This is a genomic window from Polaribacter sp. Q13, from assembly GCF_016858305.2.
Taxonomy (GTDB): domain Bacteria; phylum Bacteroidota; class Bacteroidia; order Flavobacteriales; family Flavobacteriaceae; genus Polaribacter.
Genome location: NZ_CP074436.1, coordinates 4,287,693 through 4,345,363, shown reverse-complemented (window position 1 = coordinate 4,345,363; position 57,671 = coordinate 4,287,693). Strand labels below are relative to the sequence as shown.

Annotated in this window: 36 protein-coding genes (2 of these 36 cut by a window edge); 5 read left to right on the top strand and 31 right to left on the bottom strand. The window is 31.4% G+C overall.

The window, feature by feature from the left end:
* Nucleotides 1-1,326: the 5' portion of an FAD-dependent oxidoreductase gene (locus JOP69_RS18240; protein ID WP_368378391.1), read on the bottom strand. 702 nt of this gene lie to the left of the window's left edge; the window shows 1,326 of its 2,028 coding nt (coding positions 1-1,326); its start codon is at nt 1,324-1,326; its stop codon lies beyond the left edge, outside the window.
* A 748-nt stretch (nt 1,327-2,074) separates the two neighbouring features.
* On the opposite strand from JOP69_RS18240, the gene JOP69_RS18235 reads away from it, so the two are divergent.
* Nucleotides 2,075-3,469: a T9SS type A sorting domain-containing protein gene (locus JOP69_RS18235; RefSeq protein WP_203394730.1), complete on the top strand. Its 1,395-nt coding sequence runs from the start codon at nt 2,075-2,077 to the stop codon at nt 3,467-3,469.
* A gap of 87 nt (nt 3,470-3,556) precedes the next feature.
* Here the strand turns inward: JOP69_RS18235 and JOP69_RS18230 are convergent, their stop codons facing one another.
* Together JOP69_RS18230 and JOP69_RS18225 are read right to left on the bottom strand one after the other, a co-directional pair.
* The gene (locus JOP69_RS18230) at nt 3,557-4,375 is read right to left on the bottom strand and encodes an SMP-30/gluconolactonase/LRE family protein (RefSeq protein WP_203394731.1); all 819 of its coding nucleotides are present in this window, start codon (nt 4,373-4,375) and stop codon (nt 3,557-3,559) included.
* Nucleotides 4,376-4,398: 23 nt separating this feature from the next.
* Nucleotides 4,399-5,148: an SDR family NAD(P)-dependent oxidoreductase gene (locus JOP69_RS18225; RefSeq protein ID WP_203394732.1), complete on the bottom strand. Its 750-nt coding sequence runs from the start codon at nt 5,146-5,148 to the stop codon at nt 4,399-4,401.
* Between the two features lie 368 nt (nt 5,149-5,516).
* Here JOP69_RS18225 and dgoD point away from each other — a divergent pair, with 368 nt between their 5' ends.
* Nucleotides 5,517-6,674 (top strand): galactonate dehydratase, encoded by a 1,158-nt coding sequence (gene dgoD, locus JOP69_RS18220; protein ID WP_203394733.1) that lies wholly within the window; start codon nt 5,517-5,519, stop codon nt 6,672-6,674.
* A 492-nt stretch (nt 6,675-7,166) separates the two neighbouring features.
* Nucleotides 7,167-8,363, top strand: a complete 1,197-nt coding sequence (locus JOP69_RS18215; RefSeq protein WP_215602623.1) for an IS256 family transposase — start codon at nt 7,167-7,169, stop codon at nt 8,361-8,363.
* A gap of 112 nt (nt 8,364-8,475) precedes the next feature.
* Here JOP69_RS18215 and JOP69_RS18210 read toward each other — a convergent pair whose 3' ends face one another.
* The 12 genes from JOP69_RS18210 to JOP69_RS18155 all read right to left on the bottom strand — a co-directional run bounded on the left by JOP69_RS18210 (nt 8,476) and on the right by JOP69_RS18155 (nt 28,550).
* The gene (locus JOP69_RS18210) at nt 8,476-9,240 is read right to left on the bottom strand and encodes an HpcH/HpaI aldolase/citrate lyase family protein (RefSeq protein ID WP_203393455.1); all 765 of its coding nucleotides are present in this window, start codon (nt 9,238-9,240) and stop codon (nt 8,476-8,478) included.
* A 3-nt stretch (nt 9,241-9,243) separates the two neighbouring features.
* Entirely contained in the window at nt 9,244-10,698 is a 1,455-nt protein-coding gene (locus JOP69_RS18205; protein WP_203393456.1) for an NAD-dependent succinate-semialdehyde dehydrogenase, read from the bottom strand.
* 26 nt (nt 10,699-10,724) lie between these two features.
* On the bottom strand, nt 10,725-11,879 hold the full coding sequence (locus JOP69_RS18200) for a mandelate racemase/muconate lactonizing enzyme family protein (protein ID WP_203393457.1): 1,155 nt from the start codon (nt 11,877-11,879) through the stop codon (nt 10,725-10,727).
* A gap of 223 nt (nt 11,880-12,102) precedes the next feature.
* On the bottom strand, nt 12,103-12,504 hold the full coding sequence (locus JOP69_RS18195) for a hypothetical protein (RefSeq protein ID WP_203393458.1): 402 nt from the start codon (nt 12,502-12,504) through the stop codon (nt 12,103-12,105).
* 18 nt (nt 12,505-12,522) lie between these two features.
* Nucleotides 12,523-14,304: a SwmB domain-containing protein gene (locus JOP69_RS18190; protein ID WP_203393459.1), complete on the bottom strand. Its 1,782-nt coding sequence runs from the start codon at nt 14,302-14,304 to the stop codon at nt 12,523-12,525.
* Between the two features lie 10 nt (nt 14,305-14,314).
* The gene (locus JOP69_RS18185; RefSeq protein WP_203393460.1) at nt 14,315-16,099 is read right to left on the bottom strand and encodes a RagB/SusD family nutrient uptake outer membrane protein; all 1,785 of its coding nucleotides are present in this window, start codon (nt 16,097-16,099) and stop codon (nt 14,315-14,317) included.
* A 21-nt stretch (nt 16,100-16,120) separates the two neighbouring features.
* Nucleotides 16,121-19,207 (bottom strand): TonB-dependent receptor, encoded by a 3,087-nt coding sequence (locus JOP69_RS18180; protein WP_203393461.1) that lies wholly within the window; start codon nt 19,205-19,207, stop codon nt 16,121-16,123.
* 237 nt (nt 19,208-19,444) lie between these two features.
* Complete coding sequence (locus JOP69_RS18175; RefSeq protein WP_203393462.1) at nt 19,445-20,884, bottom strand: hypothetical protein; 1,440 nt, start codon at nt 20,882-20,884, stop codon at nt 19,445-19,447.
* 36 nt (nt 20,885-20,920) lie between these two features.
* Nucleotides 20,921-23,200: an alpha-amylase family protein gene (locus JOP69_RS18170; RefSeq protein ID WP_203393463.1), complete on the bottom strand. Its 2,280-nt coding sequence runs from the start codon at nt 23,198-23,200 to the stop codon at nt 20,921-20,923.
* 392 nt (nt 23,201-23,592) lie between these two features.
* Nucleotides 23,593-24,720 carry a hypothetical protein gene (locus JOP69_RS18165; protein WP_203393464.1) on the bottom strand — a complete coding sequence of 376 codons (1,128 nt, stop codon included), beginning with the start codon at nt 24,718-24,720 and terminating at the stop codon, nt 23,593-23,595.
* A gap of 92 nt (nt 24,721-24,812) precedes the next feature.
* Nucleotides 24,813-26,735: an FAD-dependent oxidoreductase gene (locus JOP69_RS18160; protein WP_203393465.1), complete on the bottom strand. Its 1,923-nt coding sequence runs from the start codon at nt 26,733-26,735 to the stop codon at nt 24,813-24,815.
* Nucleotides 26,736-26,903: 168 nt separating this feature from the next.
* Nucleotides 26,904-28,550: a sulfatase gene (locus tag JOP69_RS18155; protein WP_203393466.1), complete on the bottom strand. Its 1,647-nt coding sequence runs from the start codon at nt 28,548-28,550 to the stop codon at nt 26,904-26,906.
* Nucleotides 28,551-29,989: 1,439 nt separating this feature from the next.
* Between JOP69_RS18155 and rfbD the strand changes: the two genes are divergently transcribed.
* Nucleotides 29,990-32,047: a dTDP-4-dehydrorhamnose reductase gene (gene rfbD, locus JOP69_RS18150; protein ID WP_203393467.1), complete on the top strand. Its 2,058-nt coding sequence runs from the start codon at nt 29,990-29,992 to the stop codon at nt 32,045-32,047.
* A 451-nt stretch (nt 32,048-32,498) separates the two neighbouring features.
* Here the strand turns inward: rfbD and JOP69_RS18145 are convergent, their stop codons facing one another.
* The 7 genes from JOP69_RS18145 to JOP69_RS18115 form a co-directional block, all read right to left on the bottom strand.
* Complete coding sequence (locus tag JOP69_RS18145; RefSeq protein ID WP_203393468.1) at nt 32,499-32,744, bottom strand: hypothetical protein; 246 nt, start codon at nt 32,742-32,744, stop codon at nt 32,499-32,501.
* Nucleotides 32,711-34,165, bottom strand: a complete 1,455-nt coding sequence (locus JOP69_RS18140) for a family 43 glycosylhydrolase (protein ID WP_203393469.1) — start codon at nt 34,163-34,165, stop codon at nt 32,711-32,713. Before JOP69_RS18140 ends, JOP69_RS18145 begins: the two co-directional genes overlap by 34 nt.
* Nucleotides 34,166-34,194: 29 nt before the next feature.
* Nucleotides 34,195-34,989, bottom strand: coding sequence for a GDSL-type esterase/lipase family protein (locus JOP69_RS18135; RefSeq protein ID WP_203393470.1), 795 nt, complete (start codon nt 34,987-34,989; stop codon nt 34,195-34,197).
* Between the two features lie 115 nt (nt 34,990-35,104).
* Nucleotides 35,105-36,112, bottom strand: coding sequence for an L-rhamnose/proton symporter RhaT (locus JOP69_RS18130; RefSeq protein ID WP_203393471.1), 1,008 nt, complete (start codon nt 36,110-36,112; stop codon nt 35,105-35,107).
* Nucleotides 36,113-36,317: 205 nt separating this feature from the next.
* Nucleotides 36,318-36,638 (bottom strand): hypothetical protein, encoded by a 321-nt coding sequence (locus JOP69_RS18125; protein ID WP_203393472.1) that lies wholly within the window; start codon nt 36,636-36,638, stop codon nt 36,318-36,320.
* Nucleotides 36,639-36,771: 133 nt separating this feature from the next.
* Nucleotides 36,772-38,853, bottom strand: a complete 2,082-nt coding sequence (locus tag JOP69_RS18120) for a glycoside hydrolase family 127 protein (protein WP_203393473.1) — start codon at nt 38,851-38,853, stop codon at nt 36,772-36,774.
* A gap of 20 nt (nt 38,854-38,873) precedes the next feature.
* Nucleotides 38,874-40,406, bottom strand: coding sequence for a sulfatase (locus JOP69_RS18115; RefSeq protein WP_215602619.1), 1,533 nt, complete (start codon nt 40,404-40,406; stop codon nt 38,874-38,876).
* 193 nt (nt 40,407-40,599) lie between these two features.
* Between JOP69_RS18115 and JOP69_RS18110 the strand changes: the two genes are divergently transcribed.
* Nucleotides 40,600-42,207, top strand: a complete 1,608-nt coding sequence (locus JOP69_RS18110; RefSeq protein ID WP_203393475.1) for a hypothetical protein — start codon at nt 40,600-40,602, stop codon at nt 42,205-42,207.
* 13 nt (nt 42,208-42,220) lie between these two features.
* On the opposite strand, the gene JOP69_RS18105 is transcribed toward JOP69_RS18110, so the two are convergent.
* The 9 genes from JOP69_RS18105 to JOP69_RS18065 all read right to left on the bottom strand — a co-directional run.
* A complete protein-coding gene (locus JOP69_RS18105) occupies nt 42,221-43,699 on the bottom strand; it encodes a sulfatase-like hydrolase/transferase (protein ID WP_203393476.1) in 1,479 nt (492 codons plus the stop codon).
* 71 nt (nt 43,700-43,770) lie between these two features.
* Nucleotides 43,771-45,657, bottom strand: a complete 1,887-nt coding sequence (locus tag JOP69_RS18100; RefSeq protein ID WP_215602617.1) for a CRTAC1 family protein — start codon at nt 45,655-45,657, stop codon at nt 43,771-43,773.
* A gap of 189 nt (nt 45,658-45,846) precedes the next feature.
* Nucleotides 45,847-47,832, bottom strand: a complete 1,986-nt coding sequence (locus JOP69_RS18095; RefSeq protein WP_203393478.1) for a glycoside hydrolase family 127 protein — start codon at nt 47,830-47,832, stop codon at nt 45,847-45,849.
* A gap of 43 nt (nt 47,833-47,875) precedes the next feature.
* Nucleotides 47,876-49,357, bottom strand: a complete 1,482-nt coding sequence (locus JOP69_RS18090; RefSeq protein ID WP_203393479.1) for a family 16 glycosylhydrolase — start codon at nt 49,355-49,357, stop codon at nt 47,876-47,878.
* Nucleotides 49,358-49,417: 60 nt separating this feature from the next.
* The gene (locus JOP69_RS18085) at nt 49,418-50,833 is read right to left on the bottom strand and encodes a sulfatase (RefSeq protein WP_203393480.1); all 1,416 of its coding nucleotides are present in this window, start codon (nt 50,831-50,833) and stop codon (nt 49,418-49,420) included.
* Nucleotides 50,834-50,868: 35 nt separating this feature from the next.
* Complete coding sequence (locus JOP69_RS18080; protein WP_203393481.1) at nt 50,869-52,353, bottom strand: family 16 glycosylhydrolase; 1,485 nt, start codon at nt 52,351-52,353, stop codon at nt 50,869-50,871.
* Between the two features lie 34 nt (nt 52,354-52,387).
* Nucleotides 52,388-53,953 carry an MFS transporter gene (locus JOP69_RS18075; RefSeq protein ID WP_203393482.1) on the bottom strand — a complete coding sequence of 522 codons (1,566 nt, stop codon included), beginning with the start codon at nt 53,951-53,953 and terminating at the stop codon, nt 52,388-52,390.
* Between the two features lie 249 nt (nt 53,954-54,202).
* Nucleotides 54,203-55,933: a RagB/SusD family nutrient uptake outer membrane protein gene (locus JOP69_RS18070; RefSeq protein ID WP_203393483.1), complete on the bottom strand. Its 1,731-nt coding sequence runs from the start codon at nt 55,931-55,933 to the stop codon at nt 54,203-54,205.
* A gap of 17 nt (nt 55,934-55,950) precedes the next feature.
* Nucleotides 55,951-57,671, bottom strand: partial view of a TonB-dependent receptor gene (locus JOP69_RS18065; RefSeq protein ID WP_203393484.1) — the 3' portion only. The gene runs 1,477 nt beyond the window's last position; the window shows 1,721 of its 3,198 coding nt (coding positions 1,478-3,198); the start codon falls outside the window, past its right edge; the stop codon is at nt 55,951-55,953.

Here is a 57,671-nt window from a genome sequence, read left to right as displayed (position 1 = left end):
TACATTATGGAGTTCTATTTGTTTGTTAAAATAACGCAACGTTTCATAAAACTCCTCTTTTCCCGGAATTTGTTTTGCTATATTAAACTGCCCACCAATTTCTTTGTCTGCATCAAATAAAGTAACGACATGCCCTCTTTGTGCCGCAATTGTAGCCGCTGCTAATCCTGCAGGACCTGCACCTACAACAGCAATTTTCTTTTTGAATACAGTTTCATAATAATTCAATTTTGTTTCATGACAGGCTCTAGGATTTACCAAACAACTTGCTACTTTCTGTTGAAATACATGATCTAAACAAGCCTGATTACAACCAATACACGTATTTATTTCATCACTTTTATCTACTTCTGCCTTATTTACCCATTCTGGATCAGCTAAAAAAGGACGTGCCATAGAAATCATATCTGCATCTCCTTCTGCCAATATTTTTTCTGCCGTTTCTGGCATATTTATTCGGTTAGAAGTGATTAAAGGAATCGTTAATTCTTCTTTCATTTTTTTAGTAACCCACGTAAATGCGGCTCTAGGCACTGAGGTTGCAATGGTTGGTATTCTAGCTTCATGCCAACCAATACCTGTATTAATAATGGTTGCTCCTGATTTTTCTATCTCTTTTCCTAATAGTACCACTTCTTCCCAAGAACTTCCGTTTTCTACCAAATCTAACATTGATAATCTGTAGATAATAATAAACTCTTTACCAACAGCTTCTCTTGTTTGTTTTACCAATTCAATTGGCAAACGCATTCTATTTTCATAATCTCCTCCATAATTATCAGTTCTTTTATTAGTTTTTTTTACAATAAATTGATTAATTAAATACCCTTCCGACCCCATAATTTCAACACCATCATAACCTGCAACTTTTGCTAGTTTTGCTGAGTTTACAAAATCTCTAATGGTTCTATTAATTCCCGATTGTGTTAATTTAAAAGGTTTAAATGGTGTTATTGGTGATTTTATTTTTGATGGAGCAACACTAAAAGGATGATAACCATAACGGCCTGCATGTAATATTTGCATACAAATCTTTCCTCCTTCTTTATGAACAGCTGCTGTTATTTTCTGATGTTCTTTCGCATGCTTTTTAGTTGACATTCTTGCAGAAAAAGGCGCTGTCCAACCTTGTATGTTGGGTGCTATTCCTCCTGTAACAATTAATCCAACTCCGCCTTTTGCTCTTTCTGCATAATACGCCGCAATTCTTTCTACACCATTTTTTTCTTCTTCTAAACCGGTATGCATAGAACCCATTAGAATTCTATTTTTTAAAGTTGTGAATCCTAAATCTAATGGTTCAAAAATGTGCTTATATTTCATAATCTTGGAATTAAATTTACTATGCATGCATAATACTTTGCAAGATATGTTTATTTTTTGAAAAGAAAAAGCCAAAGAATTTGATTCTTATTGCATACATCCTTCTAACTTTCCTTTATCCTGTTAATTTAAAAAAAGTTATAGCCTTATTTATCTTTATATCCACCTCCCAATACAAATTTATCCACGGATCTAATACAGGTTATGCAAATATTCCAACTACTTTTCATCGCTTCTCTAATTTTTAGAAATAAACAAACGGGCTGTTTTTTATGGTGAAACTAAAACGAACTGCATCATAACTAGCGTAATGACTTTTAGTACTTGTACTCATTTAAAAAATGATAAAAAGACATTCTCTAACACCTAGCTTTACCTTATAAAAAAGTGTCTTTGAGATTTAAAATTTCTAGTGAGAACAAATATTACAAGTACGTGAAAAATAATTTCTTATTCGAGATTTATTTATGACCTCTTTTCACACATTTAAAACCATCTTTATATTTTAAATCTGTCAAAGATTTCTTGCAACCTTCCTCTGTTTTAAATCCATCAGTAAACTCTAGAAGCTTTTTACCTTTAAATATATTAGATAAAAAAAGATAATTAAAAGAAAATAAACATTTTACGCTCTATTTTAGGTAAACTAGTGTAGTTAAAAGGTAATATTGAGTAAGAACTAACCTAGCATATAATTTAATTTTATAATCATAATTAACAAATATTATAATATATATATAAATCTTTTATTATGAAAAAAAATTACTTTAAAATTTTATTGATGTTTGTTGTGCTTTTTACATCAATCAAAATAACTGCACAGCAAGGACCTACACTTTACCAATTTACAGCCGATGCTCAATCTTGGGTTAAAGGTTATGGTCCAGGAATCGTAGGTTGGGATAATGGTACCTCTACACCTGCTTCTGACGGAGCATTAACTCTAGACAGAACAGAAGCTGGTGTAACGAATAACAATGCTAATATTAGAAGAGGACAAGGTGGAGATGATACTTTTATTGTTTTAGATGCAGATGTTTACAACTACATTAAAGTAAGGGTATTTAACCAAACAGAGGCGATAAATATTCAAGTTCAAGGTGAGTCTAGAGCTGCAGGAACTACAGATACTCCTGCTAAATTTGATGCTCAAAATAATAATGGTGTCTTAATAGCAAAAGAAGCGGGTGGTTTTCAAACAGCTTACTTAGATATATCTGCACTAACAGGTGAAATTACCACGTTAGATTTATTATTTAGAGCTGGTAGTGCTTTAACAGATCCAACAGGAGCTAAATTATATATTGATGAAATCGAGTTTTTAACTGATGTACCTGTATCTACCTATTCAGAATTTATTAAAAACCCTAGTTTCGATGATGCTGTAGGTGGTTATACCTTTAAAGGTAATACAGGTCAATTAGGTAGAGAATTATCATATGATTACGCAAAAGATGGAGATAGAAGTTTTAAAAGTACTTTTGCTAAAAATCAAGATGCTCAATTTTGGTATTTTAATAATTTTTCTCAGCCTTATGCTGCAGGCGTTATAACCGATGGAAAACAAGCCAAAGTAAAAATGTGGGTAAGATCTACTAGAACAACACCTATAAGTATTTCAGTAAGATTAAAAACTACCAATGCTGCTGGAGGAAATTCTCAGTTATCTGGTGGTGGTTGGCCAACTGCATCTGCAAGTACTAGTGGAACAGCAGATACTTGGGAAGAATTAACTTTTACAATTCCTCTTCCTCAAGACCATACAGATCCAGCTTCAGAAATACGTAATATAGAAATGTGGCTAGGTTATATAAATAACGAAGAAAATGTAGCTTTAAACGGTGTAGCTGGAGACGTTGTTTACTTTGACCAAATGACTGCTGTTATAGAAGATGCTGCAACAGCAGGTGTGAGTTCTCAACAATTAGAAAATGTAAACATGTATCCAAACCCTGTAGAAAATAAATTATTTATTAATTCTAAAGAAACGCTTAATAAAGTTGAAATATTTAACTTATTAGGTAAAAAAGTACTTTCTACAACAAATACAAAATCTATTGATGTTTCTTCTTTAAGCAAGTCTGTTTATTTAGTTAAAATATCTTCAGACAAAGGAATTTCTACAAAGAAATTAGTTAAAAACTAAATATCCCCCCAATTACATACTTTAAAAAGGCTAACAATTTAAAATTGTTAGCCTTTTTTTTTATATTTATTCTCTACTTAACTTTATTTAAAAAGAATTTAATTTAACAAAATACAATCCACCTCCCAAAACATCTTCTTTTTCTTCTTCTTTGGCAGTAGATATATACAAGTTATTATCATTATCAAAACAACACGATGTAACGTTTGTACAAGGTAATTTTACTTCTTCTAATCTTTCTCCGTTTAAAGGATTCCATTTAGAGATACATGCTCCTCCCCATTCGGCAATCCATAACATTCCGTTTTTATCAATACACATTCCGTCAGGAAAACTATCCTCTTTTAATTCTATTACAAAAGACATAAAATCTACTTCTCCAGTTTCTATATCATAAGAGTATTTTGCAACCTTCTTTGTTGGTGTATCAATAAAGTACAAAAACTTATTATCTGTAGAAAAAGCTAAACCATTAGAAATAGTAGTGTTTTTTATAATGGTTTTAGATTCTCCTTTATAATAAGAATAAACATTTCCTACACCTTCTTTTACTTCTGGATATCCCATTGTACCAATGATAATTCTACCAATTGGATCAGAAATTCCATCGTTATATCTAACAAGTTTGTCAATATCAATTTGAAAAGCAAATTCCTTTTCTATTGTATTAAAGTCTACTTTAAAAAATCCGTCTTTAGACGAAACTAAAATTACTTTTTTTTCTATAAAATAAATACAACTTACAGGTGAATCTAGTTTCATGCTCAGAATCTCTTTAGTTGCCGGGTTATAGCAATAAACCAAACAATCTAAAATGGAAACAAAGTATAATAAATTATTTCCTTTATCAAAAACAGGACCTTCTAAAAGTTCTGAATTAGAGTGAAAAATTAAAGATGAAATCATAAAATATTTTTTTGTTTTATTTGTTATATATATTCTCCTGCTGTTATTCTTATCTTAGATCCGGTTGTCATCGCAGAATCATCAGAAATAAGATACATTACTGCAGGTACAGGATCCTTAGGAGTTAACATACGCCCCATAGGAAGTATAGCTGCTGCTTTATTTTTTAATTCTTCAGCACTTATTCCTTCTTCTTTTCTTAACTCTAACTCTCCTTCTGTATGTGTCCAACCCATTACTACATAATTAGATCGAATTCCAAATCCTGCATAATGACGTGCAATATGTCTAGAAAGAGTATAAAGCGTCCCTTTAGTAAGAGCATAAGCTGTTCTATCAATTTGACCATAATCCATATGAGCAGAACCAAAAAAGACAATAGAACCACCAGTACCTTGTTCTTTCATTACTTTTATAACATGTTTTATTAAAAAATAAGGAGCTTTAAGATTCACATTAAAAACGCTATCATAAACATCCTCTTCTGTATCGGTTAATGAAGCCACAGGTGTAATTCCAGAATATATAACCAAAGCATCAATACTACCAAATTTCTTTTTTGTTTGAATAACAAAGTTCTCAAGTTCATCTATAGAATTTAAATCAATTCTATGAAAATAGAGTTTATCTTCAGCCTTTAAAGATTTGATAATTTCTTTAGCTTCTTCTTCTTTGCGGCTACAAAAGGCAACATTATAACCTTTATCTAAAGATGCTTTTAGAATCTCTTTACCAACTCCTCTATTCCCACCAACAATCATTACTGTTTTCATAAATAAATATAATTTTATATTTGTTGCGTAAAACTCTAAATATTCTATTTAGAAAAAGTCTTTAAGAGTCATTTATATGTTATTCTCAGTAAAACTATTTTTAACAACCACATCAAATCACATCATAAAACATTGATTTTTAATGTTTAAAAAAACAGAAATTAATAAATACAGTAAACATTTAGATTAAAGCAATAAAAGTTTTCATTTACTTACAGATACAAAAATAGAACCCTTAAGAACTTCTTTTTACCTTTGATATATGACCTTTGTTGTCTTGGATTATTTTAGAAAAAAAAATATTAGCCTAATGTAAACACTAACAAAATTTGAAAGTGTTACATCTTAATAACTTAAAAATAGAATTTATGAACGATTTAAAAATTGTTAAAATAGAATTATTTAAAGTGCCACCACGTTGGTTATTTCTTAAAATAACTACCCAATCTGGTATTATTGGTTGGGGAGAACCTGTTATAGAAGGTAAGGCCGATTCTGTTGCTGCATGCGTAAAAGAATTAGAAAAATTTTTAATTGGTAAAGACGCAAGTAAAATAGAGGATATATGGCAAATTCTATATAGAGGTGGATTCTATAGAGGAGGTGCAATCTTAATGAGTGCTATTTCTGGTATAGACCAAGCTTTATGGGATATAAAAGGAAAACACTTAGGTGTACCAGTGCACGAACTTTTAGGAGGTGCTGTTCGTGATAAAATGAAAATGTATTGTTGGATCGGTGGAGACAATCCGGATGTTGTATTAGAACAAGCACATCAAAAAGTAAAAGATGGCTTTAAAGCCGTAAAAATGAATGCTACTGGGGCAATGGAATGGGTATCTTCTATGAAGGATGTTAAAAAAGTAGCTCATAACATTAAACTTTTAAGAGAAGAATTCGGATATGATTTAGATATCGGTTTAGATTTTCATGGTAGAGTTCACAAACCAATGGTAAAACGATTGATAGACGAATTGGCTCCTTATGAACCATTGTTTATTGAAGAACCTGTATTAACAGAAAACAATGATGCCTTAAAGCATATATACGGATATACAAGTATTCCTATTGCTACTGGAGAACGTATGTTTTCTAGATGGGATTTTAAAGAAATATTACACCAAGGTGTTGTAGATATTATTCAACCAGATTTAAGTCATGCAGGTGGTATTTCTGAAGTAAGACGAATTGCTACTATGGCAGAAGCTTATGATATTACTTTAGCCCCTCACTGTCCGCTTGGACCTGTAGCCTTAGCATCTTGTTTACATGTAGATTTTGTGTCTTCTAACGCAATTATTCAAGAAAGCAGTATTGGTATACATTATAATAAAGGATATGACATCTTAGATTATATGTCTAATCCAGAAGTATTTGATGTAAAAGATGGTTATATCGATTTACTTAAAAAACCAGGTTTAGGAGTAGATATTGATGAAGATAAATTACGTGAAGCTCAAAAAATAGGACATGATTGGTCTAACCCTATTTGGAGACATGAAGACGGAAGTTTTGCTGAATGGTAAACCGTTAATGATTTAACTTTCTTTTTTAAGAAAGAATTTTATAAAATGAGTAAAATGCATTGCTAAGAATAATCTTAGTGTTGTGTTTTACTCATTTTTTTTTTGAGAAACGTTCTATTGACTTTTACATTTATCCAAATGAATTTTATGATGTCGCTAAAACAATTAAAAACCCAAATGTTTTCCTGAGCTTGTCGAAGGAGAAATAAAGTCTTCGACAAGCACGGAAAGACATGTCTTTTTTAAAATTAGAAAAGTCAAAAACTAAAAAAGTATTTTAAAGCAACTTAAAATAGTTAGATGAATATAAAAAAATAATTATGTAAAATATTCAATTCTATCAGTGAGATAAAAAAAAATTAAACAAAAAAAAACCTTTTAGATAACTCTAAAAGGTTTTTTTGGCACTGTCTCATAAAGTGTGTAAGTTTTAAAATCTCAGGTTAATTAATTAACTGAGATTTTTTTATTAATTTTAAATTTTACATACTTATGAAACCAGAAGACATTTTAAACGAAGATTTTTTAAAGCAATTTAAAAGCGGATCAGAACTTACTAATTTTTTAGAACAGCTTCATAAACGAGGCATAGAAAAGATCCTTGAGGGAGAATTAGATGCTCACCTAGATTATGATCGACATCAAAAAAGTAAATCAACTAATCTTCGAAATGGGTATACCAAAAAGAAACTAAAAACAACTTTAGGGGAGACAGAAATAAACGTTCCAAGAGACCGTGAAAGTTCTTTTAACCCAATGATTGTTAAAAAAAGAGAAAGTACTACAGAAGGTATAGAAAACATTATAATTTCCCTTTATGCAAAAGGGATGAGCAATAGTGATATAGAAGAACAAATACGAGAACTTTACGATTTTAACATCTCCACAAGTACTATATCAAGAATTACCGATAGTATCACCAATGATATTATAGCTTGGAAGAATAGACCTTTAGAAGCAACATATCTTATCGTTTGGATGGATGGAATCGTTTTTAAAGTTAGAGAAAACTCTAAAGTCATCAACAAAACCATTTACATTGCTGTAGGTTTGAGAACCGATGGTAAAAAAGAAGTACTTGGTTTATGGTTAGGGAAGAATGAATCTTCTGCTTTTTGGATGAGTGTTTTAACAGATATTAGAGCTAGAGGAACACAAGATATCTTAATCACAGCAACCGACAATTTAAACGGATTTACAGATACAATTAAAACTGTTTTCCCTAATTCTGTTACTCAAATATGTGTAGTGCATCAGATTAGAAACTCTTGTCGTTACGTTGTTTGGAAAGACAAAAAAGAGTTTACCAGAGACATGAAACAAATCTATACTGCACCTACAAAAGAAGCTGCAAAGGCATCCTTAAAAGATTTTAAAGATAAATGGGATTCTAAATATTCTTATGCGATTAAAAGTTGGGAAAATAACTGGGATGAACTTACCGTTTTCTTTGATTTCCCTATAGAAATAAGAACTATAATTTATACCACAAATCTTATAGAAAATCTCAACGGGAAAATTAGAAAATATACTAAAAACAAACTCTCGTTCCCAACCGATGAAGCTGTCATGAAATCTGTTTTTTTAGCACTGAGAGAAAGTACTAAAAAGTGGACAATGCCAATTAGAAATTGGGGAATTATACTTAATCAATTTTTAGCTATATTTGAAAACAGGATTAAACTATAAATAATTTAACCCTGAGTTTTTCAACTTACACAGATTTTAGGATAGTGTCGTTTTTTTACTAAATATTATTTTTAACAATAACTATCGTTTCATAAAAAGATACGTTTTACTGTTATCCTTTTAATTGTTTTGTAATATCTTTAAAAGTATTCATTACTAAACCAACATCTACAGCATAAGAAATATATTGTACACCTATTTCTTTCCACATTTTTGCTTTTTCTGGAGTCTCTGTAAAAGTACCTACAAACTTACCGTACTTTTTAGCAGTTTCTACAGCACCTTTCATAGCATCTACTACTTTAGGGTTATTAACATCACCAGGAACTCCACAAGATTGAGATAAATCATAAGGACCTAAAAAGATCACATCAATACCATCTACTTGTACAATTTCTTCTAGGTTATTAATACCTTCCATTCCTTCGATATGGATAATTGTTGTAATGTTATCATTTGCTTTTCCAAAATGATCTGCACCGCTAATATTTGTATATTCTGCAGCTCTTACATAACGACACATCCCTCTTTCTCCTTTCGGATAAAACTTAGTAGATTTCACTAATCTATCAGCGTCTGCTTTTGTGCATATTTGAGGTACTTGAATACATTTTGCGCCAATATCTAAAGTTCTTAAAATTAAAGTTTCAGAATTTTCCGTAACTCTAACCACAGGTGTAATTCCTCTAGCTTCGGCTGCTCTAATCATATTCTGAGCAGATTCTATACTATAAGGACCATGTTCCATATCTATGATCACAAAATCGAAACCACTTAAAGCCGCAATTTCTACAATTGCTGGATCTTGTATTTTACAGAAGGGACCATATAAAGTTTCTCCTTCTTTTAAACTGTTTTGTAATAAATTTTTCGCCATAATTTATAATGCTGATGTAATACGTTTTTTAACTAAATAATCATCTAATGCAAGGTGAGAACAATCGTGACCTATTCCACTATTCTTAAATCCTCCGTGTGGCAAATATATGGCATATTTTACACCATTTATATGAATTTCTCCAAATTCTAAGTCTTCTGTAAATCTTTCTATTCTTTTGTTATTATTTGTAAAAATATAAGACGCTAAACCAAATTCTGTATCGTTTGCTAATTCTAAAACTTCATCGTCAGTATCAAAAGACATAATACCTGCAACAGGCCCAAAAGTCTCTTCTCTAAACAATTTCATCTCAGTTGTAATACCAGAAACTACGGTTGGTTGCATCCAATATCCACCTTTAGGTAAATCTTCAGGAATTTTACCTCCATATTCTAAAGTTGCTCCTTTACTAACAGCATCTTCAACTAATTCAAACATTCTATCTCTAGCATCACTAGAAGCCAATGGCCCCATAAAAACACCTTCGTTTTCTTTAACTCCAAAACCAATTTTTAATTCTGATGCTCTTTTTACGTATTCTTTTAAGAATTTATCATAAATATTTTTATGAACAAATATTCTGTTGGCAGCTACACAAATTTGACCTGTATTATGGAACCTTAAGATAATTGCTAAGTTTAAAGCTGTTTCTATATCTGCATCTTCAAAAACAATGAAAGGAGCATTTCCTCCTAATTCCATTCCTAATTTTTTGATAGATGTTGTACTATCTGCAATAATTCTTTGACCCGTTTGTGTAGAACCAATCATGGTAATTACAGCTGGTATTGTACTTGTAGTCATTGGTGTTGCCACCTCTCTACTAGAACCTGCTAAAATTGTAACCACTCCTGCAGGGAAATTAATGCTTTCTAAAATTTCACCAACCATATATGCAGATAAAGGCGATAATGTTGATGGTTTAATGATTAAGGAGCATCCAGAAGCTAATGCTGGCCCAATTTTATACCCAACATTTAATAATGGAAAATTCCATGCTAAGTATGCTAAAGCAACACCTGCTGGTTTAGAAATCATTTTATGAGTGTGCGTTCCTTCATAATCTGGAATTTGCTCTTCTCTTAAATTTTTCATTGCATTAGGATACCATTCTAATGCTTCTGTAAGTCTATCAATATCTTCTTCAGAACCTGCATAGGTTTTCCCCATTTCATGCACCATGGCATCTCTAAGTTCATCCGATTTTTCTAAAATTGCATCACGCAATTTTAGCATCCAAACTGTTCTTTCTGATAAAGATAATTTAGACCAATATTTAAATCCTTTTTGTGAAGATATCAATGCTTTTTCTGCATCTGCTTTACCCGCTTTTGCAACTTGAGCAATTACCTCTCCTGTTGCAGGACAAATAACATCTTCTCTTTCTCCACTTTCTGCATCAACTAATTTACCGTCGATGTATAACTTTTTATATCCGAAGTTTCTAGTCTTCATATGCTTGTTTATTTATTTTATATTTTTTAAACTTCTATTTCATTGGTCGTAGAACTGATACAATACTTACGTAACATATCTTCATCTACGTCAATACCTAAGCCTGGTCTATTTGGTACTTCTAACATACCATCTTTCATTTCTAATTTTGGAAATGTTAAGTTATCTCTAAGTCCGTTTTCTGTTTGATCAAACTCCATTAGGTAATTTGCTTGATACATTCTACCAGGAATCGCCTCTAAGTTCGCTATAAAATGCAAACCAACATGTAAACCAATAGAAGTTCCCCAAGTATGAGGTATTAAATCGATACCATTTGTACTTGCTAAGGCAGCAATTCTTTTTGCTTCTGTTAAACCTCCACTTGCACAAATATCTGGTTGTAGAATATCTACAGATTTATTTTTGATCAATTCATTAAATCCAAACCGTAAATACTCACATTCTCCACCAGAAATAGGAATCGTAGTTTTTTCTCTTAACTCGCTATATTGTTCATAAAACTCAGGTGAGATAGGTTCTTCAAACCATTTGATATCGTATTTCTCTATTTTTTTTGATAACTCTACAGCTTCTCTAAAAGTATACGCATGATTAGAATCTACCATTAAATCTATATCCGGTCCAATAGTTTCTCTAATAAGTTTTACGTTAGCAACATCTTCTTTAATACCTAAACCTACTTTCATTTTCATGGCTTTAAAACCTTGAGAAACGTATAATTTAGCTTCTTCTACAAAACCATCAGAAAAATTATTGTGATTTGTAAAGTATAAACCTGTTGCATAGGGTTGAATTTTTTTTCTATGAGCACCACCTAATAAAGTTGAAACTGGTAATCCTAAAATTTTTCCTTTTAAATCCCAAATAGCAATATCTATAGCACTAACTGAAGCCATATAGACACCTCTTCTAGAGAAATCTAAAGTCTTTCGGTACATTTTGTTCCAAATTACTTCATTTTCTAAAGGATTTTCTCCAAGAACAGTTGGTTCTAATAATTTTATACCTGCTTCTACCATTGTAGCAGGACCATAAGCTTCTCCCCAACCGTGTTGACCGTTAGATGCTGTTACTTTAACAATACAGATACAACGCTCTGCATATTCCCATTGTGAAAAGAAAAAACTTTTAGATAAAGTATCTTTAAGAACGAACGCTTCTATTTTTTCTATTGTCATTGTTTAGTTATTTAGTTGACTATTTAGCAATTGTAAATTACAAGACTGTAACCATGCTAAAGTATAAAAGTAATTCTTAAGTTGTTTTTTACCGTCTCCATTTTTATCTAAAACAAATCATATATTACCTTTTTAATTATGAAGTAAAAATTAATTAAACTCCTTAAAACAAAAAAGAGGCTACACCTAGATGCAACCTCTTTTTTAGTATTGAATTAGAGTGTTAATTATAAACTTCTTCTTCAGAAACTTTTACATTAAAAATGGTAGTTCCATCTACAGTTAAGGTTCCATCTCCTGTTGTTTTATCAGCAGATAAAACATAATTTATAGTTGTTTCATCATCTAACTTATTTACAGTTACTTCATAATTTGTATCTGTTGAAGCATCTGTAAAACCAGTTGATGCATAACTTTCTAGATTTACACTTGAAGAATATTCTACTATTACACTTTTCTCTTTATAAATATTAATTTTAAAAGCTGCATTGGTTCCAGTAATATCTGAAATAGTATATACAGGTGTCAAAGCAATAGTAGATTCTTCAAAATTACTTTCTTCATCACATGAAACAAATGCAATAACAATTGCAAATACCGCTATATATTTTATTATATTTTTCATTATTTTTTCTAATTTAAATTATGGTCTATCTTCTAACTTAATAAGCGTTAACTCATCTAAATACATTAGCTGTTCTGCTGTAGTAATTCCAACATTATCTTCTGCTAAAACTCTTAGTGTAGTTCTTCTTTCTTTATCGCTACTTGTTAAATCTACTGGAATAACAGCTGGCGCATCTGCAAAAACACGCACCCATTTACCTTTTGCGATACTTGATATATCAAAATGTAAATAATCTAAAACAGGATTACCAAATTCCATTCTAAAAGTAGTTAAAGTTGTACCTGGCTCTACATAAACCCAATAAGATACTTGATAAGATCCTGCTGGCATTCCATCTGGGCCATCTGCTAAACCAAAACCAAATAGGTTTACCAATGGTATTGCAACATTAGGTAGCTTATATCTCATACTAGCGCCACCTGCATAAGACTTATCTGTGCTACGTGCCCAAATTTCTTCTCCAGCACCAAACTGACCATTTCCGTTTGCTCCAGGTATAAAAAACTTACCTGTTGCAAAGGCATTATTTATACCACCTCCTTCTGGCTCAAAACTTCCCCAAGAATTAGCTGGTAAAATGTTATTATCAAAATGCATTTGTACTTTTTGATTTGCAAAAGGAGCAAGCTTTCTTTCGTCTGCAGAAAGAATAGTTGATCCATTATATGAAACAGTAATTACATCCGAATTATAAATTGGAGCAGATAATATTAACTCAATAAAAGTAGCATTACCATCTTTTACTCTTGCAGATTGTACAGCAATATCTTGATCAAACCCTTTTGCTGCATTTTTTACATTTACTGTAAAATTAGATTCTTCACCAGAAAATGCTTTTAACTCTCCAGTAACTCTAAACTGTATTACCTCATTTTCATTTTCTGTTAAGGCATTGTCAAAAACAAAAGGTTGTGAAGATTGTATTACTTTTACCTTTAATGGAATAATTTTTTCTACAGAAGCAACTGGTGCATTATCTACAACACCATTTACAGTTTGTACTTGTCTTAAAGATCTTATAGTACCTGCATTATAGGTACCTAATTTGTAAAACTTAACCTCTTGAGATAATTGCGCTAAGGTACCTGATTGATTAGGTACTCCGTCTGGAATTAACCACGTTACTCTATTAGGTCTACCAGTAGTAGATTTATCTACAAAAGTTAACCCTGTTGCCGCTTCTACTTCTATAACTGGCCAAGTACTTTCATCTTTAATATCAGGAATATCTGTTTCTGTAACATTTAATACTTCTGCACCGTCTTTTAAAACTGAAAAAGCAGGTAAAATATTTCCATATACGTCAAACAAGAATTCGACATCCATTACATGTTCATCTCCTTCTGTTGATGAATTTACAACAACATATGCTGCTCTATCCTCCGAAACATTAGGAGTTACTTTTTCAGCAAATTTATTTCTTAATCTAATTTTAGTTAGACCACTTTTACCAAATAAAACATGTGCTTTACTTGCTGAACTAGATAAACTAACACTTTCATTAATAAACTTTGATAAAGTGTCGCTTGAAGTAAATCCTTCTTTTAAGAAGTTATCTCCTTCTTCTAAAATCCATTCGTGACTAGTTGTTCCTTGAGATAAATCGAAGAAAGAAATATAGGTATCTACATTTACTTTAAACTTTGCATCTATATTAGGTCTGTTTGGATCTAAACCAATAAGCCATGAAACATCAGATAAATCATCTGGTGCCGTATAACCTTTATAAGAATCTTCTTCACAACTTAGTAAAGCCAGTAAACTGAAGAAAAGTATATATTTTTTTATGTTTTTCATGATATATATTTTAATTTATGTTTGGGTTTGAGTTAACCTCTGCAAAAGGAATAGGATACGTACCATTTTTAGCTTCATCATAATTTAAATATGGTGTATCATATTCATAATCTACAGCAGTAGAATTTACTGTTGGTAATTCGTTTACTAATGAAGGAAAATTACCTCTTGTAACCGTTTGGTTATTACTTCTTTTTGTATACGTATAATCTACACCATAGTATACTTCATTAGACAATTCTTTTAATCTGTCTTTAAAACCATAATTATCAGATTTTTTCCATCTCTGGAAATCTAAAAATCGAATATCATGCCCTTCTGCTCCCATTTCTAGAGGCTTTTCAACTCTCATTAAACGCTGCATTAGTTCATCTGCCGTATATTCTGGATCTGATTGGTCTTTATCATAAGTACGAGTGGTATCTCCGTTTGGTCTTCCTAAAAGTACCAATCCCCATCTTTTTCTTATCTGATTTATTAATTTTATAGCTCCATCTACATCTCCTGTTTTAATTTTACATTCTGCTTGCATCAACAAAACATCTGCCAATCTATTAAGCGTAATGTTTTTAGTAGAATATGCTTGTCCTCCAGGAATTAGACTTTCACTAGATACAATATCACTATTGGTATATTTTTTCCACCAACCGAAACCCCAATTGGTTCCTCCAAATCTACCGTATTCACTGGTAGTTCCTGTTAAATAATACGTTGTTTCATTATCATCAACAACCGCCATCATAGAAGAGTTTCTTAATGGTACGCTTCTTAAACTAACTAAAGATGTGTTAGGGTCCGTATAATAGTTTCTAGAATCTAAAGGATCCATAGGTTCTGATTTATACGCATTAACAATCCAAGCTGGACCAACTGCAGAACGCGTTTGTGCTGTACGAACATTTACCCAGTTTGTACCAGAATCTCCATCCCAAGGAGCTAAGTCTAATCTTGCATTTTCTTCAGAAAAATTAATTTCTAAAATTGATTCGCTATTAAACTCACCAGCGGTTGTAAACATTTTTGTTAAATCTGTTTCTAAAGAATATCCATGATTATTAATTACATCATCAAAATAAACCATTGCTTTACTGTAGTCTAATTCGTATAAATAACTGGTTCCTAAAATTGTTGCAGCTGCACCAGAAGTTACTTTTGCCAAATCATTATCTGGGTATTCTCCTCTTTTATACAAGTTTGCATACGCATATTCTAAATCTTCTCTAACAAAACTAATTACATCTGAAGCTGGAGATAATGCTTTTGAAAAATCTTCATTTGTAGCAGGAACTGCATCTCTTATTATAATACTTCCATTATTAAAAGTAGTGTATAAATAAAAGTGAAATAATCCTCTAAAGAAACGAGCTTGCGCCATTTGAGAAGTCCATTCAGCTTGATCTGTTGCTGTCTCTTTTATATTATTTAAAGCTTCAATTACTTGGTTTGCTCTAAAAATACCCAAATAAGTATCTTGCCATTTATTTAAAATTGCCAAAGTACTTCCATTATATAAGTGTAAGTAGAAATCTTCTGTATTGTTTGGATTTGGGCGACCATAACCAGGATATCCCATATCTGAACGTAACATTTCTTCAAACTTATTTAAAATAGCTGGTTTATGTAATGTTTGATAAACAGCACTTAACCCTGTTTTTGTTTCCGCTAAGTTTCTCCAATAACTATCTGTAGAGATTAAGTTTGGATTCTTTTCTTCTAAGAATTCATCTGAATTACATGAGGTTAAAATACCTAAGGTAAAAATGAATATGAAATATTTAAAAATTAATTGTTTCATCACAAATAAATTTATATTAAATTAAAAATTAATGTTTACCCCTAACATATATTGTGAGGATATTGGTCCAGTATTTTTATCTAAACCTCTTGCTTGTATACCACCGCCTACTTCTGGGTTATAACCAGAATATTTAGTTATGGTTAATGGGTTTTGAGCTCTTACGTAAAAACGTAATCTACTAAGTCCCATTTTTTCTAAAGTCTTTTTAGGAAAACTATACCCCATAGAAACTTGTCTTAATCTTAAGTAAGAACCATCTTCTAACCAAAGATCACTATATCCTAAAAAGTTGTTATGTCTTGTTACATCATTTCTGTAAGTAGGTACTGTAGAGTTTTGATTTTGTGGAGACCATTGATAAATTTGATCTTTATGTCTACCAAAACCATATGCCCAAGCATCAAAACCATTCATTATCTCTTGCCCTAATGCAGCATACCAATTCATTGAGAAATCCCAATTTTTATAGTTTGCATTAAACGTATATCCTAATTCATATTCAGGTAAACCACTACCGCTATAAACTCTGTCTGATTCATCTAAAACGCCATCATTGTTTTGGTCTATAAATTTAGTATCTCCCATTCTAGCATTTCTATCAATATTGCTTTGGTATTCTGCTAATTTTACTTCTGTATCTAAAATACCATCTGTTCTCCATAGGAAAAAAGCTGCTGCTTCACGCCCTACGGCCAATGCTGTAACTCTAGATTGTTGTGGTGCTCTACCCACTAGACCATTATCTGTAGTTAACTGAAATTTAGTATCTCCACTAATTTTTGTAACTTCATTTTGGTTTGTAGAAAAAGTACCATTCATTCTATATCTAACATTTCCTACTTTTCCTCTAAATCCTAATGCTAATTCTAAACCAGAATTAACCATATCTCCAACATTTAAAACTACGGTTGCATTGTTACCTCCACCCGCTGAATTAGGAATAAAAACAGGAAACAACATGTTTGATTTATCTGAATGATAATATTCTGCCGAAAGTGTTAATCTATTTCTTAAGAATCCAAAATCGAATCCAATATTCTGCTGCGTTGTTTCTTCCCATTTTAAAACTCTATTTACAAAGTTTTCTTGAGTAGCTCCTAAACTAACTGCTCCTGTAGAAGATGCGTAATTAATATCTTGAGAAATCCCTGCAGAATATAAATAATCTCCAATTCTATCTACACCAACTGTACCTTGACTTAATCTAAGTCTAAAGTTATTTACAGTTCCTTTATATTTATCCCAAAAAGGTTCATCAGAAACATTCCAAGCTAATGCGATTGATGGAAATGTACCCCATCTATTATCTACCGGAAATTTAGAAGATCCATCTCTACGTAAACTAGAACTTAAAATATATTTCCCTTTATAACTGTATTGAAGTCTACCTATTAAACCAATTCTAGTTTGAGTATAATCATTTCCTGAAGAAACAAACTGAGTTCCTGTTGCTCCATTTAACACTTGTACATCATCATTAGTAGCACCATTTCTAGTTGCAGTAAAGGCTTCACTTGTGTTTTTTGCTCCAGAAATAAAAGCGGTAAGTGTAAGATCATGATCTTCGGCAAACACTTTATTATAGATTGCACCAAATTCTGCTACTAAATTGGTAGTAAACCTAGTTCTATTAGATACAAAACTATCTTCTGGCTGACTTTGTAATACTGGTGGATTTTGATTATTATAAATTTCTTGATACGGTCTGTAAATTTTACCAATACTATTAATAGAAGTAATACCTAAATTACTAGAAAGATTTAAATGTTCTGTTGCCTGATACTTTAAATTAAGTGTTGCTGCAGATCTTGTAGTTTTATAATTATTAGTAGTTCTTAAACTTTCAATAACCCAACCTAATCTATTTACATCATCTCCACCTTGAGACAATTCATCTAAATTATCTAAATTTACACCATTTTGAGTAGGTCTATACACAATAGATTGTGATAAAAGATTTCCTTGAGGAATATCTCTACTATCTGTATTCATAGAAACACTAGATTGAATTCTTAGCTTATTTTTTTCATAAACTGTACTTGCTCTAATATTAAAACGATTATATCCCGAATTAATCTGTAGTCCATCTTGACTAAAAAACCCTGCAGAAACATTATAAGTGATATCTTCTGTACCTCCAGAAACATTTACATTATAATCTTGTGTTGGTACATCATTAGTAAAAATTAAATCACTTAAGTTAGTTTCATTTAAAAAAGTTCTTGGTTGTTGTAAAATCTGTAAACTAACTTGATCATCATAACCTCCATTTACATTTCTATTTTGAACAACATCAAAATAAGTTTGCTCTACAGAATTCATTAAAGGCACTGCTGCTCTTCTATGTTGTATTGCATAACTAGCATTTACTCTAACTTGTAAAGAACCTGGTTTACCTTGTTTAGTTGTAATTAAAATTACACCTGTAGCTCCACGAACTCCATAAATAGCAGTTGATGCAGCATCTTTTAATACGTTAATAGTTTCTACATCTGAAGGTGGAATTCCTGGATCTCCATCTTGTATAACGCCATCTACAACATATAAAGGAGTATTATCTCCAGACAAAGAAGTAACACCTCTAATTAATATTTCTGATGTTCCTCCTGGTTCTGAAGAAGAAACAATATTTACACCAGATACTTGTCCCTGTAAAGCCGATCCTAAATCAGAACTAACAACACTCTGTATGTCTTCTGCTTTTACTTGAACTACCGCACCCGTTATTTCTTTCTTTTTAACGGCTCCATACCCAATTACGACTATTTCTTGTAGGCTTTCTACAGACGGATCTAAAACAACATTCATCGTTGCATTTTTAACCTTTAAAACTTTCTGCGTCATACCAATGTAACTAAACTCTAAAAGATCTCCAACATTGGCTTTAATAGAGAAAAGTCCATCAAAATCGGTTGAAACACCATTTTTTGTACCTTTTACAACAACACTTACTCCTGGTATTGGCCCCTGATCTTCAGAACTTGTTACGGTTCCGGATACCTTAATTGACTGCGCATTGGAGCTAAACTGACACAACAGCGCAAAGAGTAAAAGCAAGAAACTACCTGCCTTGGCTTTACTCAATAATAAATTTAAAATTTTCATGTATTTAATTTTGAATTTGATTGAATTTGTTTGCTTTTGTAAACTCTTATGATAAAAAAACCAACTATTAATTATATAGTCTACATTTTTTAACATAAAATTACGATTACAAAGTAACAGCATAATCTCAATTTTAGATATATGTCATTTATCTCTTTATTACTGTATTTTATCCTTATTATATGTTATTTTACTTCTTTAAGGTAATATCAGTCTAACTTTAGAAACGTTGGAAAACTATATTTTTAAAGAATCTAAAACATGATCCTCTGATTTTAAAACTCTTACTATCAAATCTATGGAAGTAATTGATTTATCTATCGATATTTTAGTCTGAAGTATAAATACTTTTAATGGATTCACTTTTTCTAATTTTATCTCTTTTATTATTTTACCTCTCTTATTTTTTAAATATAGAAAAGCTTGTCCTTCCATAAAAACCCCATAAGACCCCTTTAAAGTTTGAGTATCTTTTTTTAACTGTAATTTACCTGTAATAATACCTGCTAGATTTACATCTAAAACTGGCGAAGTTTCAATTTTTGCAGCTCCATGAATTTCTTTATAGGTAAAACTCTCTTTTGGCTGTAACGTATATAAAGGTGTTTTTACTTCCGTTTCTAAATATCCGGTTTCTAATCCACTACAAAAAATAGCCATATTTATGCCATGGTCATATTCTTTAGAAGCATCATAAGGTTCCATAATTTTTACAAATGCAGTGTTTGTAATTTTATTTACATAACAAATCCAAGATTTGGATGATATAATATGTAAACCAGCCATTGCATTGTAATCATATTCAACTTCATAAATTCCGGGTGCAACTTCGCCTTTCCAATTGGTTCCTTTATTAAAATATTTTTTTACATCTTCTGTGTTATTTTTATCAATCTTAAAACGATTTCTATTGATAAAATTCCAACGTTGTTTTGGCGTTGCAGAAATTTCGAATTGTGCTCCGCTTGGTAATTTCAATTCTTCCGAAAAAGGAATAAAAGCACTAAAATTATGTCCGTCTTGTAATTTTGAATCACTCCAAGAAACATGTTGGCTAGAAATCATCAATCCTTTTTTAATTGTTTTGTCTCCAACATTTTTTAATGTATGGTAGATGTAAACCAAGCTAGAATTGGATTCTATATACAAACTTCTACCATATTGAATTTTCTCATCAATTTTATCTGGATATAAAAATTTCTTTTCTTTTCCGAAGAAAAAAGGAACCGGTAATTCTTGCACACCAGATTGCACTTCAATAGTTTTCTTTCCTTCGGAATTTTCTCCAATAGATACCTTATAAGGTGAATCTCCAATTACAACTGGCGGCGGCCAACGTTTAGATTTGTTTCCATTTTTATCTATGGATGAATTTTCAATTGGCAATGGCACTAATCGATAACCACCAAAGTTGCGCCATTCATTCATTTTTACTTCCTCTGAAGACCCAAAAGACTTACCCTTTAATTTTGGATTTACCCATAAAGAAGGAACATCACCTAAATTATATTCTAAAATTCTACCAGCGGCTTCCGGCACAACCGCCAAACTGATATATTTATTTTTAGCGACGTACACATCACTCCACCCCCAGTTGTTGTAGTTTTTTTCTACTGAAATTGTTTTTTCTTGAGAAAAAGCACAAATACTGAATAAAATTAAGAAGTAATTTTTCATTTTTTAGTTATTTATAAAAGTAAAAGTATATCGTTTTTATTTCTCGGAAACCTCTACGAAATAGACTTCATAAGGCTTAAGAACCGGCGTTGATGAAGCAGGAATTCCATTTATAAGATCTTTGCAAACAGGTTTACTTTCTTTATTAGAAAACGAAACTTCTAATTGAACTTTATTTTTACCTAAATTAATAATTGAAAGTAAGTTTCTACCATGAGCTGTTTTTATAGAACGCCAAGTACATGTTTTAAAATCTGAATCTGTTTTTTCTGTAACTACTATTTCTGGTAACGCCTTTTTACTTCTTAAAAAAGAAAATGCTTTTAACTGCATTTCCTCCAAAGAATTTAAAATAAATAAATTATTACTTTTTGATTCTAAGCTTTTTAATGGCTCGCCATATTCATTACTTTTAAAACTATTCTTATCCATAATAACACTACCTCCTTCATCTAAATACTGCTGTACAGCCTCAAACTCTGTTTCCGTTACGTGTTCCGTATTGTAAATTAAAATAACATCCCAATTGGCTTTATCCTGTTTTTTAATGATATTTTTAGTCGCAAACCCTAAAGAAATTCCTTCAAAATTTAAACGTTCATATACATCAAAAATACCATCCATATAATCTCCTTTTTGTTTTGCAGCGGTCTTCGAATAAAAAATTCTAATTGGTTTTCTTTGATTTTGAAAAGCTGTAACCTCTTCAGAAAAAGTATTTAAATCGATTAAAGTATTCTCTAATTCAAATGTAACTCTTGGTTGCTGATTGTTAGAACCAGCATAACCATCTGTTAAATTTCTACGCAAAGAGCCATCATTTTGTCTTGGCCAATACCAAGTTTGAGACGCATTTAAACCTAACAAATGAGCAGCCCAATAAGTTGCTCTAACATATTTAGGATTCATATTTAAGTCTCTTGTATGGCTTCCGCTTAACAAATGACTTTCTGAATTAAAATTAATTTGATTTGGTTTTATCGATTTTAAGAAATCATAACCCATAAAAAGTTCTCTCCAACCAAACACATATTTCTTATCCCAATCAGAATGTATTTTTTTGGGTTTTATATTATTATAATGTGCGGCAATATCGTTTCCATTAATATCAGATAATTCTGTTAAAGCTTCTAAATCTATACCTGCATCTGCATTATTATCGGTAAAAATTGATGGCATTATTTTTAAATGTACTTTTGCCTTCGGATCATTCTTTAATAATTCTGCTTTTAAAAATTGAAACCAATCTATCACTCTTTCTTCATTAAAAGTAGTCCAATCATACCATTTAGGAGTACCTCTTTCTGATAAATCTACAGGCAATAATTTTTCTATTTCACTAAAATTAACAAGGTTCGTTTTCCAAAGAGAATTTAATTGCGCAATTGTTTTGTGTCTTTTTTGAAGCCATATTTCAAATTTTTTAATTGTATAATTAGAAACATCCTGTCTAAACCACACTTTCTTTTTTCCATCTGTGTAATTTGCCCAACGTGGTTCATTCGTTAACATATAACCTAATTGCGTAAATTTTTTATCTTTTAAAAAAGGCACAGTTCCTTTAAATAAATTTGACATTAAAATTCTTGCTCCAGGATTATCTATGTCATACTTTGTAAATGGTTTTCCTTGAATTTCACCAAACTCTTCTCCAAACTCTGTTAAAGTCCATTTTGGAATATTTTTTTGAGAAACAAACACAAAACCTGCTTTTTGGCTATAACTTTCCTTAATTTTTTTAATTGTTTGAGGAGTAATTTCACCTTTTTTATTCTTTACTTGAGAAGGACTTATTAAAAAAACATCTAATTCTCCAAAATATTTATCTAATTGATTTGTACCTGGTTTCCATGTATAATCAGACAGAAAAACAGGTCTATTTCCATTTACTAAAGTGTTTTCTTTGATAGCTATTTTATGCCAATTTGGTCTTATATATTTTTTTCTAAAAATTTCACCTGTCAATAATTCATTGGCATTTTGTATACTTTCATCTAAAAGAAGTAACATGTCCTTTTTTTCAAAATCAGGCAAATTAGTTGCCATTTCTGCCGCTTTCTTTTTATAAATAGCTACTTTTTTATAAAGTTTTGTGTTCTCATCAATATTATTTTCATCCCATTTTGCAAATTTTCTAAATATATCTACTGTATTTAAAGCCAATTTTTCTTTATAATTATCAATTTTTTTTAATTCTAATTTTTCCACTAGATTTTCTAAAACTGATACTTTAGATTTTATTTGTTTTTCTAAAGATTGAGAAAAAAGGCTTACACCAAGAAAAAGAAAAATCACCAAGATACTTTTTTGAATCATAATCTATTTTTATTTAATAAATGAAGTCTTTTATTTTTTAATGTTTAATACTATTTCTTTACCAAAACTGATTAAATTGTTCTAGTAATAGTTTTACAATTTCAAGATTATTTTTAAAAATATTTTTTAGTTTCTAATCTTGTTTCTTTTATTAAATCTAACCTAGAAGGACTCTAAATCACCTATAAACAAGATGCACTATTAAACAACAAATACCTTCCTTACTAAAGCATTAATATTTGGTGTAATTGCAATTTTTGATACATCAATTAATACATATCGGCAATTTATCATAATATTGATACGAAAAATTGCTAAATAGTACCTTTTACCCCCTCAAAATTACCATACTTAAGAAGTTTGAGTGATACAATTTAAAAGCAAAAATGATATTATAATGAAGATTTGTTTTCTTTTTCAAAATTTTGTAGAAGCTCCTTTTGAGTTGCTGATAATTGCTGATTTTTTAAAAACCAATACGCTCTTCTTGCCGTTATAAAATCTGATTTTAAAAGTGGTAATACATTTTCTACCACTTTTTTAGAAATGGGATTTTTAGCCTGTATTACATCTAGAAAAAAAGAAACCTCTTGATAAGAACTTAACTTCGGGATTTGATTGCTTAAGCGATCTAAATAAGAACTTGACACCTTGTAATTTATTAATTTCAAAGACCGAATTGCCGCTAACTTCTGTGCCGTTTTTCCCTTTACAAAAACCTCTTCTGTTGCTGAAAAATAAATATTTGCAGGCGCTTTCTCTATATAAGCAAAGGTCGATTTTAATAAAATTTCTTCTTCTAAAACTCTTTTGGTTATGACCTTAATAAAAGGCGTTGTGTAATTTTTTCTTCGTTCTAAATCATGCAAAGCAATCTTAAAATAAGCTTGATTTTCATCAACCAAAAAAACTTTTAATTGTTGCTCTGAAACGGATTCTCCTGTAATTTCTTTAATTTTCTGCACAATATCTCCATTTGCCCAATGCCATAAAGTAAAACAAGTTAAAGCCGCACCAGGAACTGTATCTTTTTCATCTAACTCTAAAGCTGTTGCTCCAGAAACAGCATCTGTATCCTCATCACTATGTTTATCAACTACAGTTAAAATTTCATCTATAAAAACATCTTTAAAAGGAGAGTTTACATTCGCTAAAATTGTTTGTAATTTTAGATAATCTTGAGATTCAAATACAGCATCTTCATACTTTTCTAAAGTTGCTCCTTCTTCCAACTCATATTTCTGATATTCGCCAATGTCATTCCAAAAGATACGAACAGGAATAATTTTACAAACTTTTTCTAAACAAATTACAGATTGAACATCCATATAATAGGAAATAGGAAGTCCATTTTCATCTATATTTTGAATCAAAATAATAGTTACAGCCTCCTTTTCTCCCGGATGCGTTATCTCTATTTTATGTTGAATTGTTTTATAGGGATCTACAGGAATATCCACACCACTTATCAAAAGAAGTGGAACGAGTATCCAAAAATATATTTTTATAAAATGTATCATTTATGTGGATGAATCTATATTAGGAGATCAATATAGATTCATATTCTTTAATTTATGTAATTTTCTGTAAATCAAAAGTAGTTATCAGTCTATTATGCATAACAACGCAACTCAAAAAGTTTTACATTCTCAGCGCCATAAGTTTCTGTCATTTTTACTCTAATAGCTGTCGTTTTTACGCTGCTAAACTTCATTTTAATCAAACGTGTTCTGTTGTCTGTTATAGCACCTAAGGCTATCCAACTTCCATTCACTCTTGCTTCAAAACTTACTGCTTTCAACATTTCTTTAGGTACAGAATTCCCATACAAATCGTCATTTTTACTGTCTTTACGCATCATAATATTACGATTCACATTGGTATCGCATTTAATTTCTATGGCTGATAATGTAACTGGAGCTTCCCATTCTGCTTGAATTTCTGCTGAAAGTCCATCCGATTGCCAATGATTTATTTCTCCGTAAATATCTCTCGAAATTCCGTTTGTTAAATTTTTAGCATCACCAGAAGAAGTAGATGAACCAAAAATGGTACTTGCCTTTTTAGCCAAATCTTTTGGGTCGTTGGCATTTCTCTTCGGAATAAAAACATCATCACGTAATAATTGTTCCTGTAATTCCTTTATATGTTTCTTAGCGACTTCTCTAGGGTTTATATTGTATTTATTACAAATAGTAGCTGCGGTACCAACTGCCTGACCTTCTAAAGCACATGTTGCCATAATTCTACTCGATGAAAGTGCAATATGCGTCTGACTCACATTTCTACCAGCAAATAGTAAATTAGACACATTTTTAGAATACAAACTTCTAAACGGAAATTGATAGACTTCTTTAAAATGATAATGAAAATAACTTGGTGGTTCAGAAATATTCTCTATCCCTCCAGGATTGTGCTCATCTAAAGACCAACCCCCAAAACCAATCGCATCTTCAAAATGCTTGTGTTCTGTCATGTCCTTTTCCGACAGAATATAATCTCCAACAAAACGACGAGACTCTCTTCTTCCGGGTAAAGAACCTACCCAATCTAAGGCTAAATTTTCTGCTTCAGGAAACTTACCAGAGTTTTTAATATAATCCCAAACACCATGTAAATAGCCCATTAATTTATGTCTATTCACTTCTGCTTCTGCAATAATATCATCTTCACTCCCAACTTCTATCCACCAAACACCATCTCTAAATCCAGCAAATTTTCTTCTTTTATTTGCACCTTCATGCGTGTATTTAATAGCATAAGAAGGAGGAGAATACTTCATAGGTTTCCCCATATCTTTAGAAGACATTAATAAAGTTGCGCCCATTTGCCATCCATCTGGCTCATCTGGTGCATATTTTTCATTAAATTCTGCTTTCCCTTCTCTACCTGTTCTGTATTCTGCACCAGAAGTTGCAGCTAACAATCCATCACCAGAACAATCAATAAAAATGGGTGCATTAATTGTAAACATGGTTTCGGTTGTTGCTTGCCAACACATTGCAGATTTTATTTTATTTCCATCCATCACCGCATCTACCGCTTGGGTATTTAACATCAATGTAATGTTAGGCTCCCTCACCACAAAATCATATAAAACATGATCGAAAACAGGAAAAGATTCTTGCTCATTTTCAAAACGATTGTGCAATAAAATTTCTTCTATAATTCCTGTTTCTCTTTCTGCTTTTCCCTTAATATTATTTACTCCGTTTAAATGCACACGCATTTCACTGGAAGCATTTCCTCCTAAAACAGGTCTATCTTGAATTAAAACCGTTTTAGAACCATTTCTTGCAGCAGCAACTGCAGCACAGATTCCCGCTGCTCCACCACCAATAACAGCAACATCATATCCGTTTGTTTTTTTTCTTGAATTCGCTCCTGTTTTCCCCGTTCCTAAATGAAACCATTTATCATTTTCTCTATCATACACCATATCATTTGTACTTGCACATGACGATGCAATCATAGGTATTGCTCCGACTGCAATGGCAGCTGTTGCTCCTTTTTTGAAAAAATCTCTTCTTTTCATTTTAATGTTGTTTTATGGATTATTTCTTACCAATATATTTTTTGCTTTTCAGCATAATTCAATGAAATCCAAGGGACAATTTTTATACAAATATTATATCTCCCGCAGATTTCGCTGATTAGCGCAGATTTTTAGTCTTCTTTGAAAATCTTCATCACCTCTAAAATATTAAATAGATTTCTTTGGAATATTTCCTTGCCAACCTTTAATAAATTGAATCATTAATTTTTCAACTAAAGCTGTATTTTCATTAGCGATATTCTTTGTTTCCGTTGGATCTGTTTGATGGTCATACAACTCTACAAAAACAGGCTCCTTCTCTTTGTTTGTTCTATCTTTCCAAACAATAAATCTGTATTGAGCTGTTCTCATGGCATAGCCCATTAAGTTGTTTTCAAACAAATCTCTGTCCCATTTTTCTTTTTGTTGATTTTTAATTTCCCCTTCAACCTCTTTCAATAACGGACCAAAATAAGTCTCTCTCATTGCTGGTCGTATTGGAAAGCCACCCCATTCTCTTAATGCTGGTGAAGGAAACTGACTAAACGCAGCATCTTTCCAAGGTTTTTTAGGGTTTTCTATTAATGGAGTAAAACTTGTTCCTTCTACATGTTTTGGAATTTCTAAACCTGCTAATTCTGCTAACGTAGGATACATATCTACCAATTCTACCAAAGCATCTGTGGTTTTTCCTTGACTTCCTTTTGGCATATCTGGTGTCCAAATTAATAACGGAACGCGTGTTGCTATTTCATAATTCGTTGCTTTTCCCCAAATACCCATATCACCTAAATGCCAACCATGATCACTCCAAACAATAATTATGGTATTTTCTCTTAAGCCTTCTTTTTCTAAAGCCGCAATCATTTTACCAATCTGAGCATCAACATAACTTACACATGCTAAATATGCATGTTTTAAGGTAATTGCTAATTCTTTATCAATAGGTCCTTGCTTCGGAATTCCGCTTCTTACACGTAATTCAAAAGAAGGATGTAACCCCATTGTTGCTCCATTTTCTGGGCCTTCAGTTTGGGTAGCTAGTTTTATTTTTTCTCTATCGTATAAATCCCAATACTTTTTTGGTGAAACCCAATTTAAATGTGGTTTATTAAAACCTAATCCTAAGAAAAAAGGTTTGTCATTTTTAGCCGCCATTTCTTTCATGGTTGCAATGGCTAATTCTGTATTATAGCCATCTACATAGGTATTGTCTGAAACATCTGCAGATTCATAAGCAACTCCAGAAGCCAAACCAAATTTAGCTACAGCACCATATTTTGCATTCATTTCTTTTCGTGTTTTTACACGATCTAAATTGTTCTTTTCTAAAGCAAAACCTACTGGTTTTTTTATGCCTTGCATACTATCTAAAGCTGGTAATCTACTCCATGATTTCTCATCATCTAAATCTCCATGATGAAAAATCTTCCCCATGTACACCGTTTCATAACCGTTATTTTTAAAATGTTGCGGCAGGGTAACCACATCTGGATTTACGTCTCTAAATTTGATGTAATTATGAAAAACCCCACTTGTTTCTGGTCTAATCCCTGTTAACAAACTAGCTCTTGATGGCCCGCAAATAGCTTGCTGACAATACGCATTTTCAAACAACAATCCTTCACCAGCAAGTTTATCTAAATTAGGACTTACAGCAATATCGGATCCGTAACAGCCCAATTCTGGACGTAAATCATCAATACCGATAAATAGGATATTAGGTCTTTTCTTAATTTTCTGATTCAATTCTTTTTGTGAAGAATTGCAACTAAAAAAGAGCAAGCTAAAAGCTGCTAAAAAATAGATTCTCATTATTATAAAATTATAAATTAGTACTGCAATTTAAATATCATTTTTGAGATAATAGTAGTTTAAAGGATTACAAAAACTTAACATTGTAGTATTTATCATTATAATTAACTTAATTTTAAATAAAAAAAAGTATCTAAAAAAAATAAAATAAACACTTGTTTAACAGTGTTTTAAAAACCATAAACACTTATTATTTTCCTTATTTATAACTTAACTTTTATTTTTAACTATTTTACAGGCGTAACAATTTACATTTCTTAACAATAGTACTTCACAAATTATTAAAAGTAACTTTAGTATTAATTTTTCGCTTCTTAAAATAGAAGATGACACTTCTATAAACAGAAAAACACTGTTAAGGAGCTAGAAAGTTTAACTATTATAAGTCCACTCAATAGAAAAAATCTTTAATATGGAGATGCTTTTAATACCGTTGGTAAAGCCTTATTAAATGCTAAAAACCTAGAAATATCAGAGAAAACATCGGAGCTTTTTCGTTTTTAAATATTTTTTGTGATAGCCTTACTACCAATTACCTTTATTGGGTTTATGATTAGAAGTCGAACTACACCTTTAAAACAAAAAAAAGCGACACAAAATCTCAAGATTTATTAATCGTTAAAAACAAAGAACTTACGATGAGTACACTTCAAATAATTAAAAAAAATTATATAAACTTTAAAGGATCTTCTTAAAAACGAATTTAGATATTGGAACAAAAGTCCTTTTAAAAGCAGGAAATAATCGTTCTATAAGTTTATGAAACTCCTTTAACAGCCTTTCCCCCTCTTTCAATATAGGTTTTCACAAACGTTTACAGGGAAAAACACCCAATTTAACTTCTGGCAACTTAAAGGTTTGTGCGTTGATAAAACCTAACTTTTACGGTAAAGAAATGGTACGTCTTTTAGGGGTTTCTTTTAGAAGTGTTCATATTCTAGGACATCGCCTAAAAAACAAATGAGCTTAATCATAGAGGTAGATTTAACCAATTATATAAATGCTATTTAATTTGTTAAATTAATTTACAAACTGCATGTTTAAGGTATTTTTCAGAGCTATAAAATCTCTTAAAATTGAATTAATTTCACAAAAAGTTGATTATTAACCAACTTTTATTATATTTGGAAAAAATGTGCTAGTAGAATTAATACAATTTAAGTAAAAAAGTTGCTGATTTTTATGTTTAGATGAAATACTTCGTACAAACATAAATACTATTATAATCATTTCCCCAATGTTTATTTATCTTCTGACATACTTAGAATATTTTACCCACAACATCAACAAAGTGTACTTAAAAATATTGCTAAATTTTTAAGTTTACAAAAAACACTTCATCTCTTAAATACTTTTTTAATCGTTTCCCTCGTCGATTAATGTAAGATTTATTAAAGTGAGTGAAATAGAAAAATGTTATTAAATTAAAATTGAAAAAAATGAAGGAGGGAAAAATTAAAAACATTCTTATTACAGGAAGTGATGGGCGGTTAGGCCAAGAATTACAAGAAATTGTAACTAAACAGGAAAGTAACTATACTAAATCAAATTTCCACTTTACAAATAGAAATTCTCTAGATATCACTAATTTAAAAGAACTTAGAGAATACATTGAATCTAAGAGTATTGATACTATTATCAATTGCGCAGCGTATACCGCTGTTGATGATGCCGAAAAAAATCCTGAACTTGCATACTTAATCAATACTGAAGCAGTGAAAAATATGGCAGAATTGTCATTGCAAAAAGGGATTAGACTTATTCACCTTTCTACTGATTTTGTTTTTGAAGACAATAAATTTAGACCTATTAATGAAGAAGATACTACTGGTCCTAAAAATATATATGCCAAATCTAAACTAGCTGGCGAAAATGAGATTAAACGCATTAACCCTGCAAACTCAATCATTATACGTACCTCCGGTTTATATAATCGCTTTGGCAATAACTTTGTTAATACAATTTTAAAGCTTGGGGAAAACAAAAAAGTTTTAGATATTGTATGTGATCAGTTTAATACTCCCACTTACGCAAGAGATCTAGCAATAGCCATCTTAACTATACTAAATCAAAATATAAAACCCTCTAAATCTTTAACGATATACAATTATAGTAATGAAGGAAGTTGTTCTAAATATGATTTTGTTAAAGCAATATTTGAACTTAGTAATATTAAATGTAAAGTCAATCCTATTAGTGCAGAACAATATCCTAATGCGGCAATACGTCCATATTACAGTGTATTAAGTAAAGAAAAAATTAAAAAAGACTTTAACATACAAATACCCTATTGGAGAGAGTCTCTTAAAGAGTATCTTAAAATTATAAATATTGGTTTAAATAAAAAACATAAAATAGGTATTATTGGTTCTGGCTTTATTGGAAGTGGTTTGGCAAAGTTATTAGCAGAAAATAAAAACTATGATATTTCTGGTATTTTAACACGTTCAGATGCCCGTAAACGTAATGATTTTGCACAACATAGCTTTCTTACAAATTCGTTAGAAGACCTCATAGAATCTTCAGACTTAATTGTTGAATGTAGTGGAGATGCTATTTATGCCACTGAAAGTATCGATAAGATTTTAAAAGCTTCTATACCCGTAGTTACTATGAACTCTGAGTTTCACGTAACAACAGGATCATACTTTGTTGATAAAGGATTAGTGACTGAAGCAGAGGGAGATCAACCAGGTGTTCAAGCTATCCTTCATGAAGAGGCTCTTGAAATGGGATTCAAGCCATTGGTTTATGCCAATATTAAAGGCTATTTAAATGAAAAACCTACACTTAAAGATATGATCTATTGGGGAAATAAATCTAACCTCAGTCTTGAAATGGTAACATCATTTACAGATGGTACAAAGGTAGAAATTGAGCAGGTTTTAGTTGCCAATGGCTTAGGTGCAGGAATAATACAAGAAGGATTAGTAAAACTTTCTAATGATAATATGCTTGAAGGAGGCTCTATACTTGCCGATAAGGCAAAAGAACTAGGGTACCCTGTCAGTGATTACTTACTTTCATCAAAATTACCGGCAGGAGTTTTTCTTATGGTAGAACATGATGAAGATCAAAAAGGTTCTTTAAAATATTATAAACTTGGTGATGGGCCATACTATGTTTTAGAACGTACCTACCATCTTTGTCATTTTGAAATAATTAAGACAATTAAACGTGTATTAACAGGCGGTGGTGTATTATTAAACAATAGTAAAAAACCTAAATTTAGTGTAGCGGCTGTTGCAAAACGCGATTTAAAGGTTGGAGATAAAATACAAAAAGGCATCGGAAGTTTTGATGTAAGAGGCACCGCTGTTGAAATTGTTAATAATCTGTCTCATGTTCCTATAGGACTGATTGCTAATGCTACTATTATAAAAGAGGTAAAAGAAGGTGAAAAAATTACTTTTGATGATATAGATATACCAGAAAGTTTGGCTTTAAAAGTTTGGAAAGAAATACTTGACAAAAGTAAAATACTGGAGTGTGTTTGATAATAAGCACATCCTTTAGCTTCTAAATTAGATAATTTACGATTCAACCACCTAATGGCAACATCAATTTTATTTATTCTTGAAGTTAAATAATAATGACTTATTTTTTTTGGTCTCATTATTTTTTTGATTCTTTTATTGGGATTCTGATGTGCTTAAAAATGTAATTCATAATTTCTAGTTTTTAATTAATTTGGATTTAAGAAATATATACTCTTAAATAGATGATTGCTATCTAGTTTTGGATTAAGAAAAATCACCCTTTAATCTTTTTCTTTTTACTCTTGTTTTTGTTGCTTTCTTCTTATTTCGGAATTATAAGCGAAAAGCCTTTAACATTATCTTTTCTTGGATAAGTTGTCATTTTTTTCAGCTGAAGCAGTACCAGACACATTTGCAATGTCTGGTAGCTTTAAATTTATTTATCTCCCTAAAACAACTCATCTACTGCCTAGGTATTTAACATCAATATTAAGTTAGATTCTCTCACCACAAAATCATATAAAACAGAATCGAAAACAGGAAAAGGTTCTTGCTTCTTTTTAAAACGAACGAGCAATAAAATTTCTCTTTCTCTTTTTCCTTTAATATTATTTACTTTGTTTAAACACACACGCATTTCACTAGAAGCATTTCCACAAATTATAGCAATATTAAAATCACTTATTTTTTTATAATAATTGATTGAATTTCCCAACTTCCTTTATTTGCATTCAGAGAAGGTTCAATTCGTAATCGTTTTAATAATTCTTTTGGTTTACCATAGTCACTAATTTTGAAGCTGTATTCTTTAAATTCAGTATCATTTGAAGAAATGCAGAATTCAATTTTTAATTCTTTATCCCAATTTATATTTTGAGTATCATTCCAAAATGCATTTTTCGCTTCATGTGTTGCAATACTAATCGAAGCTTTCGTCGCATTACTTTTATTTTTTAAGCATAGAACAATTATTCCATTTTTTTTGACATCTACTGTTGGCCAAAGAGCACTTTCAATTATTGTTTTTTCATTAATATCACCTTTTATTTTTGCTGAACTATCCCAATTTACGCTAGTACCTTGCACTCCTTTCCATCCCATTGCTGTAGTTTTAAAATTCCACTCTCTTCCATTATTTGGAAAACCTACATCATCTTTAGGAACATTCACGGTACCATCTTCATTAAAGTAAAGTGGTTTTAATGAAATTCCGCGGTAAAATAAACTAATGTCTTTATTTTCCATTACAACATAATACTGTCCTTTCCACTGAAAAACATCATTATGCCCACCCTCAAGAAATTTACCAACATAAACATAAGGCCCTTTTAATTTTTCAGACATTGCATATTGTCCTCCCCAAACGAGATAATAAAACGCACCTCTTTTAAACACAGTAGATTTATCAGCAGTCCATTTGTCGTTACCTTTTTTATCAGTTACAATAACAGCTTTAGGCTCATCTGCTAGGGTAATCATATCCTTTCCAAGTGTGACCGCATAATAATGTCCTGCTCCAAAAAACATTGTATAAACACCATTTTCTTCATAAACTGCGGGATCATAAGGAGGTCTGTTGCCAATTATCCCTTCGGGAAGTAGTGGTTTTCCCAGAGCATCATGCCAAGGACCTTTTGGTGAATTAGCAATCATAACTCCCGTACTAATATTACGATTAGAAAAGTACCAATAATAGTTAAACCCTACTTTTACAATATCTCCAGCCCAACAATTTGGCAAATCGCCAATGTAAGTTTGTATGGGTAGAATTTCGCCTTCCTTTCTCCAATTAATTAAATTATTTGTTGAACGGATCTCCCAACGATCCATTCTCCAAGTATCTTCTGTATCCCAACTTTCATCATGACCTCCAAAAAGATAAACTCTATTATTATCTACCAAAACATGAGGATCTGTTAATCCCTCTTCTGGAAATAGGTTTAGGTTTAAAATAGGTTTAGTTACATTGTTTTCAGTATAGCTAGGAGGAATTGCAGCTTTTGCTTTTCGAAGCAGTTCAGCACGAATTTCTGGTGCTTTCTCAAAAAACATTTTTTTATTTGCTTTTTCTTTTTCTGACTTAGATGTACAACCAAAAGCAAGTGTTAAAATCAAAACAAATTGAACTAGTTTCATGTTTTATAAGATTATTTATATTTGTACTTCTACTCTTTATTTGTTAACTCTAAAATCTTTTTTCTCATTATTGGATTCCAGATTTCATATCCCAATTTATTTAAATGCATCCCATCCTGAATAAAAATATCCGTTTTCAATGTTCCATCTGCATGCAACATCGGAGTGGCTAAATCAATAAAATGAACATTTTTTTCTTTTTTACTAAAATTTAAAAGCTCTGTATTAGTAATTGCTTTGTTCTTGCGGATATCTTTTCCTATAAAATCATCTACCATAACAGGTTTCATAGAAAGTAGTAAAATGGATGTTTTAGGAAAATCTGTTTTAATCTTCTCTACCAGTTTTTTAAACACATCTACAGCTTCTTCTGGCGCTTTTCCTTGCTCAATATCAATATCACAATAAATGGCGATAATTGAAGGACTGTATTTTTTTATAAGTGAGTTGTAATGAAATATAATTTCATGCATATTCATTCCTCCAATCCCTCTGTTAATAACAGAGAAATCTGGAAATGAAATAGACGTTTTCCAACCAGCAATACTTGAACTTCCAACAAATAAAATTGAATTTTTTGAAAATGAATTCTTATCATCAAAATTCTGGAAATTAGCAACTGCTTTTTCCATTCTATCACTTCTTGTTACACTAATAGTTTTGGGAGTTTTTTTATATTTATCTTGATTTTGATGAAACAAAGACATCGCCTTTTTATACTTTTCTGGATGTAAATTATAATCTAATTTATGATCCTTCCAATACGTTCTAGATTCTTTATAAAAAGAATATTTAACCGCATCAGTTACCGTCTCATTTTTCAAACAATTCTGAAGAAAATCTACAAACTGAACATCACTAAGCTTCGTTTTTTCTTGCGACGAAATACTACTACTAAGGCACAAAAAAATTATGAATAATACTCTAAACATTTTTATTTTATGAAACACCATTTGCATAACCGATAATTACCACAGCAATAATCAACACTAAAAGACCAAATAGCATAATGTTAAAAGGCTTTTTAGCATCTTTCCATTCTTTATTAAGATATGCCCAAAAATTACCCACTATAAGTGACAAGCCTAATAATATTGGCCATCCTACTACAGCTCCTAAATCTCCCATTAAAGTTGCTCCTTGTCCATAAACTCCCAAAGCACCAAACCATAATAAAGCAGCAACAATAGCCCACATATAAGCTTTCCCTGCATTAGGTGTAGAGAAGGAATTCCATGTTTTGTTCTTCATCAATAAAAAGATAGCATACCCTGCATTCACAATAAAACCACCCCATAAAACAACAACCCAAATAGCTAAACTACTATTTCTAGGTATTGCGCCAGACGAAATAGCCAAAGAACCAATTTCACCACCTTTATCAAAACCAATAGCTAATGCAGCTGATAAAAGTCCACTTAAAACAGCAATAATAATTCCTACTTTTAAATTAACTTTCTCATCCTTATTATCAACCTTCTGCAATCTATCTTTTAAGATACCTGCATAAGCCGTTATAGCAACTCCAATTAGCATTACAATAACTCCTGTAATAATGTATGGAAAAGAAGCCAATCCCTTAAAATTATCTAAGCCAAAGAAAGGAATTAAACTACCTGCAGCAGCACAAACTCCCATTACAATTCCGTAGGTTAAAGACATACCAATATAAGGCACACTTTTTCCAAACATAATACCACCAACACCCCAAAGTGCACCAAATGTCATTGCTAATAATGTAGTATTAAGAGACGCGTTTGAAAGTACCGTAAATAAATCTGGCACTACAAGAAGTCCCCATATTGTGGGCACAAGAATTAATGCAAAAACTGAATGTACCAGCCACCAAGCCTCCCATTTAAGAGGTGGCATAAATTTCATTCCAAGTCCAAATGAGCCCTGAAATACACTTGCAAAAATTACTAGTAAAAGTGGTAAAAATTCCATAATTATAATTAAGTTTTATTTATAAAATTAAAATGGTTTAAACTTTTTTATTTGACGCAGGAAATAGACTCCTTTAACTCAGTTGAAGGCTTTTTTCTGCTGAATAGCATCATCGCTATGGAGCAATAAAAAGACAAAAAATGAGTAAAAAGCAACATTCTATAGTCAAATAAGAAATACTTAAACCACTTTGAATGCTTATTAATTATTCTTTGATTTCCATAAATTCTATAGGAGCTCCATTGTGCACAATAAAAGTAACTCTTACACCTTCTCCAGGTGAAAACGTAGGTACTAAAATTTCTTTCCCTTCTATAGCTTCCTCCATATTATCAACATAATAAGCAACGTGAGGTAAAGTCCTCATCATTTCTGGCATTGGGCTATCGTCATCAAATTTTACCCATTCAATTTTATATTCATCTTTGTCAAATTCTGTAAAGTGAATTTTTCCTGGTTCATAAAAACCATCCCATTCTTTTTCTTCTGTTGTAGGTATTCCGATGTGACTAAATTTGTAATTCATAATTTTATTTTTTTTGTTATTTAATAATTGGTAAACATATTTGTAATAATAAAAGAGGAACCCATCCTATTCGGATATTTAAACTTCGCCCAATGTCTTATTTCATCAATAAATATATTGAGCAAAATTTATTTTATTCCATTAGTATAGGAACCCAAACACTCATTTCTGCCTGACCTCTATTAGCCCATGCAAAATAAGGCACAAATTGAGCTTTATAAGTATCCCATTTGATGTCAGTCATTTTTCTATACATTCCTTTTTTATCATCCTTACGTAATTTTACATTACCGTTAATTGTAGATATACCTCCTAAAAGGTCTGGTTTGTAAGTTGCCGTTAATTTCGATTTTACAGGAAGATACACATCTAAAATATCAGTTCCTTTAGGTAAATCTGGAGATTCAATACAGTATACAACCGGCCCTCTTTTAATAGCTGCTTGATTTCTAACTTCTTCAATTAATGGATGTCCTTCTAATAACGTAACATTCATTGGCATATCTAAAGTTAATACATCGCCTTTAATCCATTTACGATTCACGATAGCGAAGTTTCCACTTTTAGGTGCAATACCAGACGGTTTTCCATTAATTAAAATTTTTGATCCTCTTGCCCAATCCGGAATTCTTAACATAATATCAAATGCTTCTTTTTTACTCTCTTCAACAGTAATATCTACTTTTCCTTCCCAAGGGTATTGGGTAACTTGCGTTAATTTTATTGAAGATCCATCTAATAATTTAGTCGATAATTTATTTCCTCCGTATAAGTTTACGGCTATTCCGTTTTCCGATAAACTATACGCCCATCCTGAAACTTTTGCGATGGTACGTACTAAGTTTGGCGGACAACAAAAACATGGGATATATGGCTGACGAACATCAAATTCTGTATCATTCCCTGGATCATAACCATCATGACTTACACGAAGTGGGTTTGCATAAAAATAATCTTTCCCTTCAACACTAATACCGGACAAAGCACTATTAAAAAGCACCAATTCCATAATATCTGCATATTTAGATTCTCCGTTTAACCCTAACATTCTATAACTAAACATAGAGTTACAAATATTGGCACAGGTTTCATTATATGCTGATAAATTTGGCATCATATATTCATTAATAAACCCTTCATGAACCATATCTACATGAGATGACACCCCATGATGTGTTTGTCCGACTGCACCAGTAACATACATTTTCTTATTCACTACATTACCCCAAAGTCTATCTAAAGCATCAATTAAAGCTTGCTCACCTGTTTCTGCAGCAACATCTGCAGCTCCAGCATAAAAGTATAATGCTAATACAGCATGACCTTCTGCTGTTTTTGCCTTACGAATTGGTGTGCGCTCTTGCACCATATCTCCAATAAACTTATAATTTGAAACAGCTGTAGGTTCTACTTTAGATTGCCCTCTTAAATTGATAAATAACTCAGCTAATTCTAAATATTTCTTATCATTTGTTGTTCTATACAATTCTACCAACCCCATAATTTGAGTTTGATTAAAACCAAAACGTTTTAAATCTCCTTTTGGTTCTGGCATAAATTTATTATAAAGAAAATCTGCATTCTTAATTGCTAAATCTAAAAAGTTCGTTTTCCCTGTAATACGGTAATGAATACATGCACTTGTATAAAGATGTCCAAAATTATACATTTCATGATGCTGTCTGTTACCAAAACGATCCATGTCTGCTTCAGTTTGAACTTGCGTATGTATGTAACCATCTTCTGCTTGTGCTTTTTTAATTATTTCAATATACTCATCAAGATCTTTTATAATTTTCTCATCTTTATTTTGAGCATAAATGTACATTGATGCTTCCATCCATTTATAGAAATCACCATCGTGCCATTTCATTCCTTGATGCTTTCCTTCTTTTAAGCCAGCAGCAATTTTAAAGTTATTTAAAGCATGACCAACATCTCCTGTTAAAAGTTTTCCCATGTAAGGTACCATCACTTTTTCGGCAACTTCAAATTTATCTGCCCAAAAACCATCTGTCCAGGTACAATCTCCAATATCGATGCTTTTTAATTTTACATACTTACTATTTGTATTATTAATAATACCCTTATGTGTATTTAACTTAAAATCTTTACTAGTTCTGGTTTTAACTGCTAAAGCTTTATCTTTTTCTACCTCTTGTTTGCAAGAAATTATCAGTAGAAAACCAAATACTGCAATTATCAGGTATTTCATTGTTTTTAGAATCATTGTTATTATTGTTTAGTTAAAATTTCTTGTAGTTGATTTTTTAAATCTGCCTTAATTTGACGATACTTTTTATTGTTGGCTAAATTTATCCACTCATACGCATCTTTAGTATGGTCGTATAATTCTTCTTTACCGTTTACATATAAGATGTATCTGTATTTTTCTGATCTTACTGAATAACTTTGCTTTTTAGTCTCATCACTTTTTAAAAGCCCTCTTACAGCGGTTAAAGCAACATCTGGTCCTTTCCATTGTGGATTTTTAGGGTTTTCTAAAAATGGTTTTAAACTGAATCCACTTAACGTTTTTCCTAATTCGTTTTTAGTATTGCTTGCTTTAATATTGGCAAAATCTGCAATTGTTGGATACAAATCAATTAATGATACTGGGTGTTTTATACGTTGTCCTTTGCTTCCTTTAATGCTAGGATCTTTTATAATCATTGGAATTCTTGTACTTTCTTCCCAAAGGTTATTTTTATATAAAAAATCTTTTTCGCCCATATTATACCCATGATCACTTACTAAAATAACTACGGTATTTTTATCAAAACGACTTTCTTTTAACGTTTTTAAAACCTTCCCAATTTGATCATCTGTAAAAGAAACACAAGCTAAATAAGCTTGTACATATGTTTTTAAACCATCATCTATATTTTTGTAAGAAGCTTCTAATTCTTGATAATGTTGCGTCCAAGGCATTGCCCATTTAAAAGTAGTACGGTAATACGTATCTTTATTATCATTCTTTTTTATCACCGGTACTTTTAACGTTTCTAAAGGATACATATCAAAATATTTCTGAGGAGCTACCAAAGGAGTATGAGGTCTCACAAACCCAACTGCCATAAAAAACGGTTTATCATTATTAAATTTATCCAATCCTTTTAATTTATCAACTGCCCATTCTGCACTTAATTCATCATTCATTAAATCACGATCATCATCATTTACATACTTAAATGGCTTTTTATTTTTCACATCATACCATCCTTTATAACCGGGTGCTTTATCAGTTACTTTCACATTTGGCACTTTTGCTAAAGACATAAATAAACCATCGTTTTTATTATCAGTATACGCCGCTGGCATGTTAGGATGTTTGGCTACCTTTTTACCATCGTAAGCATAAGGTCCAAAATCATTTTCTATTCCATATTCATTCCATTCAGATTTAACCCTGTGATGCATTAGTTTTCCAGTAGCATACGTTTTATATCCATTATCTCCCATAAATTGGGCGATGGATTTACTGTTACTTAATACCTTATTGATTGTCCAATCTGTAAACCAGAAATTATGTGAAACATGCGGATAAATACCTGTTAAAAAACTTGCTCGAGAAGGGGCGCAAATAGGTGTATTTGTATGTGCATTTGTAAACACGGTTCCTTCTTTTGCTAAGGCATCCATATTTGGAGTTTTTACTTGGGGATGTCCTCCTAAAAAACCTGTATAATCATTTAAATCGTCTACTACAATTAAAAGAATATTTGGTTTTTTCTCTTGAGCATAACCGTTTAAAAAAATACTTAGCAAAAATACACTACAAAAAGTTTTCAAAAATTTATAATTCATCATGAGTTTATTTACTCTCAAAACTAGGGAATTAAATCTAAAATACCCTCCTAAAACTTCTTACATAAACTTAACATTTATAAAAATAATTATTTATTTCACTTAACATAAATAATTGTTTATATTTGAATAAAAAACACCTATTATACTGTATATGATAAATTTAAAAAACATATTAAAACGATATATTTTTATAATTATACTTAACATTTTTGTTTTTCAATATTTACAGAGTCAACAATTAAAAACTCATTTTGAAGAGAATTTAATTCCTTTAAATACACCAACCGATTCTATTTCTATTTTTTTAACCAAAACAAAAGAACAAGCGATAATAAAAAAGGATAGTACCTTATTAATTAACACCCTTATTACTCAAAGTAGATTTAATAGGTTTAAACTAAATTACTTAAAAGCATTTAGTTTTGCAGGTGAAGCTCTTTTTATATCCGAAGAATATAAGAACCAACTTTTAATAGCAAAAGCCAATGAAGAATTAGGTGTTTTAACCTATTTATACAAGCAAAACGAAGAATCTGAAAACTATTTAAAAAAAGCACATCAACTATATAAAAAGCTATATAAGCAGAACAAAATTGATGTCTCTCAAATTTATAAATCTTATTACAATTTAGTTTTACATTATCAACGCATTACAGATAAAGAAAACCTACAATCTTATATTGATAGTTGCATTATTTTTTCAAAAAAGACGAAACTCCCCCCTATATATTCTATTTTTCTTGACGAAAAAAAAGCAAGTATTAGCGAGTGGAATAATGCACCAGATGAAGCATTACAACTATTAAAAAAGGCAGCATATCAATTAGAAAATGAAACGTTAAATTCTGGTTTAAAGAATAAAGACAAAACGTTTTTACTAATTATTTACGGCAGAATTGCAATCATTTATCATAAAAAGAAAAACCTAAATGAAGCTAAATTTTATTTTGAAAAATTCACTAAAATCAAAGGAGTTTTAGGAGAAACAACTTTTTATAGATCGTTTTTATACTCTCGTTATGCTGAAGTTTTAAAAGAACTAAATTTATTTGCACAAGCCTATGAATATGAAAAAGAAGCTAATGACATTAGCAACTCTTTATTAAACCCTAGAAACGAAAAAAACAGAGGTTTTTTAACCATTAAAAACTATTACAAAGAAGAACTTATTAAGAAAAGAGAGCAATTAAATATTAAAAATTTAGAACTAACTAAAAAGAAAAAAGCCCTTCTAAATTTTAGAATATCACTTTTTATTATCCTTTTTTTAGTAATTCTTTTAACCTTAGTTGTTAGGCAAAGAATTAAAAATTTAAAGTTTGAAAAAAAGCAGCAAAACTCTAGAGAACTATTAGATGTTAAGAACAAGGAACTCACCACTAATACGCTTCAATTAATAGAAAAAGAACAAGTCATTAAACAATTAAGCGATTATATTAAAGAAGCAAATCCAGGAAATAAATCAAAAATAATTTTAAAAACGATAGAAAGAAGTTCAACTAGTTTATGGGACTCTTTTAACAGAAGATTCAACGAACTGAATAAAGGTTTTTATGAGAGGTTACAAGAGAAAGTACCAGATTTAAGTAGAGCAGACAGAAAGCTTTGCGCACTAATAAAACTTAATTTTTCGGGCAAAGAAATGGCGTATTTACTAGGTATTTCTTTAGGAAGTGTACATGTTGCAAGACACCGATTACGTAAAAAAATGAAACTGGAAAGACATCAAAATCTAACCAGTTTCATTACTTCTATATAATCTAATATGTATACTACTTTTTAGTAGGTAAATCAGTTAACATATCTACCTCAAAAGTTTCGTTGTATTGTGGCATTCTACCATCTTTCCATAACTCTTCATCTTTTGCAGAATAATACCATAAAGGTTGCACAAAACCTTCTGTCCATTTTTGAGTTTCTGCTACCATTTTTTTAAGACGTTCTGGATATCTACCTCCTAAATTTTTCTTCTCTCCAATATCTTTAGTAATATTTGTTAATCTCCAAGGTTCATTACCCATTCGTGTAATTTTCCAATCGCCTAATCTTGCCCCAACATCACTATAACCATGACGATATCTTAAACAGTAAATCATGTCTTCTTTATGTGGTTCTGTATTATTTTTTACAGCTTCCATAATATCCTTACCATCTAATATTTTGTCTTTAGGAATTTTACCTTTTGCTAAATTTACAAACGTAGGATATAAATCTAACGAAGAAACAGGGAAATCAAACTTTAAACCTTTTCCTAATTTTTTAGGATAATGCATAAACATTGGCACTCTATAACCGCCTTCCCAAGCATCACCCTTAGAACCTTTAAGTGGATAATTATTAGCTCCGTGATCAAAATTACCACCATTATCACTCAAAAATACAATTAACGTATTGTCGTACTGATTTGTTTCTTTTAACTTTTTCACAATCTTCCCAACTCCTCTATCAACAGCATACACCATAGCCGCATACGTTCTTCTGTCTTTATCTTTAATATTTGCAAAAACCTTTAAATCTTCTGCTTTTGCTTCTAAAGGAACATGTGGCGCATTATAGGCTAAATAAATAAAGAAAGGATCTTTTTTAGTGGAAGCTAATTGAATATCGTTCATAGCCTCTCTAGTTAAAGCATCGGTAATATATTCTGTTTCCTTAACTTCTTTGCCGTTATGGTCTAGCGGAAGAATATAATCGCGAATTTCTTTTTTGCCTGCTTTTAACTGTTTCTGATATTCCTTCTGATATTTCTCTGGGAAATAATTATGCCCTCCTCCAAGGAATCCATAATAATTATCGAATCCCCTTTTGTTAGGTTGGTATTTTGGAGCACTTCCTAGATGCCATTTTCCAAAAGCACTAGTATAATAACCAGCATCTTGTAATACTTTAGACATATAGGTTTCATTTAAAGGAATCCCCATATTGTCAGCATCATTCATACTAGAATTACTATGCAAATTAAAAGCAGTTCCCATTTCTTGAGGATAGCGTCCTGTTAATATAGAAGCTCTACTCGGACCACAAAAAGGATGTGCTACATAAGCAGAAGTAAACGTAATGCCTTCATTAGCTAATTTATCTAATTCTGGTGTAATAATATCTGTAGATCCATTGAATCCAACATCATTATAACCAAGATCATCACACAAGACGAACAAAATATTAGGCCTTTCTTCTTGTGCTGTACAGCCCATTATGGATATAAAAGTTCCGAAGAATAATAATTTTAGTTGATTTGAAATCTGTTTCATAATTACTAATAATTTAAAATGATATTTAACGAATTCTTATTTATTTTAACTTTTGCTATATAATAAAAAAATTATTTTTTCCCTATTACAATCTCCTTATTGCTTGCTTTTACGGTTTGTTCTAAAACCTCACCATTAGAATACATCACTTTTACTTTAATGCTTTTGCTACAATCTCCCAATCCAAAATGAACAAAAGTGTTGTGGTTTAATGAATATTGAGAAGATGAAGTACCAACTCTTTGTTGTTGCGTATTTCCACAAGAAGAAATTGTTACCAAAGCACCTAAAGGTGGAATATTTCCTTTTTTAGAGTTTCTAACCTCAACAGTTAATGACTTATTACTATCTGCCATTTCATTTTTAAACAAATGCCATTTTCCTCTTTCTTCTCCAATTACAACATCTACTTTTCCATCTTTATTATAGTCGATACTTTCTACGGCCATTCCAATTCCTCCTAAATCTTTCGTTATAATATGATGTCCTTCTTTAGCTTTAAAAGCAGATTTACCATTATTTAAATACAAAATCGATTCGTTTTCATAGACCAAATCTCCTCTTCTAATTACTAATAAATCATCAAAACCATTGTTGTCATAATCTGCGACAGTAACCGCCATTGTTTGTGCTTCTAAAAACACATTTGCTTTTTTAGTAACATCTACAAACTTAGATCCTTTGTTTTCTAATAAAATATCATTGATTGCTTTTGGATGTTTAGATTCTGTATAGTTTTTTACGTTATGCACCACACCCGTTGCTGGCGCCCAAAGAAAACCACCAATTCTCCATTTTTGATTACCTACATATCCAATATACCACCCTTTTTTCTCTTGGTAATTAGGATTATCTGGAAAACCTAAAGCATCACTCATCACTAAATTAATATCTTTTCCAGAATGTGTTTCTCCATAAAAAACATAATCATAAGAAGCCTCACCAATATAATACGTATCATTATTTGGCCATTGAGACTGAAAATTTTCCATATGTAAAACTTCACCAGAAACAAAATCGTCTAATTTTAATTCGCCCCTTTTTGTATAAAAACCTAAATCTTTCGTTGCTTTATTATAAAATGATTCTCCTTTTTTAAATTCTAATCCTCTAGTGAAATATAAATCCATATCACCATCATTGTCGTAATCAATTTCTGCAATTGCAGTTACTTCATCAATATCGTAAGACAATACTTTTTTAGTAACATCTTTAAAAGTTAAATCACCATTTCCTTGATATACAATTACGTTTTTATCGCCATATAAAATAATATCAATAATGTTATCATTATTAATATCTGTAATCAACGTTTTTTGTCCGTTTACTTTACTTGCAGGTAAAGTTGAATGCATGATTAATTCTCCTGCACCATTATTTTCATAAATATAGTTTTCACTTGCCCCTTTTTTTGCGCCATCAGGAAACGCAAAATTTAACAAATCTAAATCGCCATCATTATCTAAATCTACAAATTTCACTGTTCTACCGCGCATTAAAGCTAATGGTTCTGTAAAATCTGCCATCGGAATAAATTCTCTCCCTTTTACTTTATATATTTTAGAATTTCTAGCGTTACTTCCAGAACCTCCTCCTCGAGACATAATTATTTCTAAATTTCCATCTTTATCAAAATCTCCCACAGAAATTCCGTGTAAATCTCCCATGATGATATCAAAAGGTTTTGCAAACTTTCCTTTATTATTCCATTGTACCTGAATTGCATAACCATGGTCATTTATCAACAAATCTGGATACCCATCTTTGTCTAAATCTGCGACCACAGGCGAATCCCATTTCCTTAAATTCTTTTCTTGTCTTGGAAATTCTTTAAAGACTTCTTTAAAAGAATCGCTTTGTGCATTTATAGAATTTACACCAATAAAAGAGGCTATTGCTCCAAGTATCCAAAGATTTTTAATGCTGAAATTAATGTTACTCATAGTTTTGTATTTCATGTGGTTTTTAAAATCAAATTATATTCCGTTTACAGGCTTCAATAACCGAATAAAAAAAGAAAAGTAATTACTTTATTATACCTCATCATGTACCAATATTACCATAATTTTTGACAAAAAAAAAGGAGCTTATTCTTTTCAGTTTACTGAAATGAATAAGCTCCTTTACTTATTTAAATGAACGTTATTTTACCAAACAACAGGCATAAACACGGTCATTTCTGCCTGCCCTCTATTACTCCAAGCGTAATAAGGCACTAATTGCGTTTTATAAGGCTTAAATACGGGTTTTGTAACTGTTTGATACATTTCATCCGTTTTACCTTCTCTTAGTAAAAGTTCTGTTTCTATTACCGTAACTCCACCTAAAAAATCTGGTTTATGAACTGCTGTTAAAGGAGCATCACCTTTTAAATACACATCTAAAATAGCTGTATCTTTTGGTAAATCTGGAGTTTCAATTGTATACACAATCGGCCCTCTTTTTACTGCTAATTGATTTCTTACTTCTTCAATTCTATTATGACCTTCAATAAAAGTTGGTTCCATTGGCATGTCTAAAACAATCACATCTCCTGCTATCCAAGTTCTATTGATGTTTGCAAAATTCCCTGGATTTACAGCAACACCTGCATCTTCTCCATTTACTTTTAAAGTACTGCCAACTGCCCATTTAGGTATTCTAACCTGAATATCAAAAGCTTCACTTTTACATTCATCAATAGTTATTTTTACCAAACCTTTCCAAGGGTATTCTGTATCTTGAGATAATTTTAAAGGAGCACCATCTAACATTTTTGTCTCTAAATTGTTTCCACCAAATAAAACAACAGAAACACCATTATCAGATAAGTTATACGCCCATCCAGAAGTTTTACAAATTGTTCTTACCAAGTTTGGAGGACAACAGAAACATTCTAAATACGGTTGTCTTACCGGACTTTCTGTTACATCATCATGCGAATCATAATTTCTAGAATTGTTTACCATTCTTAAAGGATTCGAATAAAAATAATCTTTCCCTTCAATACTAATTCCTGATAAACCAGAGTTATATAATACCAATTCTATAATATCTGCATATCTAGATTCACCATTAATCCCCATCATTCTATGACTAAACATTGCATTACATAAATTTGCGCAAGTTTCGTTATAAGCCGTCATATTTGGCATCATGTAGGCATCTATAAACCCTTCTTCAATCATGTCTAAACTAGTAGAAGCTCCATAATGCGCTTGCCCAACAGCTCCGGTTACATACATTTTTTTGCCTGTAACGTTTTCCCATAATTTATCTAAAGAAGTTAATAATGCTTTTTCACCAGTTTCTGCATATACATCTGCTGCACCTGCATAATAATACAAGGCTAAAACGGCGTGACCAACCGCTTCTTCAGATTCTCTGAAAGGAGTTCTTTCTTGCACCATGTCTCCAATAGGGTAACCAATTGTAGTATCATCGTGTTTAATTTCGTACGTTCCTCTTCGGTTGATAAATTTCTCTGCTAATTTTAAATACTTTTTATCTCTTGTTGTTCTATACAATTCTACCAAGCCCATAATTTGAGTTTGATTGAATCCAAAACGTTGGTAATGCTTGGTATCTGGCATAAAATAAGCATGTAATAAATCTGCCATTTTAACAGCAATATTTAAAAAGTTGCTTTGCCCAGTTAATCTAAAATGCACAGAAGCAGCAATAAATAAATGTCCGAAATTGTACATTTCATGATACTTTCTGTTTTCAAAACGATCTACACCTTCCGTAATTTGAACATGTGTATGAATATACCCATCTTCTTCTTGAGCTTGCCCAATAACATCTATATACTCGTCTAATTCCTTTAATAAAGATTCATTTTTAGTTTGCGCATAGATGTACATTTTTGCTTCCATGAATTTAAAGAAATCTCCATCATGCCAGTAAAAACCTTTATGCTCTCCTTCTTTTAAACCTGCTGCAATTTTAAAATTGTTTAAACCATGACCAATATCTCCACATAAAAGATCTCCCATATAAGGCAACATCTTATCTTCTGCCGTTTTTACTTTTTCTGACCAAAAGCCAGTATTCCATTTACAGTCACCAAAATTGATGCTCTTTAACTTTACAAACGGACTTTCTGATGTGTTTGTAATTGCATTCTTATGAAGGTTTGAAGTAGTACTCATAAAATATATTTTTTAAAATAAGTTTTCTTACTATTGATTTTAATTATTTTTTCTTGATAACAATATTGTCTATCAAAAGTTTTGCTGCTCTTGTTTTAGGTAAATCTTTTTTTCTGATTTCAATTGCAATGGCATCTTTTTCTCCAGATGCTACTGTTCTAGAAATAGTACTTTCTACCGTAATCCATTCACGTCTTGGAAGTTTTCTAAGATCTCCAAAAGTTACTTCTAACTCAGGATCTTGTAAAACAACATGAATTTTATCTGCAATAACTCCTTGATCTAACCAAACTTTTGCAGAAATTGTATACTCACCAGCGGCTAACTTTAATGAACCTTCTGGTGCCATAGCCACTGCTTTTTCTACTTCTAAACTTTCCGTTTTACTAAACCCAGAAAATTCTAAACTATTTACACCTTGGTAATAATCTCCGTAAGCAATTGATAAATATTTAGCTGAACCTTCATTGATATCCCAAAATTTCTGATACTCATCTGGCACAGAACTTTCTGGTAATAAGGTTAAAGGTCTTCCGTTTTCTTCAAACAAAATAGGCCCTTCAAAACCATAAAAAGCAGCATCTTTAGCTAACAAATTATCTGTTGGTTTTTGCCAAACTCTCATATATTCAATTTCGAAATCTACAGGTAACTCTTCTTTATGCGGCATCCCTAACCAAAAGAAGATCTCTGAATCTAACCAAATTTCCATCGGATTATTCAATACAAAAGAAGTCCCTAATTGATCTTGTGTAAAATGACGAATTAATTTTCCATCAATAAATAATTTTAAATAATCTACACCCCATTCTGCTCCGTACACATGAAAATCATCTGCCGTTCTAAAATCTAAATTTTCATCATGATTAAATATTTTAGTTGGTCTTTGTGCTGGTGGTCTCCAATCGTGTGCAGTTGCTAAATAAGAATCTGCTCTAATGTTTCCTTTATTTTTAGGATTCCCCATTAACTCATACACATCTAATTCTTGCTCATGACCAATTGCCCAAAATGCACCTGTAATTGCTGCATTACCAACTTTAGATTTCACCTCCATATATCCATATAAAAAACGTTTGTGCGTTAAAACACCCGCTGTGGTAACTGGCATTGGCGTTCCGTCTTTATAAATACCATATTGAGAAGTCCCCATATTTCCGTCGCCATAGCTTTCTTTAATAAATGGATAATCTGGTTCCCAAGCTGTTCTTAGCTTTAACTTACCATCTTCTACAATTACATTTTTTGCAACAAATTGAGAAGGAGCACGTCCTTTCCAAATATAATATTGATCATTTAAGCCCTCTACAAACCATCTTGTTGTATCTATTTCAGTTCCCTTAAATTCATCACTTAGTTCTTCATTTAACACCCAACCATCTTTATTTTCTTGATCAGAAAATGGCATTGGAGTTGTTATTTCTGTTTTAACTTTATCAGTTGCTTTATTTTGTGCACAACTTACACTAGCAAGTGTTAATAATCCGGATAATGCGATAAAAGTATACCTCTTAAATTGTATCATTCTATATTTAATTTATTCGTTGGTTTTAATTTATTCTTTTTCTTAATAATTAGAAATTTGTTATTTATTCTGATAATGTTCCATTTCTTTTTTCACTAATTCAGGTGTTCTATAACGGTCCATTCTATCAATGTCATATTTTTCAAACTTTCTTTTTAACATCCACATTGGGCGCTCTAAAGTTAATTCCCATTGAAACAATTTTTTATACATACTTCTCAATCGTTCTGGATTTTTCGTTGCCAAATCATTTTGTTCTGCAATATCTTTAGAGATATCATACAATTCTGCAGGTCTATCCGGAAAACGAATCAATTTCCAATCATTGTGTCTATATACAGAACGTGTTTCTTTTTTCCAAAATAAATCTTCGTGAGGTCTTGCTTTATTTTCTCCGTTTACAAACGGAACTAAATTAACACCATCTATATCTTTTAAATCTGCCACATCTCCTCCACCGGCAGCATAAAATGTTGGTAATAAATCTAAAGTACTTACTGGGTAATCGTACACCTGACCTGCTTTTATTTTACCTGGCCATTTAATTAAATATGGTACTCTTAAACCACCTTCTAGGTGATTCGATTTTGTACCACTTAATGGTAAATTTAAAGAAGCGTTTTTATCTGTTGGCCCTCCATTATCATTAGAAAAAACAATAATTGTGTTATCCTCTAAACCTAATTCTTTCAACTTCTCTAAAACTCTACCAGAAGCACGGTCTAAAGCTAAAGTCATTGCTGCTACTTGTTGACGTTTTCCGTTTAAGTTAGGAAATTTCGCTAAATCTTCTGGGGTCGCTTCCATTGGCGTATGTACCGCATTAAATGCTAAATACACAAAGAAAGGTTTGTCTTTATTTCTTTCGATAAAAGAGATTGCTTTGTCTGCAAATACATCTGTAGCATATCCTTCTGGTTCTTCGAAATTACCAAAATCACGTTCCATTCTTTTGTCTAAATGCCCTTTAGGAACTTGTTTATAAGCGAAATAACTTCTATCTCCTCCTCTAAAACCATAAAACTCATCAAAACCTCTTTTTAAAGGATGAAAACGATCTGCATCACCTAAATGCCATTTACCATACATAGCACTTGTATATCCTAATTTTTTTAAATAATCTGCCATGGTTACCTGATCTACTGGCAAGCCCATATCATCTGCTAAATACTTTGAGTTTTTACTCATGTATCCAGGTACATTTATTTCTTCGTACCCAAAACGTTGTTGATATTTACCGGTCATTAACCCTGCTCTAGAAGGTGCACACGTTGCATCTGTAACATAACCTTCTGTAAATTTTGCTCCTTCTTTAGATAGTTGATCTAAATTTGGCGTTTTCATTACTTTACTTCCCTGAAAACCAAAATCGGCATACCCCGCATCATCAGAAAATATGAAAACAATGTTTGGTTTTTTTTGCGCACAACTAGACAATGCTATTGCCATACAAATAAATAGAATACTTTTTTTCATTTTTTATTGAATTAGTTGAACCTTACAACAGATTCTTAATTTACTTTTTTAATCTCAATATCGTCTATGTATAATTTAGCCGCTTTTGTTGCTGGTAAATCTTCTTTTCTAATTTCTATGATCATTCCATCATTAACTGCAGATGCTTCTTTTCTTGAAACTTTCTTTGCTACCGTTACCCATTGTTTTCTTTCTAATTTTTTTAAACCAGAAAAAGTTAATTCCATTTTCGGATTCATTAAAGTAACATGAATAGAATCTGTAATCCTTCCTTGATCTAACCAAACTTTCATTGATAAATTATAATCTCCTGCAGGAAGTTTTAAAGAACCTTCTGGTGTTTTAGCGACTACTTTTGCTACGTTCAATGAATCATTTTTACCATATCCAAAAAACTGTAATGCTTCTACTCCATTTGCATAATGTCCTTCTGTAATTTTTAAGTATTTCTCTGAACCTTCACTAAAAAGCCAAAATTTTTGATACTCATTTGCCGTTGCATCTTCTGGAACCATTGTTAAAGGTTTTGGATTTTCTTCAAATAAAATAGGACCTTCAAAACCATAAAAGGCTCTGTCTTTTGCCAATAAATTATCTGATTCTTTTTGCCAAACTCTCACATATTCAGCTTCAAAAGTTGCTGGTAATTCTTCTTTATGAGGAACTCCTAACCATTTAAAAATCTCTGAATCTACCCATATTTCCATCGGATTATTTAAGACCCAATCTGTACCTAATTCATCTTGTGTAAAACCATGAATAAATTTACCATCTCTATAAATATTTAAATAATCTTCTCCCCATTCTACTCCATAGACATGAAATCCTTCCGAAGTTACGTAAGGTAAGTTTTCATCATAACCAAAAGCTTTTGTTGGTCTCGTTGAAGGTGGACTCCAATCATGAATTGCAGTTCTATTCATATGCTTATCGATAGAACCTTCTTGAGCTATTTTTGGTACTGCCAATTGCTCGTACATATCTAGTTCTTGTTCAAAACCAATTGCCCAAAATGCTGCTGTCATTGCTGCGTGTGGTGCTTTCGATTTTATTTCCATATATCCGTTTAAAAATCTCTTTTTACTAACAATTGCCGCTGTTGTTACCGGTAAAGGTTTCCCTTCATGAATTCCGTATGTATCTTTATTAGCTCCATCAGCATAACTTTCTTTAGCGAAATTATAATCTGGTTCCCATTGCGTTTTTAAAATTAAATTTCCGTTTTCTAAGACAACATTGTGTGGTGCATATTGAGAAGGCGCTCGTCCTTTCCAAATATAATAATCTCCATTTTGTCCTTCTACAAACCACTTTGTAGTATCTATTTCCGTTCCTTCAAACTCATCACTTATTTCTTCATTTAAAACCCAATTTCCTTTATTTTCTTGATCAGAAAAAGGTAGAACACTTTGTTTTACAACCGTTGTTTCTGCTGATTTCTTAGGTGATTCACATCCAACACTTAGAAAAGTAAATGTTCCTAAAAGAAAAGCGATTATATATATTTTTTGATATTTCATTTATAATATTATTGTTATTTAACTTCCTTTTTTATTATTTCCTTTGAAGCTTCGTTTGAATTTCTTCTAAAGAAAGTCCTTTGGTTTCTAAAAGGTATTTATATAAAATAATTAAGCCCACAAGTACAATACCTGCGTAAATTATAAAAGTTGTGGTAGCTCCAAACATTTCCATTTCTAATGGGAATAAAAACTGCACCAAAGCACTAACGGTACTCGAAATTAATGCAAATAATGGTATTGCCACTCCTCGATTAGAAATTGGGAAAATTTCTGAAAGCAACACCCACATAATTGGTCCTATTGAGAAGTTAAATGCGGCAATAAAAGTTAAAATACTTAATAGTATTAAGATTGAATTCATGTGTGCTGTTTCTTTAAATATTAAACCCGAGTTATCACGTGCAGATTCTACTCCAAGAATATCACTTAAAGAATTTTTGAATTCAATATCACTATTAAATTCTTTTCCAACAATCGCATTTAATTTTTCAATCTCCGAAATATTATTCATTTTAACAATAGCCTCTGGAGTTACTGTATACGTAGCTTGTTTAAACCCATAAGAAACTGTGGATATACTTATAATAATCAATACTAAACCTCCAATAACTAAAGGTCTACGACCGAATTTATCAATTAAGGTTAATGACACTAAAGTAGAAATCAAACCAATTACACCAATCCAAATAGTACTAGAAAATGCGGCATCTGTACCTAAACCTAATTGCTCAAACATGGTTGGAGCATAGATCATAACTGCATTCATACCTGTAAATTGTTGTACAATTGCCAATGTCATCGCTAAAATTAAAACGATTCTCATCTTACTTCCAAAAATCTCTTTTAATTGCCCCATCGTTGACCTACTACCTTCTGTACCATCAACACTATCAACCATTTGTTGAATTTGTCCATCAACTTCATTTTCAGGATATACTTTAGATAGTGATTTTTTAGCTTCGTCTATTCTACCTTTGTAAATTAACCAAGCAGGACTTTTTGGAATTATTGCAAGTAATAATAACCATATAACTGCAGGAATTATCTCAATACCCAACATCCAACGCCATCCTGTTTCTGCAAGGTTAAGATCAATTACCCATTGCGTATCAGACCCCATTTGTTGTAAAATCCAATAGTTAATTAAATACGCTAGCGTAAAACCAACTCCCATATTTATTTGTAACATAGAAACTAATTTACCTCTTTGCGCAACTGGAGCAATCTCACCAATGTACATTGATGCTAACGTAACCGAACTAAAGGCCAAGCCTCCTAAGAATCGAAACCAAAAAAGTGCTAAGAATGATGGTGCTAAAGCAGAACCAATTGCAGAGACTACATAAAATATAGCAATAATCTGTAATGTAAGTTTTCTTCCTATTTTGTTTGCAGAATAAGCAGTTAATGGCAATGCTATTAGTACTCCAATACCTGGAGCAGAACCGATAAGACCAACTTGTGAAGCTGTTAAATTAAACTCTTGCGTAATGAATTTAAAACCGCCCGATATTAATACAGCATCTAAACCAAAAACAAAACTCCCTATTGCTACAATAATGGAGTATGTAAATGCATTCTTTTTATATGAACTCATAATAATTTAGTTATAATAATTAAGTTTGATTGTTTGCCAAATAAATTATTATCGCAATAATTTACTTAGAAAACAAAGTAAGCACAATTTAGAACTAAGCTGTTATTTAAATTTACCAACTCTTAACCCTATTTTACCTTAGCGTTTCAAATTTAAATAACACTTCTGTTTAATAAAAAATGCTGAAGACTAATCTTCAGCATTTTCTCAAATCAAATTCAAACAATTCTAATTAAAATAGAACATGTCTTAATATCCATCATTTTGAATTAATGCTGGTGCTTTTTGTATTTCCTGATTAGGAATTGGTAAATAATATTCCTTATCAAACCAAGGTCTAGTAACAACAGTATATTCTGTATGCGTTAAAACTCCACTAACCTCCTTTTTCCATTTTAATCCTTTAATATCGAAACCTAAATTATCAGGATTCATCCATCTTCTTTCATCCCAAAAATTATGACCTTCAAAAGCCAATTCTATACGTCTTTCTCTTTTTATCGCTTCTTTAAGAGCATCTCCCGTTACTGTAATTTCAGGCTGTAATGCTCGTGTAGAAACTTTATTTAAGAAAATTTTTGCTTCTATATCATTATTTAATTCTGCTTGTGCTTCTGCATAATTTAAGTACACTTCTGCCAAACGATATAAAATATATGGACGTCCTGCAGATACATCTGTGACTCTCGTAAGGCTCTCATCTTGAAATTTTCTAATGTTGTATCCCGTTTTTGAAGAATGACGAACATTCCCTAATCCTTCTGAAGAATCCAATCCATGAGGAAAGGCCGGTACTCTATTAGGTGCAACCCCTATAGAATCTGACAATGAATAATCTACAGATCTTCCTCTAAAGTTAGCTCCTTGGTAGTTTAAATCGGCATAATATCTCATTTCTCTATTTGCATTTGGCGTTGCAGCATTAAAAGTAGCACCACTTGTACTAGAACCATCTGCCATATTAAACTCTAAAGCAAAATTATGTGTAGGAGAAGATAAAGCCCAACCACCATAACCACTTGGCGACTGTGTTTGATCTGGTAAAGAGTTAACATCTAAACCAAAATCATATAAAGTTTCTCCGTATGGTCTTGCAAAAAGAATGTCTTGATTTGCAGATAAAAATAGCTTTTGATATGCTGCTGCATCTGGCGTAGCAATTAAATCTCTTGCACCCACTAAATCAATTACAGCTTTTGCTGCATCTGCTGCATCTTTCCATTTTGTTGCTTTTGTGTAATCATATAGAGGACCACTAGGTAATGTAGCTGGATCGTGTAATTTACTAGCTGCAAATAATAACGTTCTAGACTTAACAGCTAATGCCGCTAATTTTGTAGCTCTACCAAATTCAGACGCTGGTCTTGTAACTGGTAAAACAGCTGCAGCCTCGTCTAATTCTTTCACTATAAAAGCAACACATTCTTCGTAAGAGTTTCTTGGAATATTAAACTCTGACCCTAAACCAAAAGCAGTTTCAAAAATTGGTAAACCCCCAAACATTTTAACCATCTTCGCATAAATATTAGCTCTTAAAAACTTCATTTCTGCTTTTAAAACATTTACCAGATCTGCATCAGTTTTCATGGCTTCACTTTCATCTACATTGTCTAAAAACTGATTAATTTCATTAATAAAAAGAAAATAATCTCTCCATTTATTATTAAAATCTCCCGGATTTAGAGCAGTCCATCCATTTCCTCTAAGTCTAAGCCTGTCTAAATCTTTAAAATTAAACTTCGCTTCAAAAGACCCCACTTCTACATTAAATCTTCTAGCCCACCAAATAGATTTGTTTAAAGCCCATCCATTTGTACTATTATAAGCAGAATAAACTACCTTTTCTAATTGAGTTGGGTCACTAAAAATTAAATCATTAGGGTAAGAACCTAAAGAATCTGTATCTAAAACATCTTCACAACTCGTCATCGAGAAAAACCCAATAGCTGCAAATAAATATATTAATTTTATTTTTTTCATTGTTTCTATTTTTTATATTAAAAAGTAAAATTTAAACCAAATGTGTACATCGTTAAAGAAGGATACGTAGATCCTCTAAAGTTATTATACCCAGCAGCTTCTGGATCTAAACCTAACTTTTCAATATCTGAAAACATTGTTAACAGGTTAAAACCTCTTGCAAATACTCTAATATCTGCAAATTTTGCTTTTTCTTTTGTTATTGTATATGCTAATTCCACTTCTTTTAATCTTAAGAAAGAAGCATCATGTAACCACAAATCTGCTCCAATAAAATTGTCTGGTTGTCCGTTTTGAATACTACTATATTCATCATTTAAACCAAAAGCTCTTGGGTATCTAGAATTTCTATTATCTGGCGTCCATCTGTCATTAAAAACATGACTAGGTTTAGCTCCGTCTTGGTCGAAAAAAACTAATGCTTTTGCTTTCGCTTGTCCTTGTAATAAAAAACTTAAGCTAAAATCTTTATAATTTACCCCACCCGTAATACCGTATTGTATTTCTGGTACGTTAGAACTACTTATTCTTATAAAATCTCCATCATCTATTTTACCATCTTCATTGGTATCTAAATAAATTGGTTCACCTTCTACCGTTCCTGCTTTTTTAACAGCAGTTGCATCTACTTGTGCCTGATCCCTAAAAATCCCCGCTGTTGGCGCTACGACATAAGAACCAATTGGCATCCCTTCTTGTCTTAAAGCAGCTGGAGTGTTTACTGGTTGTGGTAAATAAATAACTTTGTTTTTAGCTTGCGTTAAATTAAAACCTAGGTTATAACCTACTTCTCCTATTTTATCTGCCCAACCTAAAGTAACCTCTACACCATAACTATCTACTTGTCCTAAATTTTCATCTGGTAATTGTACTCCTGTAAATTCTGGAACTTCACCACCATTGTCTACTAAAATATCTTTTCTGTTTTGATAAAAATAATTTACTTCTCCAGATAATCTGCTGTCAAACATTTGAAATGTTACTGCAAAGTTTTTCATAATAGCAGTTTCCCAAGTTACATTAGGATTTGGTGCAACACCGGTTCTATACCCATTTTCTACTACTCCATTTTCTCCAAAAGCATAATAATTTGGTCTTACATTGGTATTATTGTTACTAAAATCACCTCCATAAGAATATTGAGATAAATACTGGAACCCAGCTATTCTATCATTTCCCATTACCGCATAACTACTTCTTAAATTAAGTGCGTTTAACCAAGAAACGTTTTCTAAAAAGCTTTCTTTACCTATAGCCCAAGAACCTCCAACACTATAAAAAGTACCAAACCTATTGTCTGAACTGAATCTACTAGAACCATCTCTACGTAACGTTAAATCTAAAAAGTATTTTTTATCATAATCGTAAGATAAAGAACCTAAATAACTTAAAGAAGCAGTTTCACTTGCTGTTCCGTTTGTAAGTTGAGAACTTGGATCTCCTGCAAATAAATAAGGTAGATCTTTTGATGGTAAATTACCACTCTGAGCAAAAAAACTATTTGTTTCTGAAGTTTGTTGTTCGTAACCAATAAAACCATTTATAGAATGTACATCATTAATTGTTGTATTGTATCTAAGCGTAGCATTGATTAATGTTTCATCAAACTTCCAAAAAGTATCTCTTAAAATATTTTGTTGCCCGTCTTGAGAAAAACCTGTTTCTGGATTATAGTCTCCACTAGTTTGGTCTAGTTTATAGATTGTCCATGGAGTATAAAATGACTTCTGATCGTAAT

What these genes read in the sequence shown, in the direction of transcription:
- JOP69_RS18165 (WP_203393464.1), bottom strand. Translation starts at nt 24,720, where the DNA reads ATGATACATTTTATAAAAATATATTTTTGGATACTCGTTCCACTTCTT.
- JOP69_RS18090 (WP_203393479.1), bottom strand. Translation starts at nt 49,357, where the DNA reads ATGATACAATTTAAGAGGTATACTTTTATCGCATTATCCGGATTATTA.
- JOP69_RS18175 (WP_203393462.1), bottom strand. Translation starts at nt 20,884, where the DNA reads ATGAAAAATTACTTCTTAATTTTATTCAGTATTTGTGCTTTTTCTCAA.
- JOP69_RS18080 (WP_203393481.1), bottom strand. Translation starts at nt 52,353, where the DNA reads ATGAAATATCAAAAAATATATATAATCGCTTTTCTTTTAGGAACATTT.
- JOP69_RS18225 (WP_203394732.1), bottom strand. Translation starts at nt 5,148, where the DNA reads ATGAAAACAGTAATGATTGTTGGTGGGAATAGAGGAGTTGGTAAAGAG.
- JOP69_RS18125 (WP_203393472.1), bottom strand. Translation starts at nt 36,638, where the DNA reads ATGAATTACAAATTTAGTCACATCGGAATACCTACAACAGAAGAAAAA.
- JOP69_RS18105 (WP_203393476.1), bottom strand. Translation starts at nt 43,699, where the DNA reads ATGAAACAGATTTCAAATCAACTAAAATTATTATTCTTCGGAACTTTT.
- JOP69_RS18085 (WP_203393480.1), bottom strand. Translation starts at nt 50,833, where the DNA reads ATGAAAAAAAGTATTCTATTTATTTGTATGGCAATAGCATTGTCTAGT.
- JOP69_RS18190 (WP_203393459.1), bottom strand. Translation starts at nt 14,304, where the DNA reads ATGAAAAACATAAAAAAATATATACTTTTCTTCAGTTTACTGGCTTTA.
- JOP69_RS18130 (WP_203393471.1), bottom strand. Translation starts at nt 36,112, where the DNA reads ATGGAATTTTTACCACTTTTACTAGTAATTTTTGCAAGTGTATTTCAG.
- JOP69_RS18095 (WP_203393478.1), bottom strand. Translation starts at nt 47,832, where the DNA reads ATGAGTACTACTTCAAACCTTCATAAGAATGCAATTACAAACACATCA.
- JOP69_RS18200 (WP_203393457.1), bottom strand. Translation starts at nt 11,879, where the DNA reads ATGACAATAGAAAAAATAGAAGCGTTCGTTCTTAAAGATACTTTATCT.
- JOP69_RS18235 (WP_203394730.1), top strand. Translation starts at nt 2,075, where the DNA reads ATGAAAAAAAATTACTTTAAAATTTTATTGATGTTTGTTGTGCTTTTT.
- JOP69_RS18210 (WP_203393455.1), bottom strand. Translation starts at nt 9,240, where the DNA reads ATGGCGAAAAATTTATTACAAAACAGTTTAAAAGAAGGAGAAACTTTA.
- rfbD (WP_203393467.1), top strand. Translation starts at nt 29,990, where the DNA reads ATGAAGGAGGGAAAAATTAAAAACATTCTTATTACAGGAAGTGATGGG.
- JOP69_RS18160 (WP_203393465.1), bottom strand. Translation starts at nt 26,735, where the DNA reads ATGAAAAGAAGAGATTTTTTCAAAAAAGGAGCAACAGCTGCCATTGCA.
- JOP69_RS18205 (WP_203393456.1), bottom strand. Translation starts at nt 10,698, where the DNA reads ATGAAGACTAGAAACTTCGGATATAAAAAGTTATACATCGACGGTAAA.
- JOP69_RS18110 (WP_203393475.1), top strand. Translation starts at nt 40,600, where the DNA reads ATGATAAATTTAAAAAACATATTAAAACGATATATTTTTATAATTATA.
- dgoD (WP_203394733.1), top strand. Translation starts at nt 5,517, where the DNA reads ATGAACGATTTAAAAATTGTTAAAATAGAATTATTTAAAGTGCCACCA.
- JOP69_RS18070 (WP_203393483.1), bottom strand. Translation starts at nt 55,933, where the DNA reads ATGAAAAAAATAAAATTAATATATTTATTTGCAGCTATTGGGTTTTTC.
- JOP69_RS18155 (WP_203393466.1), bottom strand. Translation starts at nt 28,550, where the DNA reads ATGAGAATCTATTTTTTAGCAGCTTTTAGCTTGCTCTTTTTTAGTTGC.
- JOP69_RS18185 (WP_203393460.1), bottom strand. Translation starts at nt 16,099, where the DNA reads ATGAAACAATTAATTTTTAAATATTTCATATTCATTTTTACCTTAGGT.
- JOP69_RS18170 (WP_203393463.1), bottom strand. Translation starts at nt 23,200, where the DNA reads ATGATTCAAAAAAGTATCTTGGTGATTTTTCTTTTTCTTGGTGTAAGC.
- JOP69_RS18215 (WP_215602623.1), top strand. Translation starts at nt 7,167, where the DNA reads ATGAAACCAGAAGACATTTTAAACGAAGATTTTTTAAAGCAATTTAAA.
- JOP69_RS18075 (WP_203393482.1), bottom strand. Translation starts at nt 53,953, where the DNA reads ATGAGTTCATATAAAAAGAATGCATTTACATACTCCATTATTGTAGCA.
- JOP69_RS18100 (WP_215602617.1), bottom strand. Translation starts at nt 45,657, where the DNA reads ATGAAATACAAAACTATGAGTAACATTAATTTCAGCATTAAAAATCTT.
- JOP69_RS18140 (WP_203393469.1), bottom strand. Translation starts at nt 34,165, where the DNA reads ATGAAACTAGTTCAATTTGTTTTGATTTTAACACTTGCTTTTGGTTGT.
- JOP69_RS18120 (WP_203393473.1), bottom strand. Translation starts at nt 38,853, where the DNA reads ATGAAATACCTGATAATTGCAGTATTTGGTTTTCTACTGATAATTTCT.
- JOP69_RS18180 (WP_203393461.1), bottom strand. Translation starts at nt 19,207, where the DNA reads ATGAAAATTTTAAATTTATTATTGAGTAAAGCCAAGGCAGGTAGTTTC.
- JOP69_RS18230 (WP_203394731.1), bottom strand. Translation starts at nt 4,375, where the DNA reads ATGATTTCATCTTTAATTTTTCACTCTAATTCAGAACTTTTAGAAGGT.
- JOP69_RS18195 (WP_203393458.1), bottom strand. Translation starts at nt 12,504, where the DNA reads ATGAAAAATATAATAAAATATATAGCGGTATTTGCAATTGTTATTGCA.